Below are 57,338 nucleotides of genomic sequence, written 5' to 3'. Positions count from 1 at the left end.
GGGAGTGCCGTCCCTCGTGACACGGACTCACCCGGGCTTGTGCAACGATTACTACTAAGTTCCGTCGTACTCGTTCGAAGGATGTTTCGTGGCTCTCAACAAGACCCTCGCCGCCGTCGGCGGCACCATCGCCCTTTCTGTCCTCCTGTCGGGCTGTTCGGACAGCGACCCCAGCACGCGTGCGTTCGAGCCGGATCACGTGCACGGGCTGAGCCAGGCGCCCGGTGGCGAACTCCTCATCGCCACCCATGACGGCCTGTTCGCCCTGGACGGCGAGGGCTCGCCGACACCGGTCAACGATCGCACCACGGACCTGATGGGATTCACCGTCGACGAGGACGGGACCTTCTTCGCGAGCGGACACCCCGGCGAGGGCGAGGAGGGCCCCTCCGCACTGGGTCTGATCACCTCCACCGACGGTGGCGACACCTTCGAGGAGGTCTCCCTCGGGGGGCAGGCGGACTTCCACTCCCTGTCGGCCACCGCTGGCGCGATCTACGGCGTCAACGGTGGGACCCAGCTGATGCGGACCGCAGACGACGGCCAGACCTGGGACACCGTGCAACTCCCCGAACCCGTAGCCGACATCGCGGTCGACCCCGCGACCGAGACGCTGCTCGCCACCTCGGAGAGCGGAGTCCTGCGCAGCGAGGACCGTGGGCAAAACTTCGAGGTCGCCCAGAACGCGCCGACCCTCCTCCTGGTCGACTGGTCGACCGACGGGACCCTGGTCGGCATCGACCCGGATGGCCAGGTCTTCAGCGCCACAGACCCCGACTCCTGGACCCCCGGGGCCCAGGTCGACCGGCCCCAGGCCATGACGGTCACCGCGGACGGCACGATCTACGTCGCGACCGAGAAGGCGCTGTTGAGCAGCGACGACACTGGCGCCTCCTTCTCCACCCTCAGCGAGTGGTGACGGACCGCTAGCGCTTCGCCCGGGACCGTCGGGCGACGATGAGCCCGCCGACCGTGAGCAGCAGCAGCGCCGCCACAGACACCACGAAGGGCCACGAACCCGGATGGGTTCCATACGCTCCGAGCGCCACGAAGGAGACGGTCCCCGGGAGAATGCCCAGCGTCGTACCGATGGCGTAGTCCCTGGTCCGGACCGCGGTCAGCCCCGCCGCGTAGTTGATCGCGGTGAAGGGCAACACGGGGACCATCCGCACCACCACGACCGACAGAATTCCCCTCCGGCTCAGCAGGTCGTCCACCCGAGCCACCCGGTTCCCGATCAGCCGCTCGACGGCGTCCCGGCCCAGCAGCCGACTCAGCCCGAAGGCAGCGGCGGCCCCGAGAAGAGCGGCCACCATCACCACCACGACTCCCCACACCAGGCCGAACAGGATGCCCGCCAGCCCGGAGAACACGTTCTTGGGCAGAGGAAGCAGCGTCAGCAGGGCGTAGATGCCGATGAAGGCCGCGGGGGCCAGGGCGCCGGCGTCCGAGACCTGCTGGCGCAAAGACTCCTTGTCGGGCAGACCCACCAACGCCGCCACCACACCGGCCGCAGCCAGGATCGCGACCAGGACCAGGAGCCCCGGTAGGCCAGGCTTCACCGACCTCGCGCTGATGTCGGACAAGGTGCCGTCTCCTGGATCTCCCGGGCGGGACCCGGATACCTGAACCCTAGGTCCTCGCCGGCGGCAGACGGTAGCCGCCGACTGAACCGAGGGTGGCGACGCAGCAGCACCACGACAATGAACAACGCGGCCAGCAGGAGCGCCCCCAGGTCCAAGATCCGTCCGAACCTGACCGCAGGGGTCAGGCTGTCGCTGGTCTCGACGTCGACCACCGCGGTAGCCGTCTCCTCCACCGGGAGTTCCGCCTGGACGATCCCCTGGGGGGAGATGACCCCCGAGCGGCCGTTCAGGGAGGCGACCACCACCGAGCGACCCGCCTCCAGGGCCCGCGCGCGAGAGATGGCGAACTGCTGATCGGGCTGCGTGGTGCCGGTGAACGTCGCGTTGCTCGTTTGGACGACGATCAGGTCTGAACCGTCGCGCACCTGCTGCCTCAGCGGCTCGTCGAAGGCGATGTCGAAGCAGATCGCCATGGCCAGGCGCACCCCTGCCACCGCCAGGGGCACCGGGTCCCGGCCGGGCAGCGCGTCGCGGGGAACCGCGTTGAGCTGGGAAGAGATCCCGGAGAGCAGACCGCGCAGAGGGATGTACTCGCCGAAGGGGACCGGGTGCGCCTTGGTGTAGCCGGTCCCAGCCGCCGGGCCGGACGGCAACCACACCACCGTGCGGTTGAACAGGGTCTGGGGGGTCGGGCCGTCCACGAGCGCCCCCACGAGCAGGGGTCGGCCGGTGGCCGCCACGGCACGATCGATCTGGCCCCTGGTCTCCCCGTCGACGTAGGGATCGGTGGACGTCGAGTTCTCGGCCCACACGACCAGGTCCACCGGCGGCCGCTCCCCTCGCGCGATCGCTGCGGCCAGATCCACGGTTGCATCGGCGGTCTCCCGGACGATCCGGGCGCCGTACGGCGCCACCTGCGTGCCGTCGCCCGGAACGCCACTTTGAATCACCGCCACGCTGGTGGAGCCGGTGACGACCGGCGCGTAGGGCAACACAGCGGGAATCAGACTCGCTAGAACCACGGCGGCCGGCACGCTGCCTCGCCGGACAGTCATCGGGCGGCCCTCGACGACCACAGCCGCGAAACTGCTACCCACCAGGGCGACCAGGAGCGACACCCCGGTGATGCCCAGATACGGCAGCGCCGCGGCCCAGGGACTGTCGATCACCGAGAACCCCAGACGACCCCAGGGGAAGCCTCCGAAAGGCATCCTCCCGCGGAGGATCTCGGGTGCGACCCAGGCCAGACCCCAGACGAGGACGCGCAACCGTGAGCCGGCTCCCCACCGGACGAGCAGCGCGGTCGCGCAGAACCACGTGGCCTCGGCCAACACGACGAGCAGCCAGGCGGTGAACCCGATGGATGCCGTCAACCACCACAGGTGGACCCCGAAGAAGCCGACCCCGACGATGTAGCCATGCCTCAGCGTCCGCCAGGGCTGGGCCGACGGTTCGGCGAACAGCCCAGTCGCGATGGCCACCGCCAGAGGCGCGGCCAGCCAGATGCCGAACGGGTCGAAAGCCAGACTGAGCACCACCCCGGCCGACGCGGCCGTCGCAGCACGAACGAACCCACCAACGACCACACACCTACTATGTCACGTAGTTGTTAAGTCACGATCAGAGCAGGTCCACTCGGGCGGGCCACGGGTTGCTGCGACAACCCTGCAACCCCAAGGTCTGCTGGAGCATCACCGGGGACAACCCGCCCGGCTCCGGACACGTCTCGTGACCGTTGCCCAGAGCATGACCCACCTCGTGGTTGATCACGTAGCGGCGGTAGCCGGCCAGATCGTCGCCGTACGACTCAGCGCCGTTGGCCCATCGGTAGGCGTTGATGACCACGTTACGGCCGTTGCGACACGAGACCCGGCCACGAGTCTGGAGGGGCGCACACAACCGGTCGGTCGTCTCGGGCGTCGTCAGGACGATGCGCAGATCCGCCTCGCCGTTGGTCATGACCAGCTCCGTCGGATTGCCTTGTGTCCAGCCTCGTGGGTCGGCCAGGGTGCGTCGGACGACTCCGGTGAAACCCGAGAGTTTGATCGGCAGGTTGTCCTCCACCTCCACCGAGTACGTGCGGACCGCTCCGGGAGTTTCGGTGTCGACAGAGGCACGGGTGAACGTTCCGGACCCGGCCTCGGGGACCCGAACCGGAAGCCGTACCGGGGACTTCGTTGGCGCGTCCTCGCTTGGCTCGGCGGTGATGGTGGCCGACGGGTCGGGACTTGGTTCGGTGGTTGGCGCGACTTCGGTTGACGGGGCGGGCGCCGTCGCCTCCAACACGGCCTGCGCCTCGCGGACGCTCTCGGTCGGCTGTAGAGCTGAGTCGGCAACTCCGGGTTCGGCTTCCGCGAACATCCCACCCACCAGCGCAGTGACACTGACCGCCACCGCTGCGGCGAGGAGGGCGGTCCGACCACGCCGCATCGACCGCTTCGCTGGGACCGGCCCTCGGTGTCGACCCACGGGCGCGCTGCTCCGGCTCATGCTGGAGTTCTCAAACGCAGGTCCACGGCTCCATTGTGGCCGACAAAGCATCTACTCGAAAACCAGCCCATACTTCCTCAGCTCGATCAACGGGTCGACCGGGCTCGAGCCTCCCGGACGCACCTCCAGGTGTAGGTGCGGGCCGGTGACGTTCCCCGTGGAGCCCACCGTGCCGAGGGCCTGCCCGGACGCCAACTGCTCGCCTACGCCTGCGCTGATGGAGTCGAGGTGCGCGTACCACGTCTCGGTTCCGTCAGAGTGTTGGACGACCACCTTGTTGCCGTAGGACCCGTCATAGCCGGAGGAGGTGACCACACCGGCGGCGGCCGAGACGACTGGCGTGCCGGTGGGCGCAGCGAGGTCGACGCCGGTGTGCACCGTCGACCACAGATAGCTGGTCTGGCCGAAGCGTGCGGTGATCTGGTAGCTGGCGACGGGCAAGGTCCACAGATTCGCCATTGCGGCGGCTGCGGCTTCAGCTTCAGCCGCGGCTTTGGCTTCGGCGCGTTGCTTCGCGCGTTCATCCGCCTCGAGCTCCTCGGTCCGCCTCCCCGCTCGCACGTCGAGCCGACCCAGGGCCTCGGCGCGACTGCGCTCGGCTCGCAACAGGACCGGCGAGGTGGCCGCCACCCGGGTCACGGATGCTCGCGAAACCGTGGGGACCCGGACACCCACAATCGCCGCTCGCGCCACGGGCCTCTCGGCTGCGGGGGCAGCGGGCGCCGCGACAGCCGATACGGGCTGCGGCTCGTCCTTCGCCGTGGCGACCGTTCCCACCACGACCAGGGACAGCGTGACTGCACCCCCGACCAGTCCGGCCACCCCGAGTCGACCCACTGAGTTTGATGGCGCAGCTACGGCGGCGTGGCTGCCGCGATGGCGGGCTGGCGTACTGGCGGTCGCCTCTCGCTCACCCCGACTGCGTTTTCGCTTCCCTGCTTGGGGCACCTCGGCGTTTCGCATCGGCACAACTTACTATAGTTCATAGTAATCAGACATTCGGGTGCGTCCGACTGCCTCCCACCGCAGAAGACCGAAGGAGCACCGATGGGCCGCCCTCAGCCCCCGTCTCGAGCGCGAACCCAGTCCCTCCTGATCCTCACGGCCATCCTCACCCTGCTTCTGAGCGCCTGCACAGGAACCAACCCATCGAATACCGCGGTCTCCGACGGCGGGGTGATCCAGGAGATCGAACCGCAGGAGCGAAAGATCTTGGAGACCTTCGCGGGGGAAACGCTCGAGGACGGACCCTTCGATCTGGCCGACCATCAGGGGGAGGTCCTCCTGATCAACGTCTGGGGGTCGTGGTGCGTGCCGTGCCGCACAGAGGCGCCCGAACTCGCCCGGGCCGCCCTGGAGTTCGACGAGGTCCAGTTCGTCGGCATCAATGTCCGGGACAACGACGCGTCTGCGATCGCTTTCGAGCGCAGCTTTGACATCACCTACCCCAGCCTGACCACCGACGCCTCCGGTCCCGCGATGCTGTCGGTAGGGCGCATGGTTCCCCGCAGCGCCGTGCCGACCACGATCATCGTGGGTCGAGACGGACGTGTCACCGCACGAATCGTCGGCCCGGGGAGTTTCTCGACGTTCTCCGCGCTTCTCACTGCCGCCCTGGATGAGAAGGGTCAGCCGAACCCAGGACAGTAATGGGCCAGGATGGCCAGCACCCCCGGAGTCATCGCGGTCGCCACCGGCAACGCCACGAAGAGCACCGCCATGACAATGACTCCCCACCCTTGCCCCGATGCGATCGGTTGGGGCGGCTCCGACAAACGGCGCACCCGTGCCAGGGCAGCCGTGCCGGCACCCATCGCCCCTACGGGAAGCCCCCCACGAGCCAGCAGCACCACCGCTCGGGCCAGGTCCATCCGGTGGGTCTGATCGGCGGCGTCGTCGGCGTGCATCTCCACCAGTTCGGCGACGTGGCGTACGACCTCGCGCGTTCCCAAACGTCCGAACAAGGCGGCCGCCAAAGCCTGGGTGAGCAACGCCGTGAGGTGATGGCGAGAACGGATGTGGGCCCGTTCGTGGGCCAGCACCTGGCGCAACTCGACCGCATTAAGCACGCCCAGCGCGCCCTGGGTCACCACGATCTGTCGACTCCTGCCGGGCAGGCAGTACGCCGCCGGGGCTGGATGGTCGAGGACCATGACGTCGGTCTCGGAGTACGGAATCCCCACGACGTTCAACAGGTCCTCCTGCCGCGTTCGGCCGCGGTGACCGGCCATCATGTCCCGCAGGATGCTGTGGGAGAAGCGCAGAAGTAGCGTCCCAGCGAAAGCGCCACCCAGAAGGGCCACCAGTCCGCCGCCGGGTGTGGCGTAGTGGTCACGCAGAGCGGCCGAACAGGCGTGGAAGAACTCGGCGATCCCGTTGCTGGCCGGGAGTCGGGGGATGGCCAAGGCCAACCCGGCCAACGTCAGAGCGAGGAACGTCGTGAGTCCGACACTCAGCCACGCGAGGATCCCCAGGGCCGGGGAGCGGCGGGGCCATGATGCCGCCGCCAGGCTCCGCGAGCCGCCGATCCCGGCGATCCCGGCGATCGCCAGGAGCACCAGCGGCGCCATCATGAATGGCCCGTCGGTCTCAGGTCGGGTTCGGTTTGATCGAGGAATCCGCGCAGTTCTTCGACCTCTTCGGCCGACATCTGCTCGACGAAACGCAACAGTGTCGACCCCCGGTCCGATGCCTTGGACAGAACGCCCTGCATCAGTTCGGCTGTGTATGCCTCCCGAGATCTGGTGGGCCGGTACAGATAGGCGCGGCCATCTTTCTCACGCATCACCATGCGTTTGCGGTGCAGGTTGTCCAGGACCGTCATGACCGTCGTGTAGGCCAGGGGTCGATCCCGCTGCAGGTCCTCCATGACCTCGCGCACCGCAACCGGGCGGTCCCACGACCACAACCGGTCCATGACCGCGGACTCGAGGTGTCCTAGCTCCGCCATACCGATCCCCTTTAGCAATTCATTATGTGGTCTCGATAGTAGATGAGGCGTCGCGAGCTCATTGGAGTGTGAGATCTACTGGTCGTTGCGCCTCAGATCCCCGGACGCGGATCGATGAGGATGAGCCCGCCGAGAAGAAGCAGTCCCCCGGTGGGGTATCCGACGAAGATGTCCTGCCACCCCAGGGAGATGGGAAGCGGACTTGCGCCCGCGTGGGCGACCCAGTGCTGGACGACGATCGCCAGGCCCAGCACCATCAGGCCCCAACTGAGGACACGTCGGGGAGGCCATGCCTGCAGACCGTCGTTCTGCGCTAGGCGGGTCATTCGACGTAGGACATCGACGTCATCATGCCGAGTTCACCGTGGTAGGCGTTGTGGCAGTGGAGCATCCACTGGCCGGGGTTGTCGGCCTCGATGTCGACCACCACCGATTCACCCGGCAGCACGTTGATCGTGTCCTTCCGTGGCCCCGCCCCGTCGGAGCCGACGACGGCGAAGGTGTGCCCGTGCAGATGCATGGGGTGGAACATCATCGACTTGTTCGTCATGGTCAGGCGAACCCGTTCCCCGGACCTCACCTCCAGCGGCTCACGGTCGGCGTACACCTTTCCGTTGATGTGCCACTCCCGGCCGCCGTCGGCCATGGTCAGGTCCGCGGTCAAGTCCCGATCCACGTCGGCGGACTCGAAGCGCACGCTGGCCTCCGCCCGGAGGTCGGCATAGGTGAGGAGCTGGCCCTGAAGCTCGGCGACCGGAGCGGTGATGACTCCGGCGGTGTCCGGCTTGGATCGAGTGGTCAGGACGGCTCGCGCGGAGACGTTCTCTTTCCCTTCTGGGGAGGAGACGATGGCGAAGTCGCCGGCCTGCACCTCGATGACGACGTCGTAGCGCTCTCCCATCCCGAGGATGAGGGTGTCTACCTCGAAGGGCTCGACCGGGAAGCCATCGGTGTGGGTGACGGTCAGGCGGTGATCGCCGACGGCAAAGCGGTAGGCGGTGTCGGATCCAGCGTTGATGATCCGTAGCCGCAGTCGCTGCCCGGGCTTGGCCCGCACCACGAACGGGTCTTCGGGAAGTCGACCGTTGATCAGGTGCGCCGGGTAGTCCACGTCCCCCGTGTCTGGTCCCAGCGGTTGCTCCGCGGTGGCCCGCATCATGTCCATGTCCATGTCCATGTCCATGTCCCCCATGCCGTCCATCTGCATGCCGCCCATGTCCATGCCCTCGGCCTTCATGCGCGCCAGGATGTCGTCGGGGGAGTCGCCCCAGCCGTCGGTCCAGTCGTCCAGGACCAGCACGACCTCCTCGTCGTAGGAGCCCGCCTCCTGGGGGTCTTCGATGATCAGCGGCGCGTAGAGACCGGTGTCGAGTTGCATCCCGACGTGCGGGTGGAACCAGTACGTCCCGGGGTGCGGCAGCAGGAAGTCGTAGTCGAACGTGTCGCCTGCGGCGATGCTGGGCTGGGTCAGCCCCGGCACTCCGTCCATGTCGTTGCGGAGAGCCAGACCGTGCCAGTGGACCGTGGTCGAGTCGGGCAGACCGTTGTTCAGCGACACCCGCAGACGGTCGCCGACGCTGGCTCGGATCTCCGGACCCGGAATCGTGCCGTCGTAGGCCCAGGTCGAAACCACCCGCCCACCGAGATCGATCTCGGACGGAGCGGCCATCAAGGTGCGAGAGACCGTCTTTCCCGTCGCCGAACGAGCCCGCTCCGCCGCCGCCACCGGGCGGGATCCGGGCAGGATCGGCGTTCCACCTCCGCCGCGAGTCAGCACCACACCGGTGGCGCCAGCGGCGAGGCCAGCGGCTCCGAGACCCAGCAGGGTTCGACGCTGGAGACGGTGGGAGGTCAGGGACACGAGAGACTCCTGGAGACTAGGTGGGCCGACACGGCCCCGGGATGTCTACGATACGGAGTAGTAGCAACTCGGGTTGAGCACGGTCCGAGGAGTTGGGTACCGGTCACGGCAGGAGGTTCACATGTACGCAGCGTTTCTCACCTTGGCGGTCGCTGGACTCCTCGCGGTTGCCACCCTGCGCATCGTGGGCCGCGTGCTGGCCGTGGACTCCACGCCACTCGAGCCGACGCCGTTCCTCTCGGGGCACGCCCCGCAGGAGCACGCCCTGTCCCGGTTCCACGTGCGGTGGTACGTCGCCACGGTCGTGTTCTTGGCCTTCGACGTCGAGATGCTCTTCATGTATCCCTGGGCCGTGGTGGTCTCCGATCTGGGCATCGGGGCCGTCGTCGAGATGTTCGCCTTCCTCGGCGCTCTGCTGGTCGCGGTCGCCTGGGCGCGACGCGAAGGGGCCTTCCGATGGGTCTGAGGCAACGGGTACAGCGCCTCGCCGTACGACGGGTCCACGTGTTGCTCGCGGAGGTCCCCGGCAACTTCGAACTGCGTGTCGAGACCGAACGGCTGATGAGCGCCCGCGGTTGGGTCCTTGCCCTGTCCCCCGCCGACGCCGACGCACTGCTGGTGGTCGGCGCCCCCGACGCTGATCTCCAGACAGCGATCGACGCCGTCTACGACCAGATGCCGGGACCTCGGGCGACCGCGGCGATCGAGAGTGTCGCGCACGTCGACGATCGCCTCGACGGGCTGCGCGATGCGCTGCTCGACGACCGGGCTCAGCTCGACGACGCGCGTGCGCGGACGGCGCCCGAGGACGACCATGCCGCCATGGACCACGGCGACATGGACATGAAGATGGACCACGGGGACATGGACCACGGAGACATGGACATGGCGCCGTCGGGGATTCCGCTGGCCGAGGGTGGGGACGACCGGGACGGCCTGGAGATGGATCGCACCCACCTGTTCCTGGGTCCGATCCTCTCGCACTGGCCGGCCGGGCTCAGCCTGCGCTGCACCCTGCACGGAGACACGATGATGGACCACACGGTGCTCTCTGCTCCATCGACGACGCAGTCCCCCTCTGCGGCGGTCCGCGCCGCGCAGTACGTCGACGCCGCCGTCGACGTATTCGCGCTGGCCGGCTCCCTGCGGGCCGCGGAGCGACTGCGATCCCTGCGTGACCGCGCTCTGGCGTCCGAGGGAGACCCCAGCCCTGACCTGCGAGCCGATCTGAGGGCCGAACACGACCGGCTCGAGGACAGCCGACTCCTGCGCTGGGCCCTCGGTGACGCCCACGCCGACTGCCTGGCGCTGCTCGATCGGGCGGTTGCCGACCTGGCCGGCCACCAGCTCGAGGCCCACCGGTTGACCGCGCTCGCCGACCTGATCGACGGTCAGGACCTGGCCACCGTGCGGCTGCGAATCGCCGCCGCCGGTCCCGACCTCTGGAACACCGTGGAGGTCGGATGACCACCACCGTTCTGGGACCGGCCTGGGCCCTACCTGCCGTCGTTCTGCTGCTGGCCCTCGCCGTTCTCGCCGCGATGCTCGACGGTGTGCTCGCGACCCGTCACACCTCGTTGTCCGCGCGGGCGACGGCCCCCTTTCAGGAATCGGCGAGACTGCTGCTCCAGCGACCGCGTCGCACCGTCTCGGCCGACGCGGCTCTGTGGCGGATCGCCACCTCGAGCCTGATCCCGCTGGCGATCCTGATGGTCGCCTTCGTCCCGCTGGGTCGCTACACGCTCTTGGACACCTCGATCGGGGTGGTCTGGTTCAACGCCCTGGACGTCTTCGTCTGGGCGCTGGTCTGGCTGGCCGGGTGGGGCGCCAACGCGGCGTACGGCCTGATCGGCGGCTATCGGTTCCTGGCCCTAGCCCTGGCCTATGAGTTGCCGCTGATGTTCGCACTGGTCGCCCCGGCGATCGCCGCGGGCAGCCTCGACGTGTCCGTGATCGCCGCCGATCAACCGGTCTGGAACATCGTGTGGATGCCGGTCGCCTTCGGGGCCTACTGCCTGGGCGTGCTGGGTTTCTCTGTGTGGGGTCCGATGGACGTCTCCACCGGACGGGACCTGGCCGGCGGGGTCCTCGCCGAGGTCTCCGGAGTGGACCGACTGCTGTTCTTGGCCGGCCGCTACTGCCTGCTGGTGGCGGGGGCAGCCTTCGCCGTACCGCTCTTCCTGGGTGGGGGTTCGGGGCCCCTGCTGCCGGCCGAGGTCTGGGTGCTGATCAAGACGATGGTGCTGGTCGCCCTCCTGGTCGGCGCTCGTCGACGATTCCCCGTCCTACGCCCCGACCTCCTCATGGAGGTCGCGTGGGTCGTGATCCTGCCGCTTGTCGTCCTGCAGGACCTCGTCGTCGCCGTCGTTGCCATCAAGCTCGCCTGACCGATCCAGCCCGAGGAAGGAGTACCCATGTTGATCGACATCGCCTTCTGGGCCTGCGCCGTGGTCGCCGTGGTGACCGGCACGCTCGTGTTCTACGTCGACTCGATGGCGCGCGCGACGTACGCCCTCGCGCTGTCGTTCGTGGCCGTCGGGGTCGCGGTGCTGTTGCTGAACCAGGAGTACCTCGGCGTCGTCATCATCTTGATGATGGTCATGGAGATGGCCGTGATGGCCGTCTACATGGTCATGTTCATGGGCATGAATCCGGCACTGATGCCGATGAGCATGGTGCACCAGAACCGCAGCGCCGTCGGACTGTCGGTCGCGACCTTCCTGGTGCTGGCGGCCGGGGCGATCTTCATCCCCTGGCCGGTACGCCGCGGCGCACCGTCGGGCGACACCACCGCCGCCCTCGGGCAGGCGTTGATGGAGTCCAAGATGCTGGTGATGATCACCATCAGCCCCGTCATGGTGGCCACCATCGTCGCCGCGGTGGCGCTGTCCTCGGCCCGCGGTCGCTACGACCGCCTCGGGGACAACCTCGACCAGCGACCCGCCGACGAACCGCAGCGGGGAGGGATCGGCCGATGACGATCGAGACCGTCCTGCTCGTCTCCGCCGCACTCTTCAGCGTGGGGCTCTACGGAGCGATCTCCCAGCAGGTCGTGGTGATGGTGATGATGGGCCTGGAGCTGATGATCAACGGGGTCATCCTCGCTGCGGCCGGGGTCTGGTGGTTCCTCGCTCCGGACATCTCCGGCCAAGTACTGCTCCTGGTGATCATCGCCGCCATGACCGTGGAGATGGCCATGGGCTTCGCCGTCGCCACCGTGCTGCACCGCGAGTCGGGAACCGATATGACCGACATGGCCGCGGAGCTCAACGGCTGATGACCTCCGACCTCGCCGACCTGATCCTCATTCTGCTGATCGCGCTCCCCGCGCTCATCGGCGCCGGCCTGACCCTCGGGGGCATCGCCCTGGACCGGTCCGCCGCACCCCTAGCGTTGGTCACTGCCGCGGCGGGACTGATCGGTTCGGTCGTCGCGGCCCTCGCCCGGCCCCAGGTCTCCAGCCGCTTCATGGCCGGGGCCGACCTCACCCTGGCCGTGGACGGCCTGGCCGCGCTGATGATCCTCACGATCGGCGTCGTGCTCGTGCTCGTCCTGGCCTTCGCCGTCGGCGACATCGACGAGAGCCGGGCCCGCTTCTTCGGCCTGATGCTGATCTTCGCCGCGGCAGCCCTGCTGACCGCGGTGGCGGCGACCCTGCCCGCCCTGCTGATCGGGTGGGAGGTGATGGGGGCGACGTCGTACGCGCTGATCGGCTTCCACTGGCGCGAGACGCGTCGGGTCTCCTCGGGTCTGACAGCCTTCACGACGACTCGGGCGGCCGACCTGGGCCTCTACATCGCCGCCGGCGCGGCTCTGGCCGGGGGCGCCGGACTGGCCCTTGACGACCTCGCCGCCGCCACCCCCGGCTGGCGCAGCGTCATCGCCGCCGGCGTGGTGGTCGCCGCGCTGGGTAAGGCGGCCCAGCTGCCGTTCTCCTTCTGGCTGGCGCGAGCGATGGACGGTCCGAGTCCGGTCTCCGCGTTGCTGCACTCGGCGGCCATGGTCGCCCTGGGCGGCTACCTGCTGCTGCGCGTCTCGCCGCTCCTCCAGGCAACCAGCTGGGCCGGGCCCACCGTGGCCTGGATCGGCGCCCTGACTGCCGTCGTGCTGGGCGTCGTGGCGCTGACCCAGAGCGACCTCAAGCTGCTGCTGGCCGCCTCGACCTCGGCCCAACTGGGGTTCGTCGTCCTTGCCGCCGGGGTCGGTGCCGTCGCCGGCGGCGCCGCCCACCTGGTCGCTCACGCGGCGGTCAAGGCGCTGCTGTTCCTGGTGGCGGGCGCCTGGCTCGCCCACCTCGGGACCAAGACCTTGAGCGATCTTCGCGGCGCGGCCCGGATCTGGCCGACCGTGGGCGTGACCGCCTCGGTGGGTCTGGTCTCCCTGGCCGGCATCGCGCCGCTCGCGCTCTGGGCCACCAAGGACTCCGTGCTCGCTGCGGCCCTGAAGGAGTCGCCCGCCCTCTACCTCGTCGGCCTGGTCGGCGCGGGACTCTCAGCGGCGTACGCCGGCAAGGTGTTGGTCATCATCTGGCGGCCACGCGAGCGCACCGACCTCGAACCCCTCCCCCGCTGGCTCACCGCGCCGCTGTGGCCGTTGGCGGCCGGCGCGGTCGTCCTGGGCGCACTGGCCCTGCCTCCCCTGGCTGAGCCCGTCCGCGAGTTGGTCGGCGCGGAGGGAGCAGTGGAACCCGCCGCCTGGGAGTTGATCGTCTCCGCTCTCCTCGGCGTCGCCGTCCTGGCTGCCACGTGGCGACTCGCCGGCCGTCGGGTCGTTTCCGCGCCCGCCTTCGACTGGGCCCGTGACTGGTTCCGCCTCGAGCCACTCGTCCACCGAGTCGTCGTGAAGCCCACGATGTCCCTGGCCCGGGTGGCCGCCCGCTGGGACGACCGTGGCCTCGATCGGGTTCCGGCGGCCGTGGCCGCGGGAACCCTGGCGTTGAGCCGGTCCGTCGATGCTCTCGACGACCGGATTCTCGACGGGTCGGTCGAGGGCCTGTCCCGGGGTACGACGCGACTGGCTGACGGCTCGGCCACCGCCGATCGCGTCGGCATCGACGGCGCGGTCGAGTCCCTTGCCGCCCTGGTCAGGAAGGCGGGCCGATTGGCCCGGCGCCCCCAGACCGGTCAACTCCATCAGTACTACCTGCAGGCAGTCGGGGCTCTCCTCGCCGTCGTCCTGGTCCTTGTCCCCGTCCTGCTCGTCGTGAGGTGACCATGCTTTCCGTTCTCGTCTTTCTCCCCCTGGCCGTCGCGGCCCTGCTGGCCAGCGCGCCGCGCCTCGGGGACCACGCGGCACGCTGGATCTTCCTCGCCACCACGTTGGTCGAGGTCGCTCTCGCTGGGGCTATCTGGGCGACGTACGACTCGCCCGACGGTCTGGCGCTCGACCACGAGGCGCAGGCGGAGTGGATCCCGGGGGTGGGCAGCAGCTACCACATCGGGCTCGACGGACTGTCGCTTCCGCTGGTGCTCCTCACCGTCGTGGTGTTCGCGGCAGCGGCGGCGTACTCGATGCGCGAGGCGGACCGTCCGCGCCTCCAGGCCGCGCTCTACCTCTTCCTCGAGTGCGTTTCCCTCGGACTGTTCGTGTCCTCGGACCTGATCCTGTTCTTCGTCTTCTTCGACCTCTCGATCGTGGCGATGTACTTCTCCATCGCCGGGTGGGGTCACGGCGACCAAGCCCGGTCGGCGCTGAAGTTCTTCCTCTACACGTTCCTCGGGTCGTTGGCCCTGCTGCTCGGCTTCATCGGGCTCTATGTGTACGCCGACCCGCACACCTTCGACATGATCGAGCTGGCCGAGGCGGCGCCGCTGCAGGGGCATCCGCTTGCCGGCGGCCTGATCCTCGGTGCGCTGCTCCTGGGGTTGGCGGTGAAGACGCCGACGTTCCCGTTCCACACCTGGTTGCCGCCCGCGCACACCGATGCCCCCACCATCGGGTCGGTGGTCCTGGCGGCCGTGCTGTTGAAGATGGGCACCTACGGCTTCGTCCGCATCGCCATGCCGATGCTTCCCGACGCCTGGCGGGCCTGGGCCCCGATCATCATCGTCATCGGAGTCGTCTCGGTCATCTGGGGAGCGCTGGTCGCACTGGCCCAGGAGGACCTCAAGCGGATGATCGCCTACACCTCGGTCAACCACATGGGGTACGTCGTGATCGCCGTGGGTGCCGCAGGGGTCCTGGCCGACGACGCCGAGGAGGCGCGAGCACTCGCCGTGACCGGTGCGGTGACCCAGATGGTCAGTCACGGCCTGCTGACCGGTGCGCTCTTCCTGCTCGCCGGGATGATGTATCAACGCACCGGCAGCTACGACATGGGACGGTACGGCGGCCTGGCCGGTCCGGCCCCCCGCTACGCCACGCTCTTCGCCATCGCCGCCTTCGGGTCGCTGGGTCTGCCCGCCTTCTCGGGGTTCATCGCGGAGTTCCAGATCTTCACCGGCAGCATCGCCACCGTCCCGGCGACCGCGGTGGCCACGATCGGAATCCTGCTCACCGCCGCGCTCTTCCTCCGGGCCCTGCAGCGGGTCTTCACCGGACCCACCGACGGGTTGTCCCACGACTTCTCCGACGTTCGCGTCCACGAGTGGGTCCCCACCGCGGGACTGCTGGTCCTGGCTGTGGCGATCGGTGTCTTCCCTCGCCCCCTCCTGGCCATCATCGAACCGGCGTCCGACGTGGTCGTGTCGCTCGTGAGTCGCTGATCGATGGACTCCATGCTCTCGGACACCGGGGCACTCCTGCCGGAGTTGTCGTTGTTCCTCGGTGGACTGGTCTGCCTGCTCGGGGGTTCGTTCACCCCCCGCACCCGTCAGTGGCGGCTGCGGATCGTCGCCGCGCTCGCGTCCACCGTCGCGGTGGGGCTCGGGGTAGCGGGCCTCTCCTCGGGGCCACGTCGGATCTTCGACGCATCGTTCGTGGTCGACGACGGCACCAACCTGGCCCGGATCGCGGTCGGTGTCGCTCTCCTGCTCGTCCTGCTGATCGCCGGCAGCGAGATCGCCGGCCACCCGCGCGAGAGCGAGACCTACTCGCTGCTGTTGTTCTCGGCCACCGGGTCGACTGTGATGGCCGGGACCACCGATCTGGCCCTGCTCATCGGGGCATTCCTGCTCTCGAGCATCCCGCTCTACGGGCTCGTCGCGATCGTGCGGCGGCCCGGGTCCGCGGAAGCGGCGCTGAAGACCTACCTGCTCGGCGCGATCTTCGGGATCTTCCTGATGATGGGCGTGGTCCTGCTCTACGCCGTAGCCGGCGAGACGGGGTACGCCGCCCTGGGTGCCGGCCTCGAATCGGGTCCCGCGGCAGCGGTCGCAGCCGGCGTCGTGGCCGTGTTGGCCGGGTTGCTGTTCAAGGCGGGCGGGGTGCCCGCCCACTTCTGGGTCCCCGACGCCAGCCAGGGCTCATCGGTGACCGCGGCGGCCTTCCTGACCACGGTCCCCAAGATCGGGGCGCTGATCGCCATCGCCCGACTCGTCGACCACCTCCCCGACGCGCGGACCTGGGCCGTCGCGCTGGGGGTGTTGGCGGCCGCGAGCATGACGCTGGGCAACCTGGCGGCGTACTTCCAGGACGACGTGAGGCGGCTCCTGGGCTGGTCGACGGTCAGTCAGGTGGGCTACCTGCTGGCTCCCGTGGCGGTCATCGGTCTGGCCGATCTCGCCGGTCCCTCGCTCCTGCTCTACCTCGCGGCGTACGCCGTGACGAACGTCGGCGCCTTCGCGGTCGTCGCCGCGACGGGACGATCCACCATCGCCGACTACCGGGGCCTGGCCTCGAGCGAGCCGCGGCTCGCGCTGTCCCTGGTCGTCGTCCTGCTCGGGTTGGTCGGCACCCCGCCGACAGCGGTCTTCGTCGGGAAGCTGACCACCACCAGCGCGGTCTTCGACGGGGGCCTGGCCTGGCTGGCAGCGGTGATCCTGCTGAACACGGTGATCAGCCTGTTCTACTACCTGCGCTGGATCGCCCCGATGTTCAGCCGCGTCGAGCCCTCGGCGACTGGGCCGGTCGAAACGCTACCGATGATCTGGGCGGGCGCCAGGACCGCGGCGTACTCCGCAGCCCTGGTCAGCATCGCCCTCGGGGTCGGGGCCGGAGTGATCCTCGCGGCCGTCTCGCCGTGGAGCCCTTCCTGAGACTGGGCAGGGTCTACTCGCTGTGCAGATCGCGTCGATGTGCTCAACTGCCGAAAGGAGTGAGGAGCTGGTCGACCGGTGCGTAGTCGTCGGTGAGCACGGGCGCGTCGCCGACCCACTCGCGCAGCGCCGTACCTGTCAGCTGGTCCCACCCGGTCCCCCGTTCGGCCATCCGCTCAGCCAGCGTCTCGAGGTCGACGGGCCTCGCCGAAGCGAGGACGACGAAGTTGCCGCCGTCCTCTCCAGCGAGAGCGGCTGGAGCGGCGAGCAGGGTGACGTGGTCGAACTCCTTCGCGGTCGTCGCAACGACCGCGCGAACGAAAGCCAGCCGACCGTGGTCGATGACGTTCATCAGGTAGATGCCGTCGTCATCGAGCACACGCCGGATGGCGCCGACGGCCTCGACCGTGGTGAGGTGCCACGGCACGCTCACACCGCCGAACGCGTCCCCGACGACGACGTCGAACTCCGCAGTGCCGAGGTCGTCCAGCATGAGCCGACCGTCCCCGACCTGGACGTCGATCCCCTCGCCCAGGTCCAGACCGAGTCGCTCGGTGTCCACCTCCACCACTCCAGCGTCGATCTCCGACACCAGGCTCATCGAGCCCGGCCGCACCTCGTCGAGGTAGCGCGGGAGAGTCAGTCCCCCGGCACCGAGGTGGTAGGCCTTGACTGCTTCACGCGGTTCGAAGGCGGTGTCGATGACCGACGCCATGGTCTGCGCATACTTGAAGTCCAGGTAGGTCGGGTTCTCGAGGTCGATGTAGGAGTGTCGTACCCCGTCCAGGACCAAAGACCGCCCGGTGTCTCGCACGGGATCGACCCGCACCTCCACGCAGTGGTAGTTGGTTTCCACGTCGCAACCGTCGGGAACGACCACCGATGCTGCCCCGGCGAGGCCAACGACCGCGGCGGCAATCAACGCACCCCTCCGGCCGCCGCCGCTCAGTACCTGCACCAGAAGCGACGCGAGCACGAGAGCGATGCCGAGCCCGACCAGGATCCCCGTGACAGGCACCCGAGAGATGAGCACGAACCCGGTGACAACCGTGCCCGCGATCGCGCCGACCGTGCTGATGGCGGAGAGGCGTCCGACGACCGTCCCCGTCTCGTGCAGGCTCGTCAGCCGGAGTTTGGTGGCGACCGGTGTGACAGCCGATAGCAGGGCCCCCGGCACGAGGAGAGTCAGCGTGGCCACCAGCAGGAGAAGGTCAGCCTGACCGGTAGCAGCCGCGCCCTGAACCAGGAAAGGGGTCGCAGCCACTGCCACACCGGAGATCCCGAGCAACGGCCCGATCAACCGTCGAGCAGGCACGACATCGGCCGCACGTCCTCCTGCCCAGGAGCCCACCGCGATAGCTGTCAGGGCAATGCCGATGACAAGGGTGCTCATCTCCAGGGTCAGACCGAAGTGCGGAGCCAACAGCCTGAGGGCAACGATCTCCACCACGAGCACGGCGGCCGAGGAACCGAACACGAGGGCGGCCGCGGTTCGGGCCCCTAATTCCGGATGGGCGTTGGCGGCGGTCTGATCCGAGCTCTTGTCTCCGAGCGCCGTCATCTACGCCGGGTCCTTCGACGACAATCCATCTTGGTCGGGATCTCCTGGGTGCGAAAGGTTGGCGGGCGTCGACCAGTGTGGCAGCCGACTGATAGCGCGACCGCCTACAAAGGAGCGAGGTGCTCCAGGGCCGCGGCGCGTTCCACGGGGACGCCGTACTGCTCATGCAGCGTGGCGAACAGGTGGTCGAGCACCCGACCCAGTCCTCGGCCGACGGCCTGCGACTCCTCGTTGGTGTGTGAGTCGAGGAGGTTCACGCACCGATCGAGCCCCACGACCAGGGTGCCGAGAGACAGGCGGCGATCGCTCTCGTGGAAGTAGTAGGTCTCGAAGTTCTGGATCAGGTCCACGACCACTCCGCTCGCCGCGGGCGTCCAGCTCCTCGCCGTCGAGGCCAGCACCGACTCGCCCACGGACTCCTCACCGTGGGCCTCCCAGAAGGCCCCTACCTGCAGCGCGAGGCTGCGACGTCGCGCCAACGCGGGGTAGATCTGCCCCACCCAGGCGATCGCCACGGTCAGCACCACGAAGCCGGTCAGCGCCTCAGCGGGCGCCAGCAGTCGCATGGGCGAGGGCGTGATGACGACGTCACCCAAGCCGAGGGTGGAGAGGGCGGTGATCGACAGATAGAGCGCGTCGAGGAACGGACCGGCCTGCCCGGTGCCGTCTCCACGGGCCAGTTGATCGGGCGAGAGGGGGAGGTAGATGAGGGCGTAGCCCACGATGAGCATCGCGACCCAGGCCCCCATGGTGCCGACGACGGCCAGCGGTCCCGCCAGTTGCCGCGGACGAGATCCCGCCTGACGTCCCAGTCGTCGAGCCATCCACCATGTCCCGGCGCACAGTCGTGGACAGATCGCACCACTGTCACTGGGGTGGAACAGCGTGTGGAAGACATCGCGCAGGGCGGCCAGAACGAGTACGACGCCGACCCCCGCTGCGAGCAGGGGCAGCAGATCCGAGCTCATGCGCAACAGCCTAGGCCTCGTGGCACCCTTGTCCCATGACTGCACGGCGGCCGACCCTCGGAGTCCGACTGCTCCTCTTGGCCCTGCTGGCGGCGGGCCTCTCGGGGTGTGGGGACGACACCGGCGGCTCCAACGCCCCGTCGGCCGCTCAGACCGCCCTGAACGGTGATGTCTTCAACGCCGATGACGTCGAGTTCGCGTCCACGATGATCCCGCACCACGCGCAGGCGATCGAGCTGGTGACCCTCACCCAGGGCCGCGACCTGCGCCCCGAGGTCCTGGCCCTGGCCGACCAGATCCGGACCCTGCGGGTGACCGAGGTGGAAACGATGACGACCTGGCTCACCTCCTGGGGCGAGCCGATCCCGGAGACCTCCATCGACCACGCGAACGCGGACTCCGCCGATGAGTCCACCACCACCCCCGGCATGGTGGATCCGGGATCCGTCTCGGACCTCGCAGACCTCACCGACGACACTGCCTTCGAGTCGCAATGGCTCGACCTCATGGCTCAGCACCACGAGGGCGCCATCGATCTGGCGCAGGCCGAGCAGGAACGTGGACGGCTGCCCGGAGCGGTGAGTCTGGCCCGCTCGATCGTCAAGGACCAGCAGAACGAGATCGAGCAGTTGACGGGCCTCGCCGAGTAGTCACCCCTGGGGATGGTCCCCACCGCACGGCCCAGGTGCCAACATGGATGCTCGACACGCACCGATCAGGGGGATCACCCATGTCGCACCGCTACTCGTTCGACTTCGACGCTGCCTACCGGGTCGCCGCGCTGCCCTTCGGGGTCACGCCGCGCACGGCGTACGTCGAGGTCGACGGTGACGTCCTGCGCGTCCGGTTCGGCCTGTGGCGACTGGAGACCACTCGCGACAACATCGAGGAAGCGAATCTGTCGGGTGACTACGCCTTCGTGAAGACCGCCGGTCCGGCACACCTGTCCTTCAGCGACAACGGAGTCACCTTCGCCACCAACGGACGGGTCGGCATCTGTCTGAAACTCCGACAGCCGGTCAAGGGGATCGACCCCACCGGGCGGATCCTGCACCCGGGCGTGACGCTCACCGTCAAGGACACCGACGGTCTGCTCGCCTGGGCCCGAGGCTGACCGAGCGACCGTCGAGGTCACCACGTGAGCGAACCCGAACGCACCGACGACGGGCACTACTTCGTCATCGACGGACGACGTTGGCGCGCCACCGATCCGGACATCCCCGAGGAGCGTCGCGCCGAACTCACCCGGATCCTGATGGCGTGGCGTCGCGACGTGAAGAGCACCCGGGGCACCGATCAGGAGAAGCGGTCCCGAGCGGGGGTCCAAGCCGCGAAGGTCGCCCTGGGCGAGCGCGGCGACCGGTGGTGGGAGCAGTCCGACGCCGAGCGCCGGGAGCGCTGGGGCGCGGACGTGCCCACCCCCGACTGACGCTCGTTTGTCCCCTACGTGTCGTTGCCCACCGTGAGCGCGCGGCGGGTCGTGTACCCCTCGATGACCGCACCGTCGCGTTCGAAGCGCGACCCGTGGAGAGGGCAGTCGAGGGTGCCGGTGGCGTCGTTGAGGACCAGGGTGCCGCCGACGTGGCTGCAGATCCCGGCTCCGCGGACGCCGTCCTTGCCGACCGAGACGTCGCGGGCGGCCCGGCAGGATCCGACGACCTCCGCGACCGCCACCGCCGAGTTCCGCTGGAGGAACGCGACGGCGCGTTCCGGCTTGATCTCCTTACGCAGACCGGCCAGAGCGCCCGGCAGTTCGGTCTGACCCTCGATGGCCTCGAGAACCTTCGCGGAGGCGGTGACGGCGTTGGTCAGGCCCCACTTGTTCATACCGGTGACGACCGAGATCGTGCCCTTCGGAACGGGTAGGGACTCCACCAGCGGTCGGTGGTCACCGGTGATGTAGTCCTGGGCGGACCACCAACCAACGGGGGTGTGCTCGGGGAACGCCTCGGCGGCCCAGTCGACGAGGGCCTGCACGCTCTGCAGTTCGCTTCCGGCGCGGCCGGTGGGGTGTCCCTCGCCGCCGACGATGAGACTGAAGTCCGCGCCCGACACCGATCGGATGGATCTCGACATGCCGCCGATGCTGATCAGGGCGGGGGTTTCGACAAGGGGTCCGGCGAAGGCGACCTGATAGCTGCGGTGCGCGCTCAGCCGGGTGAAGTACCCACCGCGTGCGGGGAGCGGCGCTCCGGTCGCGTAGACCATGTGGCGCGCCTCGACAGTGCGCCCGTCGACGAGGGTCGCCACCGACCCGGTCGACGACGGCGCCTGGCGGCGTACCCGGGAGCCGTATTGGATCGTGGCGCCGGCTCGCTGCGCCTCACGCAGGACGGCCTGGAGGAACAGCGAGGGGTCCAGTTGCAACTGGTCGGCCAGGGTGAGACTCGCTACGGCGTACCCGGCGTCGGTGGGCGCGTCTCGCAGGACCGTGTCCAAACCGAGGGTCTGAGCCAGGTCGTGCTCGGTCCGCAGATCGTCCACGTCCTGCGATCGCAGGGCCGACAGTCCGCTGTCGACGACCTGGTGCGGCAGGTCCACCTCCTCGCAGAACTCCCGTACGAATCGGACTGCCTCCACCGCATCCCGGGCGTACTGCGCCGCGGCCTTGCGCCCGGCCGTCGAGTCGATGTTGCTCAACTGGCGGCCCTGCAGGGCGCACACCTTGCCGGTGTTGAGACCCGACGCGAGCGTGCCGGGACGGTCGTAGGCCTCCAGGACCCGCACCGTCAACCCGGCGCGGGCGGCACGGAGGGCGACGAGCGCACCGTTGATCCCGGCTCCGACGACCAGCACATCGACGGGGACATCGGGTGGGGAGGCGGTGACCTGTTGCGACATCTCGGGATGGGCCCACAGGCTGCGCGAGCGATGGAGCGCCTTGAGATCGTGAGCCGAGGACGTCGCTGACTGCTGTTGATTCGACACGCCGCCACGCTAGGTCGCAGCAGGCGCGGCGAGCACCACCCCTGGGGATGGCACCCGCATGATTCAGTTCACAGGGCGAGGTCGCGCAGGTAGGACGCGAACCCCTCCGGTGCCCTGCCGCGCAGTCGAGCGGAGGTGGTCACCGAGGTACCCACCGTCCAGGCCGCCCCAGCCTGGAGAGCCGCGGTGACCAGGTGCCGGTCCTCGTGAACCGGAACGCTGTCGAAGCCGCCCACCTGGTCGTAGAGCGAGAGCCGGATCCCGAGGTTGGCGCCGTGGACCGAGGCCTGGCCCTCGGGATGCAGCCGGTCCCACAGTCGCCCGCGATGCGGGTCGATCTCGAGCGGGTCGGGCACCACCCGGCCGAGGACGAGGTCGTGCCGCACACTCAGCGCGTGGTGCTGCACGAGCCAGTCGGCGGGTACGACGCTGTCCGCGTCGGTGTGCAGGGTCCACATCTCCTCGGGTACGACGATCCGTTGACCCCTCCGGGCGACCTCCACCCCCGCGCGGCGAGCGGCCCCCACACAACCCAACTCCACCTCGTGGACACCGACCCCGAACCCGCGCGCGATCCGCGGGGAGTCGTCGGTGCAGCGATCGAGCACGATGGTGATGGTGACCTCGAGGGCAGGCAGGGCGGCCCTCGCGTGATCGCGGGCCACCGTCAACGCCTGCAGGCATCGGCCAAGGAGTTCCTCCTCGTTGTGGGCCGGGACGACCACGGCCAGACAGGCGGCACCTGGCCCGATCATGTGCGGGGCTCGGGCATCGTCTCGGCCGCGCAGAAGAGCGACACCTCGAAGTCGTCGTCGAGGTAGTGCGCGGATTCCTGCCACCGGGCGTGCTGACGGAAGTAGGCGTGCACGGTCGGTCCGTCGAGGGGCCAGCCCTCGATCGGGTGACGCCAGTTGCACACCACGATCGCGCCGTCCTCGGCCACGCTCTCGGTGATCCGGTGATTGAGCAGTTCGAGATCGCCGGCGTTGAGGAAGTAGGCGAACTCGGAGATGACGATCAGGTCCGGCTCACCGGTCGGCCACTCGGCGGGCACGTTGCGCAGTTCGAAGTCGACGCTCGCCTGACCCTCGACACCCTTGACTCCGACGGCGTCGGCCTGGTGCTGGGCGGCCAGATCCAGGGCAGTGGGACTCGAGTCGACCGCAGTCAGCCGATCGCAGCGTGGGGCGAGAGCCCGGGCCAGTGCACCCGTGGAGCACCCCAGTTCGAAGGCGTGCCGAAAGCGGGGTCGCGGCAGCAGAGCGAGTACGACGTCGCGCTTGCGCTGCTCGAACCAGTCCCGTTCGGTGCCCCACGGGTCACTGTTCTCCTGGTGCAGTTCCTCGAAGGCCTGGTCCTCGCCCTCACTGCGGAAGAAGGTCTCGGTCTCCCCGCTGAAGTGCTCGAGGAAGTCAGCGGTCAACAGGGTCTCGTCGCCAGGTTGGTCGGAGAGGTCGGCGACCTGGCTGGAGTGGCAGGCGACGGCTCGCAGCTTGGCCTGGCGCGAGGGGGCGTCCAGCTGGAGATGGACCAGGTCGTCCCAGGGTGTGCTCTCGGGGGTGGCCCAGTGCCAGAACCAGATGGGGAACTCCCAGTGGTCGGCGCCGGTGCGCTGCGCGGCGACCTGAGCGGCCCGGGCCACGGCCTCGTGATCGGGATGCCCGTCCCCCCGCCACGGGCTCACCACGGTGCAGTCCCGCCCGTCGCCGATGAGATTGACCAGACGCGCACTGATCGCGTCCTGGTGCTCGGCCACGTGTCCGTCACCGAGGGCTAGGAATACCGTGCTCGCTCGGGGTGCCACGACCCGCAGCGCCTGGGCCGACTCCTCGAGGCGGCGTTGAGCGAGCTGTTCGGGTGGGTGGGTCGGCGAGTCGGGGTGGCTCGCCTCGCCGGCGGTGGCGAGGACCAGCCGAACGTCTCGACCGGCCTGGTGGGCCAGCGCCATCAGACCCGCTGCACCGAGGGTCTCGTCGTCGGGGTGGGCCGCCACGACCACCAGTCGTCGACGTAGTTTCCCGAGCACGTCGGAGCTCGTCAGGGACGCGGCGGCGCCCCAGGCGTCGTGCGCACGCCACAGGGCCGGGGTGGTCACCGAGTCGTCCCCGCCCTCGAAGGCGGGCTTCACGTCGACGGCCGGTCGGGGTCGACCAGCTGCTTGCCCAGCGCCGCGGAGTCCCGCTCGGCGTGGTGCTGCCGCAGGTAGAGGTGCAGGCCGGCGACGTGGGCGGCGTACGCCGGATCGGTGGCGAGTGGTGCCGGGCCCATCGCGTGGTCGGCGTGGCGCAGGATCGTCTCGGCAGCCTCGAACACGACGTGGCGCACGCGCGCGGCCAGGACGGCGCCGGCGCCATCGCGGGCGCCACCGTTCTCGATCTCACTGACGGCCTGCAGCAGGGCGACGCGGGCGCCGTGGAGCGCGGCGTCGCAAGCCCCGAGGTGGAGGTAGGCGATCTGGTCCGGTGTGCGGCGTTGGAGGGCGGCGCCGAGGTGCCGCACGATGCGGACCGCTCCCCCGAACCAGACCGCGGCGACGCCGATGCCGCCCCAGGCGAAACCGGACCGGTGGAGGTACCACCCGGGTTCTCCGACGGGTTGCGCGGGAACGTGGTCGAAGGTGACCGAGGTGCTGTGCACATCGGGCAGACCTCGGGCCACCCAACCGTCGCTGGGACCGGGCTCGGCCCCCGCGTGCCCGAGGTCGACGGCGAAGAGTCGGCGCTCGTCGCCCTGCCAGGCGGTCACCAGAGCACTGTTCAGTCGGGCCGCCAGGGAGCACCAGGGCTTGACGCCGTTCAGGGCATACCTGCCCGACTCCCCCGACTGCATGCTCGCTTCCAGGCGGACGCCGGGTCCCTCCGCGGCGTACACGCCCCAGGAGGAGAAGCTCGGGGCCAGATCCAACTCGGCCTCGGCGAGGATGCTGCGGGCGTCGAGGTCGGGCTCCACGGTGCGTGCGGTCTGCAGGTCGTGCGCGCCCAGGGTGGCCAGGATCGACCAGAGTTCCAGGGTCCTCCCGGAGCCGACCACGGGCAGGTCGCGGGACCAGTGGTCGATCACGGACAATCCCAGGTCGACTCCCGTGCGGTCATCGGCGGTGAGCCAGTCATGCAGGTTGCTCACCAGCAGTCGACGGGTGACCACGTCGCGGTGGTTGCCCACTTCGGGATCATCGAGGTAGACCGGTCGATCGAACTCCTGGGGTAAGGCCATTCCCGCCCTCCTGGCAAGTCGCTCCCAGTGCCCGCTGGTCGGGGCACCGCTGCCCGCAGTCAAACGTGTGGTCGGTGGCGGGCGGAACACCCATCAGGGTGGCTAACGGACCGTTTGCGGCCTGCGTGTGACCTGCGTCTACCGGCTGCCCTCCCTAGGGGTGGTGCGGGCGGGTCGCGGTCCGGATTACTTATGTTCGGTGCGGACGAAGCGAAGCGGGGATGCCCTGCGCATCGGGGTGATCGGGCACCTGCGGTTCCCGCTCAGTCAGCCCTTTGCGGGCGGGTTGGAGGCGGCGACGTACGCCCTGGTGGAGCGGCTGGCTGCGCGGGGTCACGACGTCACCCTCTTCGCCGCCCCCGGCTCGGTCCCGGACCTCCCCGTGCGGCTGGTGACCCCGCGCCAGGGGCGGGGCCCGACGGTGCGGCAACTGGCCTGCGGCGACGAGGACGGACACCACCAGGACTACCTCGATCTCGTGGGCGGACTGATCGGGAGCGACGAGTTCGACGTCATCCACAACAACTCCCTGCACTACCTGCCGCTGGTTCTGGCGGCCGCGATCTCGGCTCCGATGGTGACCACGTTCCACACTCCGCCCTACCCGTCGCTCGAGGCAGCGGTGGCGTTGGCGCCGAGCACCGCCGCGTTCACGTCGGTCAGTGAGTTCACCGCCCGGCTGTGGCGCAGTACGCCGCCCAGCACCGTGGTGCCCAACGGTGTCGACCTCGATCGGTTCCCCTGGGGTGCCGGCGGGGGTGATCCGATGTGGTCGGGTCGCCTCGTTCCGGAGAAGGCACCGCACGAGGCGATCGACGCGGCCCGCCGGGCGGGCCTGCCGCTGCGTCTGGCCGGACCCATCGGCGACGAGGACTACTACCGGCGTGAGATCACGCCCCGGTTGGGCGACGGCATCGACCACGTCGGACACCTCGACCACCGTGACCTCAGCAGGCTCGTGCGCTCCGCCTCGGTGTGTGTCATCACCCCGGCGTGGGACGAACCGTTCGGGCTCGTGGCGGCCGAGGCCGCCGCCAGCGGAACCCCGGTGGCGGCGTACGCGCGCGGCGCCCTGGGCGACCTGGTCACCTCGGGCACCGGGGTGTTGGCACCCCCCGGTGACACCGAGGCCCTGGCGCGGGCCATGCGGGCGGCCGCTCGACTGGACCGGGTCGGCGTACGCGCGCACGCCGAGGCCCACCTGTCGCTCGACGCCATGGTGGACCAGTACGTCGACCTCTACCGCGCCCTCTGCGATCAGCACGAGCAGGCCGCCTGATGATCGGGTACTACATCCACCACCACGGCAAGGGTCATCTGCACCGGGCCGCGGCCATCGCCGCGGCGTCGTCGCAACCGGTTGTCGGCCTGTCCTCGCTGCCGCGACCGCCCGAGTGGGTGGGCCCCTGGGTGGAGTTGGCCGAGGACAGTTCGGGAACCACCGAGTCGGTGACGGCGAACGGACGCCTGCACTGGGCGCCGCTGGGCCACCCCGGGCATCGGGACCGGATGGCGGAGATCTCCTCGTGGATCAGGGACGTCCGGCCCACCCTGATGGTGGTCGACGTCTCGGTGGAGGTCGTCCTCCTGGCACGGCTGCACGGTCTTCCCGTGGTGACGGTGCTCCAGCCCGGAGATCGCTCGGATCCCGTGCACGAACTCGGCTACGCAGTCTCGGATGCGCTGGTCGGCTGTTGGCCTCCGGGCGCCGGCCCGGTGAAGTTGTCGGCCGATATCGACGAGAGCCGCATCCACGAGATCGGGGGCCTCTCCCGGTTCGAGGTGCACGAGCCCCCGCCGAGACAGGCTGCTGGTCCCTTCCACGCCGTCGTGCTCACCGGGGGCGGCGGGGACGACCTGACGCCGGAACGGCTCGACACCATCCAGCAGGCGCAACCCGAGTGGCGGTGGACGGTTCTGGGGACCCACGGAGTGTGGGTCGACGACCCTGCGGAGCTGCTTCGGGCAGCGGACGTGGTGGTGACCCACGCCGGTCAGAACGCGATCGCGGAGATCGCCGCGCTGCGGCTCCCGGCCGTCGTACTCCCCCAGGATCGGCCGCACGACGAGCAACGCTTCCTCGCCGCCGCATTGACCTGCGGCCCGTGGCCCGCCTTCGCGGCCCCGCCCGATGATGCCGCCTGGGCGTCGGTGCTCGACGACGCCCGTCGCGCCGACGGCTCGGGCTGGGCGTCCTGGTGTGACGGGCGGGCCGTGGATCGCTTCCTGGCCGTGTGCGAGTCCGTGGCGCTCGACACCGAGGAGGACAGCGATGAGTGACCGCGTGGCCGTGGTGACGATCGCGCGCGGCCGCCGGGATCATCTGGCCCTCCAGCACCTCTCGCTGGCGCGAGGGACCGTGCTCCCCGATCCCTATCTCGTCGTCTCCATGGGGGACGAGGCGATCACGCCGACGGCCGTGGAGGGATTGACGTCCCGAGTGGTGCACATCGACGCGGATCCGCGGGCGCTGCCGTTGGCCGCCGCCCGCAACCTCGGCGCCACCGAGGCGCTGGCGGCAGGCGCCGACGTGGTCGTGTTCGTGGACGTCGACTGCGTGGTCGCGCCGGATCTGGTGGCTGGCTACCGCACGCGTTGCAGCCTTGATCGCGACGCCGTCTGGTCCGGTCCGGTGACCTACCTCCCCCCGCCCGGCACCGACGGCTACCGCCTGGATGCTCTGATCGACGACCCACACCCCGCTCGACCGAGCCCACAGCGCGGTGAGTGGTGCTACGACCGGAACCCCGACCTCTTCTGGTCGCTGTCCTTTGCTCTCCACCGCGAGGCGTGGCGCAGGTCGGGTGGCTTCTGTGAGCTCTACTCGGGCTATGGGGGTGAGGACACCGACTTCGCGGCCACCTGCCAGCGCGAGGGGCTCCGGTTCGGCTGGACCGGAGACGCCCGCGCCTACCACCAACACCACCCGGTCTCCCGACCTCCGGTGGAACACCTCGACGACATCCTGCGCAACGCCGGGACCTTCTATGAGAGGTGGGGACGGTGGCCCATGCTCGGCTGGCTCGAGGCGTTCGAGGACCGCGGACTGATCGTCAAGGTGGAGAACTGTTGGCGGCGGGCGCCAGCTCATCCCAGCGACATACTTCGATGATGCCCACCGCCCCGATCCGCTTGGCCCTCGTCAACGACTACGAACTGGTGATTGCGGGCCTGGCCAACACGCTGGCGCCGTACGCCGACCGCGTCGTGATCGTCGAGCTGGACGCCAACACGTTCCCCCAGGCCGACATCGACATCGTTCTCTACGACACCTTCGGTCAGGCTCAGGGCGACCGGATGCCCATGCGGGAGTTGAGTGCCGACGGCTCCCACCGGGTGGTCGTGTTCACCTGGAACGTCGGTGCCGAGCTGATCGAGGAGGCGCTGAGGGCCGGGGTCAATGGCTACATCGCCAAGACCGCCTCCGCAGAGGACCTCGTGCAGGCGATCGAAGCGGTGCACCGGGGCGAGCAGGTCGTGGCGACCCCCGGGGGCGACGAGGGATACGGGCGATGGCCCGGGGACGATCACGGGCTGTCCAACCGGGAGGCCGAGGTGCTCGCGCTGGTCACCCAGGGGATGACCAACAAGGAGATCTACGAGCAGACCCACATCAGCCCCAACACCTTGAAGACCTACATCAGGAACCTCTACCGCAAGATCGGGGTGACCAGTCGGTCGCAGGCCGTCCTGTGGGGGATCGAGAACGGCTTCACGCCCGACCACGTTCGTCGACGGCTGCGGGACTGAGCCCAGGTTCACCCCCACGGGCGTGGCGGGCCGTCGCCGCCCGCCCCTAGTTTTGGGAGCGAGTCGATCTCGCGCGCGCGATGTCGTCACGGTCGTATGACGCTGTGTCCGCGTGCGCGTTCGCTACCTACGCAGAAGGAGAACGACAGCCGTGACCGAACCATCCCCACAGACCTCGGGAGACCCTGGACTGGGTCAGTTGGTCGGAGACTTCACCAACGACGTCTCCACCCTGATCCGCGACGAGATGGCCCTGGCCAAGGTCGAGATCCAGCAATCCGTGAAGGACGCCGGTATCGGCGCAGGTCTCTTCTCCGCGGCGGGCGTCGTCGCGCTGTACGGCGTGGGCGCCCTGATCGCCACCCTGATCCTCGCGCTCGCGCTCGTGGTCGACGCCTGGTTGGCGGCGCTGATCGTGACGTTGGTCCTCTTCCTCACCGCGGGTGGCCTCGCCTTCGTCGGCAAGAACCGGATGGACCACGCCACGCCCGCTGTCGACGCCACAGCGGCCAATGTCCGCCAGGACGTCGCCACGATCAAGGGGAAGCACGTATGAACGCCACCGAGCCCGAGCCGCGCAGCAAGGAAGAGATCGAGGCCGATCTGGCCGAGACACGCGATCACCTCGCCGAGACCGTCGACGCCCTGGGTCACAAGCTCGACGTGAAGTCCCGGTCGCGTGACAAGGCGGTCGAGCTGAAGGAGAATCACGGGCGCGAACTGTTGCTGGGCGGGGTCGCGCTGGTCGTGGTCCTCGTGGGCCTCAGGGTCTGGAAGGCCAAGCGCCGGTGACCCAGACGGTGACAGAGGGAACGACCACCCGCTCCCAAGCACCCGACCCCGAGGCGGAGATCAAGCCGGACTCCCCCGACGACCTCACCGCACGGTCGTGGAAGTACATCGCCCGCAAGACGATGCGGGAGTTCTCTTTCGATCAGTGCACCGACCTCGCGGCTGCGCTCACCTACTACGCGGTGCTGGCGCTCTTCCCCGGCCTGATCGCGCTGTTGTCGCTGATCGGTGTGTTCGGTCAGGGGCCGCAGAGTGTCGACACGCTCTTGGGCATCCTGCGCGACCTCGGAGCAGGGTCGGTGGCAGACACCCTGCAACCGACCCTGGTCGAACTCTCCACCGGCTCGACTGCTGGCTTCGCGCTGGTCGTCGGGCTGCTCAGCGCACTGTGGTCCGCCTCGGGTTACGTCGGCGCTTTCGGTCGTGCGATGAACCGGATCTACGAGATCGGCGAGGGCAGGCCGGTGTGGAAGTTGCGCCCGCTGTTGCTGCTGGTCACTGCCGTGATCGTGGTGCTGACCGCTGCCGTTCTGATGGCTCTGGTGGTGTCCGGACCGGCCGCCGAGGCCGTCGGTAGCGCGCTGGGGATCGGCTCCACCGCGGTGACCCTGTGGGGCATCGTGAAGTGGCCGATCATGCTGGTGGTCGTCGTCCTGATTGTGGCGCTGCTCTACTACTCCACGCCCAACGTGCAGCAGCCCAAGTTCCGGTGGATCAGTGTCGGCGCGGGCTTCGCGATCCTGGTGTGGGTGTTGGCCTCGGTGGCGTTCGGGTTCTACGTGGCGAACTTCTCCAGCTACAACAAGACCTACGGGGCGCTCGCGGGCGTCATCGTCTTCCTGCTGTGGCTGTGGCTGACCAACGTCGCGCTGCTGTTCGGTGCCGAGCTCGACTCGGAGCTGGAACGCGGACGCCAGTTGCAGGCCGGACTCGAGGCGGAGGAGGACCTGCAGCTCCCGCTGCGCGACGACACCAAGCTGAAGAAGGATGAGCAGAAGGAGCAGGAACTACTCGTCGAGGGCGAGAACATCCGAGAAGAACACGGCACCGACCGGGAGGGAGATCCAACATCGTGACCAAGCACCGCGAACAACCCACGAGCACCTCAGCCAAGATCCTGTACAGGCCAGTAGGTATCGCCTCCGGCATGGTGGCAGGAGCCATCGCCGGCCAGATCTTCCAGCAGGTGTGGAAGCGAGGCAGCGCCGGGCCGGACGCCGACCCGCCGACGCCCCTGCAGAGTGAGTACAAGATCTCGGAGATCCTGGCGGCTGCGGCCGTCCAGGGCGCCATCTTCGCGGTGGTGAAGGCGCTGGTCACCCGCGGCGGAGCCCGGGTCTTCGAGCGCACCACCGGTGAGTGGCCGGGCGACTGATCGCTCGGGTGGGGGCCTACTGGTTGCTTAATGATCGAGTTGAAGAATTCTTCAGTTGATGTACTGTTGAATACATCAACTCATCAACGACGGGCGCCACCATCGACACTCCCCTGAACGTGGCGAAGGCCGAACTGTTCAAGACCTTGGGCCACCCGGTTCGCATCCGGGTGCTCGAGTTGCTCCAGGACGGCGCGCGGCCGGTGCACGAACTGCTGGCCGACATCGATGTCGAGGCCTCCAACCTGTCCCAGCAACTCGGCGTACTGCGTCGGGCCGGGCTGGTTCGATCCTCGCGCGACAAAGCCGCCGTTTTGTACACCCTGGCGTCGCCGGACGTCGCCGACCTGCTGCTCCACGCCCGCCGGATCCTGGCGTCCTTGTGGTCCGAGCAGGAGGGGCTGCTCGTCAGCCTGCGGGCCAACTCCGAGGACCGGTGAGCGCGGAGGTTCTCCCCCGTCTGAGCGAGACGATGGCGCGGGTCCGCAACCTGCTTCCGACCACCAGCGACCTCACCGACATACGCCGGCATCCACGACAGGACCTCGTCGCCGGGGTGACGGTGGCCATCGTCGCCCTCCCCCTGGCTCTGGCCTTCGGCGCCGCCTCCGGGATGGGCGCCCAGGCGGGCCTGGTCACCGCGGTGGTGGCCGGCATCGTGGCCGCGGTCTTCGGCGGTTCCAACATCCAGGTCTCCGGACCCACCGGGGCCATGACCGTCGTCCTCATCCCGGTGGTCCACGAGCACGGGCCCGCCGGTGTGTTCATGGTCGGCCTGATGGCCGGGCTGATCCTGGTCGGGATGGCCATCGCGCATCTGGGCCGCTACGTGCGCTATCTGCCCGTCTCGGTGATCGAAGGCTTCACCGCCGGCATCGCGGTGGTCATTGCCCTGCAGCAGGTGCCCGCTGCGCTCGGAGTCACCGACGCCACGGGCGACAAGGTGTGGGCCAGCGCGGCTGATGCCGTCCGCCTGTTCGTCGGCGACCCGCACGCCGCTCCCCTCGTGATGTCCCTGTTGGTGGCGGCCCTGATGGTGCTCGGCGCCCGATGGCGACCCGGGGTGCCGTTCTCGCTCATCGGCGTGGCCCTGGCGACGGTCGTGGCACGCGCCTTCGATCTGGGATTGGTGTCGCTGGGTCGTCTGCCGGCGGGCCTGCCGGCCCCCTCCCTGAGTTTCATCGACGTGGGCGCAGCGAGCGCCCTGATCACCGCGGCTCTGGCCATCGCCGCGCTCGCGGCCCTCGAGAGCCTGCTGTGCGCGACGGTGGCCGACGCGATGACCATCGACGAGCACCACGATCCCGACCGTGAGCTCTTCGGCCAGGGAATGGCCAACATCGTGACCCCGATGTTCGGCGGTGTGGCGGCGACCGCCGCGATCGCCCGAACCGCGGTCAACGTGCGCGCCGGCGCTACCTCTCGCCTGGCCGCCGTGACCCATTCGCTGGTGCTGCTCGCCCTTGTCTTCGCTGCCGCACCGCTGGTCTCGAGCATCCCGCTGGCCGCACTGGCCGGCGTACTGTTCGCCACCTGCCTGCGGATGTTCGAGGCCGGGGCCCTACGAGCGCTTGTTCGCGCGACCCGCTCGGACGCCGTGATCGTCGTACTCACCTTCACCGTGACGGTGGCCGTCGACCTCGTCGCCGCGGTCGGGGTGGGGGTCGCGGTGGCGGTCGCCCTCGCGTTGCGGACGGTGGCCCACAGCGCGCGCATGGACCAGATCCCTCTGGACTCCAGCGATCACAGCGCCGAGGAACATGCCCTCCTGAGCGAACACATCGTGGTCTACCGCATCGACGGGCCGCTCTTCTTCGGTGCCGCCCACCGGCTCCTGCTGGAGCTACCCGATGTGGCGGATGTCGACGTGGTCATCCTGCGGATGTCGAGGGTCAGCACGCTCGATGCCACCGGAGCGAGCGTTCTGGCCGACTCCATAACCCGGCTCGAGCGGCGTGGCATCGTGGTCCTGCTCTCCGGCCTGACCCCCGAGCACGACGACGTCCTGCGCTCCCTGGGGTCCGGGGCCGAGCTTCGTGCGAAGGGTCGGATCCTGCCGGACACCCCAACCGCCATCGCGCACGCCCGGGGGTTGCTGGGCTCCACGACGGTGCGATCACACCCTCAACCGACCTGATCCTCAGGTCGCGTCGGACCCGAGGTGCTCGGTTGCGTCGATCGTGGCCGGGCTGACCAGCGCTTCTCGGATGCGGGGCAGCAGGGTCTCCACGCCCATCCCGGACCGGAACACCAACACCGTGGTGTCGGCATCCCCGCTGGTCCCGTCGAAGAGCGCGATCACGTCGCGGATGGCGGTGTCGAACTCCTCGTGGGGTTGCGTCGTGAGGTCGCGAAGCCAGCGTCGGAGTACGACGTTGTGGGCCGTGACGACTGCGTTCGCCATGAGTTCGGAGCGGACCTCGGCTCCTGGGCCCGGGGGCATCCAGGTGCGGATGAAGTCGCGGAAGAGTTTCTGGTAGCCGTGCATCCCGGCGATCTCGCGGTCGCGGAGCGTCGGCACCGTGCGGGTGAACCGGTAGCGCCGACGAGCCAGGTCGCCCTCGGCGAGGAAGTGGTCGAGGACCATGCGCGCCCCCTCGACCACCGCCAGCATGCTGCCGTCGGAGCCGGCGGCCGCCAGGCGCGCACGGATGCGGCGGTGGAGATCCTCGTGGTCGGGGAAGATCACATCTTCCTTGCTCGCGAACATGCGGAAGAACGTCGACCGACTGATTCCGGCCCGGTCCGCGATCTGGTCGACCGTCGCCTGGGCGTAGCCCCGCTCAGCGAACAACGCGAACGCCGCGTCCACCACGCGGACCCGCGAGTCTGCCGCCACCTCTGGTTCGGTCATGGAAGTCCTCCTCCGATTCGATGCTAGGCTCTGACACTAAGTTCCATAAGTGTGACACTGAGTATCGGAGTCCAGATGAGCGGTATCGAACGTGTGGGTGTTGTCGGCTGCGGCCTGATGGGGGCGGGCATCGCCGAGGTGTCGGCTCGAGCCGGCGTCGATGTCGTGGTCGTCGAATCCACCGACGACGCCGCTCGGGCCGGGCTCGAGCGGATCGAGGGTTCGTTGCGACGCGCCGAGAGCCGCGGGAAGATCCCCAGCGCCGACGAGGTTCTCGGCCGGATCCGGGTTGTCAGTGACCTCGAACAGCTCGCGGACCGGGACCTGGTCGTCGAGGCGATCGTCGAGGACGAGGCCGCGAAGACGGCCCTGTTCCGGAGTCTCGACACGATCCTCACCTCGCCCGACGCGATCCTCGCCTCCAACACCTCGTCGATCCCGATCATGAAGTTGGCCGTCGTGACCAGCCGCCCCCAGCGAGTGATGGGGATCCACTTCTTCAACCCCGTTCCCGTGCTCTCGTTGGTCGAGTTGGTGCCGAGTCTCCTGACCGCTGAGGAGACCACCGAACAGGCCCGCCACTTCGTGCAGGAACAGCTCGGCAAACGGGCCATCGACTGCCAGGACCGGGCCGGCTTCGTGGTCAACGCCCTGCTCATCCCCTTCATCCTCTCCGCGATCCGGATGATGGAGTCCGGGTTCGCCACCGCCGAAGACATCGACGAGGGACTGGTGCGCGGGGCTGCGCACCCCCAGGGCCCTCTCGCGCTGGCCGACCTGATCGGGCTCGACACGACGCAGGCCGTGGCCGAGTCCCTGTACGAGGAGTTCAAAGAACCGCTCTACGCCCCGCCGCCCTTGTTGGCGCGGATGGTTTCCGCGGGACTGCTCGGCCGGAAGTCCGGCCGCGGGTTCTACACCTACGAGAAGAGGTAACACCGATGACGAACACTGCCGACTCCAACATCGCACGCGAGTGGTTCCGGATCACCGACGACCACGAGGAGCTGCGGGCCATGGTCCGTGACCTGGTGGCCGACAAGGTGACACCGCACGCGGCCGAGGCAGACGACCGTGCGGAGTACCCCCAGGCGGCGCACGACGCTCTGGTTGCCTCCGACTTCCACGCCCCGCACGTGCCGGAGGCCTACGACGGCGTGGGCGCCGATGCCCTGGCCACCTGCATCGTGATCGAGGAGGTGGCGCGCGGCTGTGCCTCGTCCTCGCTGATCCCCGCGGTCAACAAGCTCGGCTCGTTGCCCGTCATCCTCGGCGGGTCCGAGGACCTCAAGCAGCGCTACCTCCCCCGCCTGGCCGCGGGCGAGGGCTTCTCCTACGGTCTGTCCGAGCGCGACGCGGGCAGCGACACCGCCTCGATGAAGTGCCGCGCCACCGCCGACGGTGGCGACTATGTGCTGAACGGCCAGAAGTCCTGGATCACCGGCGCCGGCATCTCGGAGTTCTACACGGTCCTGGCCGTCACCGACCCCGACGCTCCGCGCGGCAAGGGGATCAGCGCGTTCGTGCTGGAGAAGTCCGACGAGGGCTTCACCTTCGGGGAGAAGGAGCGCAAGCTCGGCATCAAGGGCTCCCCGACCCGGGAACTGCTCTTCGACAACGTCCGCATCCCCGCCGACCGGATGATCGGTGAGCCCGGGACCGGACTCCAGCTCGCGCTGCTGACCTTGGACCACACGCGCGTCACGATCGGCGCTCAGGCCGTCGGCATCGCGCAGGGAGCCCTCGACTTCGCCGTGAACTACGTGCAGGAGCGTCAGCAGTTCGGCAAGCGCATCTCCGACTTCCAGGGAATCCAGTTCATGCTCGCGGACATGGCCATGAAGCTCGAGGCCGCCCGCCAGATGGTGTACGTCGCAGCAGCGAAGTCCGAGCGGGGCGACGCGGATCTGACGTTCTTCGGAGCGGCCGCCAAGTGCTTCGCCTCCGACGCAGCGATGGAGATCACCACCGACGCCGTACAACTCCTCGGCGGCTACGGCTACACCCAGGACTTCCCCGTCGAGCGGATGATGCGCGACGCGAAGATCACCCAGATCTACGAAGGCACCAACCAGGTCCAGCGGGTCGTCATGGCGCGACAACTGCTCAACCGCTGACGCGTGTGACCTGAGGCCACGACAGCCGATCTGCGCAGCGGGGGCCTCAGCTGGTGTGGAGCAGAGCCACCACGAACGCGAGCGCGGGGCCAGCCCACAGGAAGAGCGTTCCGGCGAGTTCCTTCGTCAACTTTTCTTCAACGAGTTGTTCAGATAATTGGGACACGAATGTGACTCTAGGTGCAGATTGTCCAGAGAGCCAACCACCGACTAGCCCACCGCACCATGGCAGCTTCTTTTGCGCCTGCAGGCGCACGAGGGGCTTCCGCTCGACGCGGTGGAGGTGGTAAGCCAAGACATGGACAACGCGACGCTGCTCAAGGAACTCGAACCGACCGTCGAGGCCAACCTCAACCGGCACCTGCAGGTGGCGCAGGAGTGGATGCCCCACGAGTACGTCCCGTGGGCCGACGGCCGCAACTTCGCACTGCTCGACGGGGAACCCTGGTCCTTGGAGCAGTCGTCACTGTCCCCCATCGCCCGGACCGCGCTGGAGGTCAACCTCCTCACCGAGGACAACCTGCCCAGCTACCACCGCGAGGTCGAGCAGGCCTTCGGTCGCGAGAGCGCGTGGGGCGAGTGGGTGAACCGGTGGACCGCGGAGGAGGGACGTCACGCGTTCTGCATCCGCGACTACCTCCTGGTGACCCGCGGCGTAGATCCCGACGAGCTCGAACGGGCGCGGATGCAGACGATGGAGGCCGGGTACTACGCGGACGACAAGTCGCTGCTGCACGTGTGTGCTTACGTGTCGTTCCAGGAGTTGGCGACACGGGTCTCCCATCGCAACACCGGCCGGATCACCGAGGACCCGATCGCGGAGAAGCTGCTCTCGCGGGTGTCGAAGGACGAGAACCTGCACATGATCTTCTACCGCAACATCGTGGAGGCCGCCCTCGAACTCTCCCCCGGACCCACGATGCGCGCCATCGCTGACGAGGTCATCAACTTCCAGATGCCCGGGTCGGTGATCCCGGGCTTCGCCCGCAAGGCGGTCCAGATGGCCAAGGCCGGCATCTACGACCTGCGCATCCACCACGACGACATCGTCCAGCCGCTGGTGCGGCAGTGGGGGCTGCTCGAACTCGAGGGACTCGACGAGGAGGGCGAACGCGCCCGCGACGAACTCGCCGCAGCGATCGAGGCGCTCGACGTACAGGCCACCAGGTTCACCGAGCAGCGTGATGCCGCGGCGGCGAAGCGGGCGGCCCGACTCGGCTAGGTGTGCGAACTGCCGCGCCCCCGGAGGGGACGCGGCAGGGCATCTGCAGAAGGACTCAGGCGTTGACGGCCGTTCCGTTCCAGGCGAATTTCTGGAAGGGCTCGTCGACCGGGGTCTGAGCCAGGTGGTTGGTGTAGTTCGACATCACCTTCTGGGAGACGCCGAGGACGACCTCGAGCACCTGACGCTTGGTGAAGCCGGCGTCCAAGAAGGTCTGCACAGCGGTGTCGTCGACCGCACCGCGCTCGCGAACCACGGCCAGGGTGAAGGTGCGCAGCGCCTCGAGGTGGTCGTTGGGCAGTTCCGTGCCGTCGCGAAGCGCGTCGGTGATGGCGTCGTCGACCTTCATCCCCTTGGCGATCGCCGTGTGGGCCGGGACGCAGTAGTGGCAGGCGTGCTCGACGTTGATGGACTGCCAGACCACCGTGATCTCGTCCTTGTCGAGGCTGGAGCCGACGAACAGCTCGTGCACCTGCTGGTACGCCGCCAACAGGCCCGGCGCCTCGGCCATCGTCGCGTGCAGCGCCGGGATCATGCCGTTCTGCTTCTTCGACTTGGCCAGCAGTTCCTGGCTCGCCTCGGGTGCGGTGGTCTCGTCGTGCAGCTGGAAGTCAGTCATCAGCGTCTCCTCGTTCTGGGGCCACCTCAGGGGGGCCGTGGCTTCGAATCACGTTCAGTACCAAACGGTACCTTAATCCCCCAGAGTTTGCTACCGAGGGGTTACAAACTCCAGATCTCGGCGTACGATGGGGGCGTGGAAACCACCAGTAAGGCAGCCGTCGGGCGGCCCCGACTCTTCGACGAGGAGGCGGTGCTCTCAGAACTCACCGCGCTGTTCTGGCGTCAGGGCTACGCCGCGACGTCCATGTCGGACATCGTGGCGGCCAGCGGAGTCCACAAGCCCAGCCTGTACCGGACCTTCGGCACGAAGGAAGAACTCTTCGCCACGGTCCTGCGCCGCTACCTCGCCGAACGCATCGCCATGTTCGCGACCCTGATCGAGGCCGCCGGACCCGGCAAGGAAGGCGCGCACCGGTTCTTGGACCTGTTCGAGTCTGATGCGATCTCGGCCAAGGGTCGGGACGGATGCCTGATGGTGATGGCCTCGAACGAGTTGCGCGGCGTCCTGCCCGGCTACGACTTCTCAACCGACTACCGCACGCAGATGCGCGAGCAGATCAGTCGACTCGTGGCGCAGGTGCTGCCTCCCGACGTCGATGCCGACCTGGCCTCCGCCCGAACGGATCTGCTCAGCACCTACTTGCTGGGTCTGCACGTCGTGATGCGCTCCGGTGCCGACCCCGACGAGATCGGCCGAAACCTCAAGGCTCTGCACCTGACCGTCGACTCCTGGTGATCCACCGGCGTTGTCCGGCGCAGCGCCTTCAGGCCCGGGAGGTCACTCCTCGAGAAGCGCCGCCGCTCGCACACCCACCGCGTGAGGGTCCTCAGGACCGATGATGGCTTCCTGCTTCGACATCCGACCGGACGGCTCCCACGTCAGATCGGGACGCAGCCGCATCGGCTCCCCCCGGTCGACGCAGACGAGTCGAATCCATGCGTGACACACCAGGTTCCTCAGGCCCTCGTGACGTCCGACGATCGTGCGCACCATGGCCGGGTCGGCCACGACAACTGCTAGCAACCGCACCGGCTCATGCACGAGACTCTCGGCGTCGGGACGGGAGCCCGGCTCGCTGCGGAACAGCGCCTGCCAGGGAAGCCCGGTCTGCAGGTCACCGTGGGCTCCGCGCAGTACCCCGACGTCTCCGACCACGTTGTGAGTCGTCTTGTCGCCCGAACCGAAGACCGCAGGAGCAACCGCGGAGAAGTAGTACTGACTGTTGATCCACTGGGTGACAACCAACGGCGCGGTCAGCAGTTGCTCCAGCACCAGTGCTTCAGGATCGGTGTCGCGATCGTAGGAGTGGAGGAAGACACGCCCCTTGAGGTCGACGTCCTCGGTCAGTGACCGCGGGCCGATGACGATGGCGGCGTTGCCCGCCAGACCCCACTCGGGGGTCGGCTCGGACCAGTCCGCGGCGCGACGCGAGGAGGATTGGTGACGCGCTGGCTGATTCTGTGGCAAGAGAAGGGCCCTCTCGCTGGCAGCCGCGCGGCCTGCGGCGAGAAGGTCAGCGGCGAGTCGCTGCAGCGCCCGGTCGGCACTCGGCGACAGGTCGCACTCCGGCAGGAGCGTGACGGTATCCGTGGTGGTGTCGTGGAGCGCCGCCACCGCCCGGGTCGCGTCCGGCAGCACCAGGCCCTGCTCGGTGAGTGCGGCACGAACGGCCACGTCGTTGAGCGCATCGACGAGCAGCGTCGCGTTGACGAGACCGTCGTTGCCCCCGCAGGCGCCGCAGTCGTAGGCCGTGGCGAACGCGTTGTTCTCGGGGCTGCCTCCGTGCGCACAGACCACCAGCAGCGGGGCAAAGTCTCGGGTGAGGCCGGTGCTCCGCAGGGCCGCTGCGGCCATGGCCACCCGAGTCTCGACGCTCAGGTCGGTGCGAAGGTCCGGACGCACGGGACCACTGGCTCCACGGGTCCACCAACTTGAGATCCGCCTGAGCAGTCGAGGATGCAGGGTGGCGGCGAGCGAGGACACGGCGGCGAGTCCGCCCCCCGCCTCGGCGACCACCAGCGCACCCAAGGGGCTGCGGCTCACCGAGGTGACGGTGCGATGCAGCACCTGACTCAACCGGAGCGGGGAGACGTTCTCCCGGGCGATGAAGCTCGGTGCGATCAGTGCCGGGCAGCGCTCGTGGGTGATCGAGTCGGGGTCGAGGTGATCAACAGCGGCGCCGAAGAACCCTGCGTAGCCGAAGGTGCGATGCGCACCCTGGGCCTCGAGGTGGCGACGTACCGGTTCGGAGCGAACGTCGATGCACCACAGGGACTGGCTGATCGGCGCGTCCTCCGGTGCCGGGTGACCGGCGTTCCTCGACCGGTCCCGGTCGGTGACCTCGGGCAGTAGCCAGTTCTCGACCCCGATCTCCAGGGCGCGCTGCCACACCCCGGAGTGGGTGTCGACCAGGGCAGGGTCGGCCTGCTCCCAGGCGCTCGACGACGTGGGCTCGTCTTTCTGAGGTGGCAGGTCCGCACCGACCGCGCCGATCGCGCCGGAGAGGAGAGCGTCGTGGGCCATCCGCAGGGCCGCCCATTCGACGAGAGGTCCCGGGTCACCGGCCCGCCGGGCCCGCCAAGCGGCGTGCCCGCTCCAGCCGGGGACGCTGACGAAGGTGGCGATGAGGTAGCCGGTGAGCCGGTCCAGCGGGAGGTCGATCGACTCCGCGAGCACACCGATCGCTGCCGCCGGGTCCTCCGGCAATGTGGCCACCACCGCAGCCGCACCGGGCAGGCGGAGCGCACGGTCGTACGACGACTGAGCCGCTGCCGCACGCCAGCGGGTCCACGGACCGGGGTCGTGCGCCGCGACGGCGCTCGACCAGGAGCGCTGGGCCCACAGAGCCGTGTGCTCGTCGACCATCCGCGTCACGGTCTCGCGGTGCCCGGGCGGCAGGGCCTCGCACCTGCGCAGAACGGGACGCGCGGTCAGGAGCGACGGTGTTGCCATGAAGGCAAGGGCGCGGGTGGTCTCCACGAAGTCGGCCAGCGCCGCCTGATCGCCGGACTCGGCGAGGGCTGCGTTGAGGTGTTCCTGTGTGATGCGGCCCGCGTCGTGCTGGCCGAGGAAGTAGTCGAGCGAGGGTCGACCCGAGACCCCGTGCGCTTTCGCGGAGGTTGCCAGGGCGACGTCGAAGGAGACCTTCTCGAGGTGAGTAAGGGTGTTGGCCGCGACGAGGTTGCGCAGGGGCCACGCCGGCCCGACGAGTGCGGCCGCCAGGACCACGGCCGCGACCCGCACCTCGTTGTCGTCGTAGTCCGCTCCCGGGTCAGTCGCCGCGGTCACCGCCAGGGGACTTGCCTGCCAGCCGCGGGCACCGGGTCCGGGGGTCAGCGCGGTGCGCAGCAACATCATGGCGAGAGCCGAGTCCGGGCGGGCCGTCAGGTCACGGTCACCGCGGACGATGAGTAGGGCGGCGAGGACCGCGGCGACCAGCAGGAGGGAGCCCGCCAAAGGACCCCACACCACTTCCACCGGCAGGGCGACAGCCAGGAGTTTGTCGCTCCCCAGCACCGACCAGATGTAGCCGCCCGCGAGTACCCCGCCCGCGGTGGACACGCCCCACTGGACGCGCAGGGTCACCCGGGACAGTCCGGCGACTGCGCGTCCGGCCGTAGCCGCGGCGAGCAAGGCCAGCAGCATCGGCACGACCGCGGCCACCCCGGTGGTGTCGATCAGGACGATGAGGGCGGGGGCCGCGACCAGGCTGGCCACGACCACCGCGAGGGCGGCGCAAGCAGTGTCGTGCGCAGAGCGGCCGGTCTGCGGCACGACCAGCGCCTTGGCCCGCCCCACGGCACCGCCAGCGCGGAGGAAGAGCCAGGACTTGTAGGCGCCGTGGCCGATCAGGTGCATCAGTGCGGCAGCCGGCAGGCCGAGCCCGAGCTGAAGGCTCATGTAGCCCATCTGGCTAGTGGTCGAGCAGGCGAGCCGACCCTTCACATCGCTGCGCACACGACCCGCCAGGACTCCGACCACCACTGAGGCGGCACCCAGGATCGCCAGCACCAGAAGGGCGGCGGGGGCTGCGGCGTACAGCGGCCAGGTGAGAAGCACCAGGACACCGGCACCGTTGACGACGCCGGCGTGCAGCAGAGCGGAGACGGGCGAGGGCGCCTCGGCGGTCTCGGGCAGCCAGCGGTGCGCCGGCACCAGGCCGGTACGGACCACGGCGGCGCCCAGAAGTAGGAGGGCGACCAGGGTGGTGCTCCAGCCGGCGTCGAGCTCGTCGAGACGAGAGCGTTCCAGGGAGGGGAAGGTCAGAGCAGCGACGATTACTCCGCTCCACAGGAAGGCGTCGCCGACCAGAAGGTACCGACGTAGCAATCGGGCGGCGGCGGCCGCGTCAGGCCCGCCTGCGCGGGCGACCAGGGATGTGACGGCGAGTCCGCTCAGCGTCCACCCCAGCGCGATGCTCACCAGGCTTCCCCCGCTGACTGTGGCCAGGAGTGCGACAAGGGCCAGGAAGAGTGCTGCGCCGGCCCGGTCATGCTGGGCCCGCCCGCGGAAGTTCGTGGCGGAGTACGTCGCCACCACCCACCCGATGAGTCCGACGAAGGTGATGAGGAGGGCGGCCACCAGGTCGAGGTGGACGCCGATGGCGACCCCACCCGGGTCCGCCATCCAGGACCTCGGGGTGCCGTTGAATGCTGCAGGAAGGGCGGCGAGGCCGACCAGGGCGGCAGCGAGGGTCAGTGCACGGGAGGCTTTGAACCAGATCATGGCAGGACCATATACGAAAACTGATTCGTGAATCACATTCGGTCGGATGAGGTTGGGTGACATGAAGCACACTCAGCATTCGCGTATTGTGGTGCGGGTGAGCCAGGGCGAGTGGACCTTCCTTTCCAACTACGGCCATGTGCTGGTGTCGCTGGCCCGGGATCCCGACTCCCGGATGCGGGACGTCGCCGAGGCAGTGGGCATCACCGAACGAGCGGTACAGCTGATCGTCAGCGAGCTCGTCGGTCAGGGATACCTGGTCAAGGAGAAGGTCGGTCGTCGCAACCGGTACGCCGTGGTGCGCGGTGCGCACCTGCGCCACGACCTGGAGGCCGCGATCTCCGTGGGCGCCTTCCTCGACCTCATCGCCGGGCCGAACGCGGCTCGTCGTACCCCCTGAAGCGAGCTTCTCGCCATCCACGTGGGCGACACATGGCCCATCACAAGCAAATTAATTCGTGCTTCCTGATTCGTGCTAGCGTCCCGCCCCAAGCGCCCACCACGGGTGCAGGAGAGTGCGGGGATCTTGAGGTGTTGACCGGCAAGCGGCTGCTCATCAGCGGCGTGACAGACCCACAGAGCATCGGCGCGGCGGTGGCCGAGCGTGCGGGAGAGTTGGGCGCCGAGACCGTGCTTGCGGCGTACCCGCGCGCCTTGGCTGGTGCGGAAGAGGTGGCCGCCCGGTGCCCCGGCGTCGTGGGCGTGGTCGAGGTTGATGCGACCGCTCCAGAAGACATGGCCCGCCTGGAGACCGAGCTGCAGCAACGCTGGGGAACCGTCGACGGGATGCTTCACGCCATCGCGTTCGCCCCGAAGGCTGCCCTGGGCTCCGTCCTGGACGTGCCTGCGGCCGACGTGGAGTTGGCCTTCCGCACCAGCGTCTGGACCTACGCCGCTTTCGGCAGCCTGATGTCTCGGTTGGCGCCTCCATCAGGGGCCAGCCTGGTCGGCCTCGACTTCGACTCAGAGCGAGCTTTTCCGGTCTACAACTGGATGGGGCCCTGCAAGGCTGCCCTTCGCTCACTCAACACCTACCTGGCACGAGACCTCGGAGGTGCCGGATCGCGGGCGAACCTGGTTGCCGCTGGTCCGCTGCGCACGAAGGCGGCCTCCGGGATCCCGGACTTCAGAGTTCTGGAAGACGCCTGGGAACGTCAGGCCCCGCTGACGTGGGACTCGTCCGATGCGTCGGTGGTTGCCGACGCAGTCTGTTTCCTCTTCTCCGACTCATCCCGAGCGATCACGGGCGAGGTGCTCCACGTCGACGGAGGCTTCCACGCCATGGCGACGCAGATTCGCGAGCCTGGCGCATCGGCAGCGAGGATCTGAAGGTCGCGAACCCACCCGGAACAAGGCCTGTAGGGATTCGAACCCCAACCTTCTGATCCGTAGGAGGTCTGTTCACCCACCGTCCGCGCTGCTGCAGGCTTTCGCATCAGGCATTTGATGCCATCCGACGCCGCTCATGACACCCAACTGTGCCCGGAGTGTGCCCGCAAAATCCGCTCACGAGGGGCGGGGTAAGCCGGTTCGGGTCACCTATCCGCGCGGAGACCAGTTGTGCCCACCGTAGGTGTTGGCGCGGACAGGGGCTAGATGAGAACACAATGCGGCCAACTCTCTACGGCAAGTGGACGACGTAGAGGATCCCGTTGCTAGTGAGCGCTTCGCGCAACTCGTCGTCGGGCCCCACTGCTCCCGGCGCTTTCGGATAGAAGTGCCACACGACGGAATCGATCGGCGTAGCGGGGTCCCTCAGCAGCGCGACGTCTTTGGCAACCTCATCCCTGGTGGTTGCGAAGCGAACATGCCCAATCTTTATCTCGGTCGCCGTTCGCGTTGACGGGTCGTAGAGATCAACCCGTCGTGAGCCGCGCGTACTGCCTAGTGGGCACCCTGGACATCGAAAGAATGCTTCGGGAATTGCAGCCGCGTTCTTCGCGACGAGTAGGTCCTGTGCTTCTTTTTCTGTCGCGAAGACTCGCGGTGACTTCTCGACTCTCCCAGCTCCTCGAACACCCTTGGCCATAGCTTGTAGCTGTATCCGCGAGCCGACCGCGGCAAGAATTCCGTCATCAGACATCCCCGCGTCCTCAAGGATCGAGACGTTCTCGCGCTCTGTCGCATGCAGCACCTGCATTCGCGCTGAAGTCGAGATATCAGCCTTCGCGATAGCGGCAAGTCCGTCGGCTCGCTTCTGAGCCGGAACGCGTTTCAGGAAACGGGTGCTCTTGGCGATGATGCCGCTAACGTCTCCGGCCACCGGCACGATCGCCACCGCAGCGAGCCCCGCTCCGACGAAGTCGAGGGTAGTCAGGTTGCCGATGACATCGAGAACATCTTTGACGGCGAACAGTCCGCCGCCCATGGATCCAGCGAGATACGCGATGGAGTCCGTCTCGCAGAATCCGAATCCATCAGGACAGGTAGCTCCAGCGATGAAGTCCTTCGCGTAGGTCAGTTTCGAGAGTTCTTCATCGAAAATGGTCGGGTCGAAACCTGCAGAAGCGTTGTCAACCTCCCATCCGTCGTCTCTCTTGTCGCCATCGGTGTTGCGATCAAGAGGATTCGTCCCGTACTGGTCCACCTCCTCGAAGTCGTTCAAGCCGTCGCCGTCGCTGTCGGAGACGAAAAGCTGGGTCCCGAGATCGAACTCAAGTCCGTCTGCAGCCCCGTCCGCGTCCGTGTCCCTGTCGTTCGGATCCGAGACCACATAGCGAAACGCCTCAGCACCAAGCGGAAGGTGTAGAAACCCGTATGCCGCATCGGCCCCAAACGAGCCGAGATCGCTCGTCACCTCTTGACCGTCGGTCAGGCCGTCACCATCGGAATCAGGATCATTGACGTCCGTGACATGCCGTTCGCCCCGCGCATCCCAAGCGCCCTGGGTTTCTTCGCAGTCACTGAGTCCATCAGCATCAGTGTCGGAGCCGGCGGGCAACTCACTTTGGTGCACAAGCGGGCCTACGACGGGGCCCACGAGCGAATGGATACCGCCAGTGACCTCGGCGACACGCCTGAGGAGGGCGCTTTCAACCTCCAAACCGAGTCCGATGGTGAAGATCTGCACACCAGCGACTGCAGCTGCAGCCGTCAAACCCACGTCGTAAGAGCCTCGTCCGTCGGTCATGAGAACGATGGCTTGCTCGCGCCCCTCGAGGGAGTGGTCCGCTAACTCATCAAGCGCTGCCCGTACCCCGGCACCGAGATCGGCGCCACCTTGGTCGTCGATTGTGTCGATGGCTGCGATGAGCACGCCCTTGTCGGCCGTGAGGCCCTGAACCACTTGACCGTGGTCGTCGAAGTCGACGACCGCTGCGCGAGATTGCGCGTTCATGCCGTTCACAAACGCGATGGTCGCTGACTTGCGCAGCCCCTCGGAGTCGTTGATCGCCATCGGGTCCGACGACTCAAGCACAAAAACGGTGTCCAAGTCGGGCCGACCGCCCGCTGTGCAATCTTCGCCTTTACCAACGGTTGACGGGGTATCGATCACCGGCGTGGCCAAAACTGCCGCGGAAACCACTGCCCCCAGCAGCAGGCTGATCCAACGAACGCCTAGCCGAGGGTGCCTCGCCTCTTCTGCCTTTTCGGAATCCTCACTCACGTCACGATGCTATGCGAGATAACCGGCAAGAGCCTGGCGTCGGAGATCGGAGGTCCCGGGGGAGGCGCCCCAGTTGAGAGTCCGCGGAGGCTGCCACTTGTAAGGCGTCCTAGCTCACGAAGCAGTAGTCGCTGTTATCTGTAAAGAGACGGGTCCGCGGCGGGGTACCTATCCAATATTCCATCGGCCCTGATAGAGCCCCACGGGGTGGTGGGCTTTGAGGAATTCTCGGTGCCCCACTCGCCGCTCTTGATGGCGGCGTGTTCTTGAAGATCCACGGTGGGTCCTGGATTCTTCTGAGATAGCGACGGTCGCCGCGATCCACTCGGCGTGCATGTCGATGAGCACCGTCGCGACGAGCCCGATCACGGCGGCGGCCATGCTGGCGTGAGACTTGGGGACGTGCGCGGCGCTCGGCGCCGATAGCGGTGGCGGTGTCGGTGGCGGCTTCAAACTCGATGAGTCCCTGGAGCACGGCGCGGAGCGACTCGCGGATCATGTCGACATTCTCGCCGGTTCGGAGCTCTTCAAGGAGCTCGGACAGGGCAGACTGGGACAAGGCCACCGGTGGTCCTGTCTCAGTGCGTGACTTAGTCGTTTCACACGGAAGATTCCACCGATGGCCGCCTTATTCCCACCGCCGCGCGGAACCTCAACCCCCACCACTCCACGGGACTCTCCCGTGAAGAACGCACGCTCTGCAGCACCTCGTCCGTAGTTCCGACCACGCCGAAGGTCCCTGAATGCCTCCCAAAACTCCACCACGCAACAACAGTTCGTTCACGCTCAATCAAGCCCGGGAACTCGCCCGCACGGCACATGCTGGCCAGGTGGACAAGCTAGGCGTCGATTACTTCGAACACGTCGAGGCGGTGGCCGCAGGGCTGGTGGACTTCGACATCGACATACAAATTGCAGCCATGCTGCACGACGCCATCGAGGACAGCGACCTAACGCTGGAGGATCTTCGGGCCGAAGGGGTTTCGAACCGATCTCTAGTCGCCATCGAATTGGTCTCCCGAAACCTTCACCCGAATTTGGCCTATCAAGAGGCAATAGCCCGCATCTGTACCTCACGAGACGCCACGCTCGTCAAGATTGCCGACAACGCTCACAACTCCCGGCCCGACCGTGTGGCGGCTCTGCTTGAGCGAACCGGCCAGGGTCCAAACCCTCGATACGCCGAGGCGCGCTCCCTCCTGTACACGGCAGTCCCTGCAATTGATGTCAAGAAGATCCTCATACGGACTGCGCCGTCGCTCCGTAGGGCGATCATCCTGAGCACACTTGACCAACTGCTTGAGTATGCCGAGGTCAAGGAGACCGCCGACTTGGCCGGGTGGGTCGACCCCAACCGCGGCACCGATGTGTCCCTAGCGCAAGAAGGCGAAGCGATCACCCTTGGGACCGGGGGTATCAGCGCTACCTTGAACTTCCCTATGACGGTCGGCGACTTCTGGGAGAAGGTGCATCAGTGTGAGAACCGCTCGAACGTCCAGCGCCAATCGAGAGGCATCTAGTTCCAACATCCCCAGCCACTGCTCGAACCCTGCTTGAGCGACTTCGACTAGGTGCTGGTTCGATGCCGGCTGATGATCGGAGCGTTCTTGGCACCAGCGCATTCTCCTGAGGGTGCGACGCGATTGCTGAGAATATCGAGGCAGGTCACTGACCGTTCAGATCCCGGTCGATCTGCTCGATGCGACGCGACCACTCGTTGTGCGGCCTCCCATGATGGCGCGCCTGACCCGCGTGCCGGTGGGGTACGGCCAGAACCTCTGGTCGAGCCCCGGACAGCGCCCAATTCGGAGTAATCTGGTCCTGCAACAAGCTGGTGCCTTCAAGCGCCAACACCAGCACTCGGCAACGTGCCCTGAGCTCCTCGATTCGCTCGCCTGCCTGCGATACTTCGCCCGACCCAAGTAGACCGTCAACACCCATCAGCTCGTTCCGGATCTGTGCGAGGGAGATGAGCGCTCGGGTGCCATTCCTCGACCTGCCCACAACTGGGGTCCATGCCTTAATCCCGGTAATCAGTCGCCGGACGCTCTGGTCGATCAGCTGTAGGCGCCATGACATGTCATCGTGCTGGCAGTCGCTCAGCGTGGACTTCCATCCACGTGGGTCACCAGCAGCCGGCGAACCCGAGGCCCCCCGGCGAAGCATTGGCCGTGCCAACGTCAGCCACTTCAGAGGCCGGCCCCCTTCCCAACCCTGCCACCCGAATTCGTCTGGTGAGCGCCCGGCAGCCACGAGCGCAAGCGCGACCTCCACGTCGACAACATGATCCACGAGACCACCCATTCCGGCCGCGGTCAGACTGCCATCAAGTTCGGACTGTTCGGCCAAATCCCAGACCTCGAAGATCAGAAACCCAATGCCCAGCATGAGGACTGTGCTCAGCACGCCAGCGAGCACGGAATGGCCGGCCCAAAACTCGGCGAGCACCTCCAGTGGCCAGTCGGTGACGATCATGGCGAGCAAAGCCGCACCACAGGCGACGGCGAGCGCCACGAGAACGCGTCTGTGCACCCTGCCCGCGCGAGCGAGCCAGGCCACTCGGGCCAGGATCGCAGCGACCGTCATAGTGACCACCGCGAAGACGGCGCCCACTACTGACCGGCTTCCAACAAAGCGACCAACGCACTGCGCTCCGCGCTGAAGGCACGCCTCGCCTCCCGCGGGTCGTTCAAGATGCTTCCGGACAGCCGCTTCTCCGCGTAGACGCCATCCAGTGCCACTCGGAGCAGCAGATCGATAATCTGAACCGAATTCGCGTGCGGCCGGGATGACCGAATGGCGGCGATGATTTCAGCGACGTCTGGCCGGCAACTGTCTAGCGACTTGGACACCTCGCCCGTGGTCGTGTAACCAAGCTCGGAAAGAACGTTTGCCATAACGTCAAACCACACCCCGTCCAGAGGCTCGTCTCCAACCCAACCCGCGACAAGCCGCTTGGTCGCGGCCGCTGAGATCGGCTCATCGGCGACCATGGGATCGCGCTTCGGCCTCGGCCCAGCGCCAGACTCACCGTGCTGCTCGCGTACGTCCACGAACTCTCGGTCCGCTAGGTCGAGGACCCCTGCCAGGGCCGTCAGACGGCGACGCAGATTGGGTGTTGTGGGTCCCTTCGACTTGTACTGAAGATCGTGCTGGATCGAAGCCCAAGCATGCTGGAGAATTGTGCGGATCTGTACCTCAGCCACCATGCCAGCCATGTCACGAAAATCAGGATCATGCTGCGCTTCATCTCCGAGACGCAACAGCATATGCAGACTCCGGTACCCGGGAACTTCGAGTTCATCCGACGAACCCCGATCGTCTTCCTCTGCGATTGAGTAGCTTCGCCGCAACAGGTCTCGGACTGGTCCAACGTCGGGGCTCAAGGGGACGATGATGCGGACACCGACGGTATCGGTGATCTCCGCCTGCGGATCCGCGTACTTGAACTCGGTCGGATCGATCGGGTCCAGAGTCAGGGCTTTGCCAACGAAGCTCGTCACTGACTTCGTTCGGGACTCCACCGCGTTTCGGCCCATTCCCTCTCTTTGGAGGTCTCGGCGAAGTTGGCGCGTCAGCGCAGATTCGAACGCCTGACAACGCCAACGGGCATGCTCATACCAACTAGTGGCCTCCCGCTCCCTGGCTTCGATGCGCGCGTTCACTCTTCCCCCGCAGACGGCGACTCTTCGCTTGTCAGATCACTCGTCGTCCGGGCTGAGAGCAGGTCGCGCGTCGTCACGTATCGCTGATTCTTGGTCCATGCTTGGCCTCCGTGGTGAGCAAGAGGACTAAAATGCAGAGTCTGATCAGATCGCTGAGATGACAAGAGCACGATCTGAACGAATGTGTCGTCTCGATCCTCCCGGAGCGCCTCTACGAGGGCAGCGCCAATATGGCGGTCCACCGGATCCATACTTAGGCTCCGTCGCGCGGCCTCCGCTTCGGTGAGTTCCAGTTCAGGAACAATCTGCTGGATGACGGCCGCTAGCCCGTGTATCTGCCGGCCGGAGTAGAAAGACATTCGCCCAGCGCTTCGAAAGGTCCGTCCTACCTGGCAGACGTAGGCGGAAGTGAGTTGGTAGAAGGGCCAGGCCGAACCTGCAGCGATCACCACCACCTGCTCGTTGTCGCGCAAGGAGACTCCCATCTCTGATGTAGTCGGAGGGATCACGCTAACTCGACCCCTGCACGTCGTTCGCGCAACGGTTCTACGAGACCAGGTTCAGGAAAGTAAAACAGATGTCTCTATGGTTGTTACGTTGCTCGCTGTGGGTCACACGGCCACGCGAAAGGACACCCTCGGATCATGCAGATTTCCACCCGGATCAGTTTCACGTCGAAGGAAACCCTCAGCTACGCGATGGCACACAACCGGGTTGCGGTGCTGGACTCGATCGAGATTGAGCACGCAGGCAGCGGTGCACAGGGGTGTGAGCTCGTCGTCACGCTGGAGGATGCCCAGGGCCCTATCGGGCACCCCCACAGACAGTTCATTGATCTGGCCCCGGGGACGCAGCGGATCCAGCATCCTGCAATCAGCCTTGACCCAGCGGGCCTGCTGCAAGTCGACGAGCAGCAACCGGGATGGATCGTCGTTCGCATCGAATCGGCCGGGGAAGTCCTCGCCGAAGAACGACACGACGTGCAGATCCTCGCTGCCAAACAATGGCTCGCGTGGCCGATGCCACTCTCGCTTGAAATGCTCGCCGCGCATGTGATGCCGAACGATCCGGGGGTGTCACGCCTATTGGCTGAGGCCTCAAAGATTCTGACTACGCAAACGGGCTCACCTGCCCTCGAGGGCTACCAATCCGGTAGGGAACGCGTGGATGCCATCGCCGCCGCGATCTATGAGGCGACCTGCAACTGGGGCATCCGGTACGCCGAGCCGCCCGCGAGCTGGGCAGATGACGGGCAAAAGATCCGCACCCCTTCCGATGTTCTCGATGGACACATCGGCACCTGCCTCGACACGACGGTGCTCATCGCTGCGGCACTCGAGCAGGCCGGCATATACCCGTCCATCTGGGTGGTCGAAGGCCACGCTTTCGTGGGGTATGCCGCCGAGAAAGTGCAACTGGACGCGACCGCGACAACCGACGGGCGCGAGGTCGTCAACCTTGTTGACCTGGGTGCCATCGTTCCCATCGAGACAACTCTAGTCACCCAGTCCGGAGCAGCGAGCTTCGCTCAGGCCTGCCAGTCGCCTCGCGACACCTGGCTGTCGGGCGACCTCGAAAAAATTGTGGGGGTCGTTGACGTCAGGTGTGCGAGAACCAATGACATCCTTCCGCTGCCTGCGCGCGTTCGAGTTAATGGCGAAGTTCAAGTTCATGAATACAAGGCAAGCCAACACAGCACAGCGGTCCGACTTCCCGCCAGACCACGCAGAAACGAGCAGAGCGCTCCCGAGGACTCGGTACCGCCTCGGGTTCAATCGTGGAAGAACTCCCTTCTAGACTTGACCCTTCGTAACCGGCTGATCAACTTCACCGACAAGGCTGGTTTGCCGCTGCGGGTCCCTCAGGGTCAACTTGCGAGCATTGAAGATCTCCTCCATGCGGGGACCGCGATCTCTCTGAGACCGCAAGATCAGGTTGACGATATCCATGCAGAACGCGGGGTCCGCTCCGGTTTCGACCTCCCTGAAGACCGATTGAGCGAATTGCTGGGCTCGAAGGGGTCTCTCTTCATCTCACTGACTGAGGCCGCTTACGCAACCAGGATGAGGTCGCTGGCATACAAGGCCCGAACGATTCTCGAGGAGAGCGGAGCTAACAACCTCTACCTCACCGTGGGGACTTTGGCGTGGGAGCTGGAGGGACGGCAACTGCGGTCCCCTCTGATCCTGATTCCAATTAACCTGAGCACGACTTCGAGAGGTCGGAGTTACCGCATCACGCTCGATGAATCCGGCGGCAGCACACCCAACTACTGCTTACTTGAGAAGTTGAGACAGGACCAGGGCCTGTTATTGCCCGGTCTTGAGAACCTTATCGAGGACGACTACGGCGTGGACGTTTCGGGCGCGCTCAACTCGGTCCGGACCACCCTGGTCGAGCGAGGGCTCAACTACCGAGTGGAGGAGTCTGCCTCCATCGGCATCCTGCAGTTTGCCAAGTTCCGCCTATGGAAGGATCTCAACGACCACTGGCCAGAACTCACGAAGAACAGCCTCGTCAAGCATCTGGTCGAGACTCCCACCGACGAGTTCGTCGACCAGCCCGTAGGCGGCGACGACGACGAACTGGATGTTCTTGAAACCCAGTGCCCCATTCCGGCGGATGCCTCGCAGTTGGAAGCAATCAGGGACGCCGTCGCTGGCCGCACGTTCGTACTTGAAGGCCCTCCCGGTACCGGGAAGTCCCAAACGATCACCAACCTGCTTACGCGGGCTATCGCAGACGGCCAAAGGGTGCTCTTCGTTGCCGAGAAACGTGCTGCCCTCGATGTCGTCTCCGCCCGACTTGGCGCTGTCGGCATGCGGCCGTTCTGCCTCGATCTGCACGACAAAGGCAGCAAGCCCGCGGCCGTCCGCTCGCAAATCAAGGCTGCGCTGGAGCATCAAGTGGGCGTCGATAGCGCCGGGCTCGAGGCGGACTCAGAGGAACTGAACTCCGCTCGTCGGGCACTCGCCCGCTATGCCCGACGCCTTCACGAGACGAACGAGGCCGGCCTCTCCTACTACACAGCGAGAGGGACACAACTGGCCCGCGGAACGCATGGTGTTGAGCTACCTGTGCCTCGGAGTCTGCTCGCTGAATCCGAAGAACGTCACAGAGCAATCCGTTCATGCTTAAGTCGGCTACCGGAAACGGCCGACGAGACGAGCCCGAGTGAACATCACCCGTGGTCCTTCGTGAGCGTCGTGTCCCCGGATGAGAGCCGGACCCAGGCCATTCACGAAGCAGCGCTCCGATTGGACAAGGCGATTCAGGCTTTGCCCCGATCTGGGGGTCTATTCACTGTGCTGGACGCAGTCAGAACCCCGGATCAGGTTGCGAGTCTGATTGGGCTGGCTGAGCACTCTGCGCCGTCAATTGCGGCCTTGGACCGAACCAGAGACGAGGCCTGGCGAAGTGGCACGTCGTCGCTGACTGCCGACGTCGCGGCGTTCGTAGCGGCCGCTCACCCGGGTCTGGATCAAGTCACCCCGGCGGCCCTCGATCTACCGCTCGGCGATCTGCATGTGCAGGCGCAGGCGGCGGCCAACTCTGGATTCTTCGGTCGCAAGAAGCGACTCCGCGCCGTTCTTCAACAATTGGAACCGGCATTGCGCCAAGGAGCGGCTCCGAAGCCCAAGCAGGTCCCGGAGCTGGTCAAGGCTCTTGTTCAAGTTCAAACCAGTGTCCGCGGCATGGCCGAGCAGGCGACTTCCCTCGCTGGCATCCGCATTCCGGACTCATGGAACCCACTGACTCCTGATGGTGTCGAACTGATCGATCGGCAAGTCGAGTGGCTCCGCTGGGCGGGCACTCAGGTCCGGCCCAGCGACAACCCCGGCATCTTCGTAGAACGCCTTCGCGCTTGGCTTGAGAACCAAGCCACTGCAATCGACCAGCCGACGCTCGCGACGCTCGTCGATCTGCGCGTCTCGCTATCGGGTCTTCTGGATCTCGTCGGCGACAAAACGGCGAATGAATGGGAATCGTTCCTAGGCGGCCAGCACATGCTTCAACGCTGGCAGGAGACGCGGGGCGGCCGAGCCTTGGACGATACCAACGCCTCAAGCCTACGCAGGTGGGTCGCGTTCATCGCGTCGCTGGAACCGCTGCGCGCCGCGGGATGCGAGGAAGCCTGGCGCACGCTGCTCAACGGGGAGGTTGAGGCCGACGAAGCAGCCGGCGCTTGGGAGCGCGGCCTGGCCAGTGCCTCACTAGTCGAGCGGTCTCAGGCCACAGGCCTCGACGGCTTCGATGACGACAAGCACCATCGCACCGTCCAACGATTCGCCCGCAGCAGTGTGCTCGTCAGGAAGCACATGGAGTCCGAGGTCCCCCGTCAGGTCCTCGACAGTCGGCCCTTCCGGGCCTCGGGTCGAGGACAGGTGGGCGCCTTGCAGCGCGAACTCTCGAGACAGCGGGGCGGGCTCGGCGTACGGGCTCTCATGGAAACCTACGGTGACCTGGTCACTCAGATCATGCCGTGCGTCCTGGTCAGCCCCGACTCAGTCTCCCGGTTCTTCCCCGTGGGGGGAACCTCCTTCGATCTCGTCGTTTTCGATGAGGCATCACAGATCCGAGTCGCCGAAGCGGTCGGCGCAATGGGTCGTGCGCAATCGGTCGTGATCGTGGGCGACTCCAAGCAGATGCCTCCTACCTCGTTCGGCGACTCCCTTGGAGAAGGCGGAGCGGACGACGGAATTGCTGAACTCAGTGTTCAAGACCAGGAAAGCATTCTCTCCGAAGCCGTCGATGTGTCGGTGCCGCGTCGTTGGCTCACTTGGCACTACCGGAGCCAGGAGGAGAGCCTGATTGCGTTCTCCAACGAGAACTACTACGAGGACAAGCTGTCATCGTTCCCAGCGCCGGTGAGTCCAGGGTTAGCAGCCCGACAGGGACTTGGGCTGAGCCTGCGACGGGTCGACGGCACGTTCATGCGATCGGGCAAAGGCAAACTTCTGCGTACGAACCAGGTCGAGGCTGAGGCCATCGTGGCCGAAATCAGTGAGCGCTTCGCTGCGTCTCCACACTCGACCCCGTCGATCGGCGTCGTCACGTTCAATACTCAGCAACGTACGTTCATCGAATCGCTGCTTCGCGACTCTGGAAACGCGCGATTGGTGGAGGCTCTCGACGGCTCGGGAGGTGAGGGGCTCTTCGTCAAGAACCTCGAGAACGTACAAGGCGACGAACGTGATGTCATTCTGTTCTCCACCGCCTTCAGCGTGAACGACAAGGGCGTCCTGCCACTCAATTTCGGTCCGCTCACCCGGGCCGGGGGCGAGCGCCGCCTGAATGTGGCTGTGACCCGGGCCCGGCGTCAGGTCATCGTCTTCAGTAGTTTCGACCCAGCGCAGTTGCGTGCTAACGAGACGCAGTCCGTCGGAATCAAGCACCTGCGTAGTTATCTCGACCTCGCCGCGTCGGGTGTGGGTGCGCGTGACTCATCGGGTGCACGTGCGACTGAGGTTGTAGACCGCCATCGCGAGGAAGTCGCCGACTTCCTGCGCCAAAAAGGTCTACATGTCTCGACCAATGTCGGGCTGTCGGAATTCAAGGTCGACATCACCGTCGCCGATGCCACCGACCCGGATCAACCCCTCGTCGCGATCTTGCTCGACGGCGAAGGCTGGGCCAAGCGCCAAACCGTGGGCGACCGCGACGGGCTGCCCGTCCAGGTCCTCGGCTCCCTAATGCAGTGGCCGGCGGTCGAACGAGTATGGCTGCCATCCTGGTTGCAGAACCCGGATCGCATTGCGGACAGCATCTGCCAAGCCGTTGAAGATGCGAAGGTCACTCTCCGGCAACGTCAGGAAGATCGGGAGAGGGGAGCCCTTACGGCTGCGCTCGCGGCGGAGGCGCCTTTGGCGAAACCTCTCACGCCGGCGGACAGCACGACCCACGCCACGCTCCACGACGTTGCTCCCCCCGTCGTGGCGGAAGCGCCGTTGGAACCGGAGTTCCTTCCCGGCGAATCGACGTTCGTGGAATGGCAACCTCAAACCTTCGGCGAACGACAGGTCCTCGATGCTTTGCCAGATCCTCAGGCCAAGGCCATCGTCTCCAAGGCACTGAGCATCATCATCGAAACTGAGGGGCCTATCGAGTACGGCCGCCTCGCAAAGCTCACTGCCGCCTCCTTCGGCTTGAGCCGGGTCAGCTCCGATCGAGGTCAGGCGATTCTCGACGGACTCGCGCCGGCGCACCGGCGTGGGGATGCCGGGTTCGCCTGGCCAGCGAGTCAGAGCCCAGACACTTGGCTTGGCTTCCGTCGACCAGCCGATGGAACCTCCAGGTCCGTCGACCAAGTCAGTCACCGTGAACTTGGAAACGTCATGGTTGCCCTCTGTGTGGCCTACGCGGGCATGGCATCGGACGAATTGCTGCGAGAGACGGTTCGCTTCTTAGGTGGCAAACGACTAACGGCGTCGATCAGCGCTCGACTGGACGACGCCCTCAACGCCGTCCTCAAGCAGGGCCGTTGCGTAACCGCACCGAGCGGACTGATTTACGCGGCTTAGACACTGGACGCCAGGTTGGGTTCTGTGTCGGTCAAGACGTTCGCCATCCAGACGAACGACAGGGTGCCGCGGTTGATCCGTTTGACCTAGTCGAGGTGGCCGGGCCGAGCGTAGAGGCAGACGGCGGCGCGAAGTGTTCCAACGCCCTGCGGAATCCGGCATTCGGCCTCGCCGTAGGCAGAACTGCGCAGACCTCCCGTATTGCGCGGTCCAGGGGAATCCCAAGCAGCACTGCGTACGCGATGCCCACGGTCGGTGTGCGCGAGTGCGCGGCCACGCAGTGGAGGAGGACAATCTCACCCTCTGCTCGTAGGCCGGCGAGGGTTCGGGCTGCGTCGGCCAGGACGTAGTCCAGGTTCGGGTTCGCAGCGGGGTCCGGTTCATCCATGAGGCGGA

Annotated in this window: 52 protein-coding genes (1 of these 52 running past the window's edge); 31 read left to right on the top strand and 21 right to left on the bottom strand. The window is 67.3% G+C overall.

Going from position 1 to position 57,338, the window contains the following annotated elements; all coding sequences use genetic code 11:
• Window positions 1-88 precede the first annotated feature (88 nt).
• Entirely contained in the window at window positions 89-919 is an 831-nt protein-coding gene (locus tag ACYVLV_RS16585; RefSeq protein WP_460811583.1) for a F510_1955 family glycosylhydrolase, read from the top strand.
• Between the two features lie 7 nt (window positions 920-926).
• Here ACYVLV_RS16585 and ACYVLV_RS16580 read toward each other — a convergent pair whose 3' ends face one another.
• The 4 genes from ACYVLV_RS16580 to ACYVLV_RS16565 are packed head-to-tail and all read right to left on the bottom strand — an operon-like array spanning window position 927 to window position 4,913.
• Complete coding sequence (locus ACYVLV_RS16580) at window positions 927-1,586, bottom strand: TVP38/TMEM64 family protein (protein WP_460811581.1); 660 nt, start codon at window positions 1,584-1,586, stop codon at window positions 927-929.
• Window positions 1,559-3,172 carry an apolipoprotein N-acyltransferase gene (gene lnt / locus ACYVLV_RS16575; RefSeq protein WP_460811577.1) on the bottom strand — a complete coding sequence of 538 codons (1,614 nt, stop codon included), beginning with the start codon at window positions 3,170-3,172 and terminating at the stop codon, window positions 1,559-1,561. The genes ACYVLV_RS16580 and lnt overlap by 28 nt, the downstream gene beginning before the upstream one ends.
• 34 nt (window positions 3,173-3,206) lie before the next feature.
• A complete protein-coding gene (locus ACYVLV_RS16570) occupies window positions 3,207-4,076 on the bottom strand; it encodes a DUF3152 domain-containing protein (RefSeq protein WP_460811574.1) in 870 nt (289 codons plus the stop codon).
• Window positions 4,077-4,127: 51 nt separating this feature from the next.
• Window positions 4,128-4,913, bottom strand: coding sequence for a M23 family metallopeptidase (locus ACYVLV_RS16565; protein WP_460811571.1), 786 nt, complete (start codon window positions 4,911-4,913; stop codon window positions 4,128-4,130).
• A gap of 210 nt (window positions 4,914-5,123) precedes the next feature.
• On the opposite strand from ACYVLV_RS16565, the gene ACYVLV_RS16560 reads away from it, so the two are divergent.
• Entirely contained in the window at window positions 5,124-5,726 is a 603-nt protein-coding gene (locus ACYVLV_RS16560; protein WP_460811568.1) for a TlpA family protein disulfide reductase, read from the top strand.
• On the opposite strand, the gene ACYVLV_RS16555 is transcribed toward ACYVLV_RS16560, so the two are convergent.
• The 4 genes from ACYVLV_RS16555 to ACYVLV_RS16540 form a co-directional block, all read right to left on the bottom strand.
• Window positions 5,705-6,649, bottom strand: coding sequence for a M56 family metallopeptidase (locus tag ACYVLV_RS16555; protein ID WP_460811566.1), 945 nt, complete (start codon window positions 6,647-6,649; stop codon window positions 5,705-5,707). The genes ACYVLV_RS16560 and ACYVLV_RS16555 overlap by 22 nt on opposite strands.
• Window positions 6,646-7,026, bottom strand: coding sequence for a BlaI/MecI/CopY family transcriptional regulator (locus ACYVLV_RS16550; protein ID WP_460811564.1), 381 nt, complete (start codon window positions 7,024-7,026; stop codon window positions 6,646-6,648). The genes ACYVLV_RS16555 and ACYVLV_RS16550 overlap by 4 nt, the downstream gene beginning before the upstream one ends.
• Window positions 7,027-7,118: 92 nt before the next feature.
• Window positions 7,119-7,352: a hypothetical protein gene (locus tag ACYVLV_RS16545; protein WP_460811562.1), complete on the bottom strand. Its 234-nt coding sequence runs from the start codon at window positions 7,350-7,352 to the stop codon at window positions 7,119-7,121.
• On the bottom strand, window positions 7,349-8,887 hold the full coding sequence (locus ACYVLV_RS16540; protein WP_460811560.1) for a multicopper oxidase family protein: 1,539 nt from the start codon (window positions 8,885-8,887) through the stop codon (window positions 7,349-7,351). Before ACYVLV_RS16540 ends, ACYVLV_RS16545 begins: the two co-directional genes overlap by 4 nt.
• Before the next feature lie 121 nt (window positions 8,888-9,008).
• On the opposite strand from ACYVLV_RS16540, the gene ACYVLV_RS16535 reads away from it, so the two are divergent.
• From ACYVLV_RS16535 to ACYVLV_RS16500, 8 genes are read left to right on the top strand one after another with little or no spacing between them, the layout of a single operon-like run.
• Window positions 9,009-9,353: an NADH-quinone oxidoreductase subunit A gene (locus ACYVLV_RS16535; RefSeq protein ID WP_460811557.1), complete on the top strand. Its 345-nt coding sequence runs from the start codon at window positions 9,009-9,011 to the stop codon at window positions 9,351-9,353.
• Complete coding sequence (locus ACYVLV_RS16530; RefSeq protein WP_460811554.1) at window positions 9,344-10,354, top strand: hypothetical protein; 1,011 nt, start codon at window positions 9,344-9,346, stop codon at window positions 10,352-10,354. Before ACYVLV_RS16535 ends, ACYVLV_RS16530 begins: the two co-directional genes overlap by 10 nt.
• A complete protein-coding gene (locus tag ACYVLV_RS16525) occupies window positions 10,351-11,274 on the top strand; it encodes a complex I subunit 1 family protein (protein WP_460811552.1) in 924 nt (307 codons plus the stop codon). The genes ACYVLV_RS16530 and ACYVLV_RS16525 overlap by 4 nt, the downstream gene beginning before the upstream one ends.
• 27 nt (window positions 11,275-11,301) lie before the next feature.
• A complete protein-coding gene (locus ACYVLV_RS16520; RefSeq protein ID WP_460811549.1) occupies window positions 11,302-11,865 on the top strand; it encodes an NADH-quinone oxidoreductase subunit J in 564 nt (187 codons plus the stop codon).
• Window positions 11,862-12,164, top strand: coding sequence for an NADH-quinone oxidoreductase subunit NuoK (locus ACYVLV_RS16515; RefSeq protein ID WP_460811547.1), 303 nt, complete (start codon window positions 11,862-11,864; stop codon window positions 12,162-12,164). The genes ACYVLV_RS16520 and ACYVLV_RS16515 overlap by 4 nt, the downstream gene beginning before the upstream one ends.
• The gene (locus tag ACYVLV_RS16510) at window positions 12,164-14,098 is read left to right on the top strand and encodes a proton-conducting transporter transmembrane domain-containing protein (RefSeq protein WP_460811544.1); all 1,935 of its coding nucleotides are present in this window, start codon (window positions 12,164-12,166) and stop codon (window positions 14,096-14,098) included. The genes ACYVLV_RS16515 and ACYVLV_RS16510 overlap by 1 nt, the downstream gene beginning before the upstream one ends.
• Before the next feature lie 2 nt (window positions 14,099-14,100).
• Window positions 14,101-15,591 carry a complex I subunit 4 family protein gene (locus tag ACYVLV_RS16505; RefSeq protein WP_460811541.1) on the top strand — a complete coding sequence of 497 codons (1,491 nt, stop codon included), beginning with the start codon at window positions 14,101-14,103 and terminating at the stop codon, window positions 15,589-15,591.
• 3 nt (window positions 15,592-15,594) lie between these two features.
• Window positions 15,595-17,022 carry an NADH-quinone oxidoreductase subunit N gene (locus ACYVLV_RS16500; RefSeq protein ID WP_460811538.1) on the top strand — a complete coding sequence of 476 codons (1,428 nt, stop codon included), beginning with the start codon at window positions 15,595-15,597 and terminating at the stop codon, window positions 17,020-17,022.
• Between the two features lie 43 nt (window positions 17,023-17,065).
• Here the strand turns inward: ACYVLV_RS16500 and ACYVLV_RS16495 are convergent, their stop codons facing one another.
• Together ACYVLV_RS16495 and ACYVLV_RS16490 are read right to left on the bottom strand one after the other, a co-directional pair.
• The gene (locus tag ACYVLV_RS16495) at window positions 17,066-18,583 is read right to left on the bottom strand and encodes a fused MFS/spermidine synthase (protein ID WP_460811535.1); all 1,518 of its coding nucleotides are present in this window, start codon (window positions 18,581-18,583) and stop codon (window positions 17,066-17,068) included.
• Between the two features lie 104 nt (window positions 18,584-18,687).
• Window positions 18,688-19,551: a potassium channel family protein gene (locus tag ACYVLV_RS16490; protein WP_460811532.1), complete on the bottom strand. Its 864-nt coding sequence runs from the start codon at window positions 19,549-19,551 to the stop codon at window positions 18,688-18,690.
• A 35-nt stretch (window positions 19,552-19,586) separates the two neighbouring features.
• Here ACYVLV_RS16490 and ACYVLV_RS16485 point away from each other — a divergent pair, with 35 nt between their 5' ends.
• The 3 genes from ACYVLV_RS16485 to ACYVLV_RS16475 all read left to right on the top strand — a co-directional run bounded on the left by ACYVLV_RS16485 (window position 19,587) and on the right by ACYVLV_RS16475 (window position 20,980).
• Window positions 19,587-20,201, top strand: a complete 615-nt coding sequence (locus ACYVLV_RS16485) for a DUF305 domain-containing protein (RefSeq protein ID WP_460811530.1) — start codon at window positions 19,587-19,589, stop codon at window positions 20,199-20,201.
• A gap of 80 nt (window positions 20,202-20,281) precedes the next feature.
• On the top strand, window positions 20,282-20,665 hold the full coding sequence (locus ACYVLV_RS16480) for a hypothetical protein (RefSeq protein ID WP_460811528.1): 384 nt from the start codon (window positions 20,282-20,284) through the stop codon (window positions 20,663-20,665).
• A 24-nt stretch (window positions 20,666-20,689) separates the two neighbouring features.
• Window positions 20,690-20,980: a hypothetical protein gene (locus tag ACYVLV_RS16475; RefSeq protein WP_460811526.1), complete on the top strand. Its 291-nt coding sequence runs from the start codon at window positions 20,690-20,692 to the stop codon at window positions 20,978-20,980.
• 14 nt (window positions 20,981-20,994) lie between these two features.
• On the opposite strand, the gene ACYVLV_RS16470 is transcribed toward ACYVLV_RS16475, so the two are convergent.
• The 4 genes from ACYVLV_RS16470 to ACYVLV_RS16455 all read right to left on the bottom strand — a co-directional run bounded on the left by ACYVLV_RS16470 (window position 20,995) and on the right by ACYVLV_RS16455 (window position 25,692).
• A complete protein-coding gene (locus ACYVLV_RS16470) occupies window positions 20,995-22,479 on the bottom strand; it encodes an FAD-dependent oxidoreductase (protein ID WP_460811523.1) in 1,485 nt (494 codons plus the stop codon).
• Between the two features lie 68 nt (window positions 22,480-22,547).
• On the bottom strand, window positions 22,548-23,234 hold the full coding sequence (locus ACYVLV_RS16465; protein ID WP_460811521.1) for a glycosyltransferase family 2 protein: 687 nt from the start codon (window positions 23,232-23,234) through the stop codon (window positions 22,548-22,550).
• On the bottom strand, window positions 23,231-24,607 hold the full coding sequence (locus tag ACYVLV_RS16460; RefSeq protein WP_460811518.1) for a PIG-L family deacetylase: 1,377 nt from the start codon (window positions 24,605-24,607) through the stop codon (window positions 23,231-23,233). Before ACYVLV_RS16460 ends, ACYVLV_RS16465 begins: the two co-directional genes overlap by 4 nt.
• Window positions 24,604-25,692, bottom strand: coding sequence for an acyl-CoA dehydrogenase (locus tag ACYVLV_RS16455; protein WP_460811515.1), 1,089 nt, complete (start codon window positions 25,690-25,692; stop codon window positions 24,604-24,606). Before ACYVLV_RS16455 ends, ACYVLV_RS16460 begins: the two co-directional genes overlap by 4 nt.
• Window positions 25,693-25,891: 199 nt before the next feature.
• Here ACYVLV_RS16455 and ACYVLV_RS16450 point away from each other — a divergent pair, with 199 nt between their 5' ends.
• The 10 genes from ACYVLV_RS16450 (at window position 25,892) to ACYVLV_RS16405 (ending at window position 33,746) form a co-directional block, all read left to right on the top strand.
• Window positions 25,892-26,971, top strand: coding sequence for a glycosyltransferase (locus tag ACYVLV_RS16450; protein WP_460811512.1), 1,080 nt, complete (start codon window positions 25,892-25,894; stop codon window positions 26,969-26,971).
• Window positions 26,971-27,972, top strand: coding sequence for a glycosyltransferase (locus ACYVLV_RS16445; protein ID WP_460811508.1), 1,002 nt, complete (start codon window positions 26,971-26,973; stop codon window positions 27,970-27,972). The genes ACYVLV_RS16450 and ACYVLV_RS16445 overlap by 1 nt, the downstream gene beginning before the upstream one ends.
• Window positions 27,965-28,804, top strand: a complete 840-nt coding sequence (locus ACYVLV_RS16440) for a glycosyltransferase family 2 protein (protein ID WP_460811505.1) — start codon at window positions 27,965-27,967, stop codon at window positions 28,802-28,804. Before ACYVLV_RS16445 ends, ACYVLV_RS16440 begins: the two co-directional genes overlap by 8 nt.
• Window positions 28,804-29,442: a response regulator transcription factor gene (locus tag ACYVLV_RS16435; RefSeq protein ID WP_460811502.1), complete on the top strand. Its 639-nt coding sequence runs from the start codon at window positions 28,804-28,806 to the stop codon at window positions 29,440-29,442. Before ACYVLV_RS16440 ends, ACYVLV_RS16435 begins: the two co-directional genes overlap by 1 nt.
• Window positions 29,443-29,593: 151 nt before the next feature.
• Window positions 29,594-29,998 (top strand): phage holin family protein, encoded by a 405-nt coding sequence (locus ACYVLV_RS16430; RefSeq protein WP_460811500.1) that lies wholly within the window; start codon window positions 29,594-29,596, stop codon window positions 29,996-29,998.
• Complete coding sequence (locus tag ACYVLV_RS16425) at window positions 29,995-30,234, top strand: DUF3618 domain-containing protein (protein WP_460811497.1); 240 nt, start codon at window positions 29,995-29,997, stop codon at window positions 30,232-30,234. The genes ACYVLV_RS16430 and ACYVLV_RS16425 overlap by 4 nt, the downstream gene beginning before the upstream one ends.
• Window positions 30,231-31,310, top strand: coding sequence for a YihY/virulence factor BrkB family protein (locus ACYVLV_RS16420; protein WP_460811495.1), 1,080 nt, complete (start codon window positions 30,231-30,233; stop codon window positions 31,308-31,310). The genes ACYVLV_RS16425 and ACYVLV_RS16420 overlap by 4 nt, the downstream gene beginning before the upstream one ends.
• Window positions 31,307-31,609 carry a DUF4235 domain-containing protein gene (locus ACYVLV_RS16415; RefSeq protein ID WP_460811493.1) on the top strand — a complete coding sequence of 101 codons (303 nt, stop codon included), beginning with the start codon at window positions 31,307-31,309 and terminating at the stop codon, window positions 31,607-31,609. Before ACYVLV_RS16420 ends, ACYVLV_RS16415 begins: the two co-directional genes overlap by 4 nt.
• A 119-nt stretch (window positions 31,610-31,728) precedes the next feature.
• Entirely contained in the window at window positions 31,729-32,049 is a 321-nt protein-coding gene (locus ACYVLV_RS16410) for an ArsR/SmtB family transcription factor (protein ID WP_460811490.1), read from the top strand.
• Window positions 32,046-33,746, top strand: coding sequence for a SulP family inorganic anion transporter (locus ACYVLV_RS16405; RefSeq protein ID WP_460811487.1), 1,701 nt, complete (start codon window positions 32,046-32,048; stop codon window positions 33,744-33,746). Before ACYVLV_RS16410 ends, ACYVLV_RS16405 begins: the two co-directional genes overlap by 4 nt.
• Window positions 33,747-33,749: 3 nt before the next feature.
• Here ACYVLV_RS16405 and ACYVLV_RS16400 read toward each other — a convergent pair whose 3' ends face one another.
• Window positions 33,750-34,463, bottom strand: coding sequence for a TetR/AcrR family transcriptional regulator (locus tag ACYVLV_RS16400; RefSeq protein ID WP_460811484.1), 714 nt, complete (start codon window positions 34,461-34,463; stop codon window positions 33,750-33,752).
• An 84-nt stretch (window positions 34,464-34,547) separates the two neighbouring features.
• Between ACYVLV_RS16400 and ACYVLV_RS16395 the strand changes: the two genes are divergently transcribed.
• The 3 genes from ACYVLV_RS16395 (at window position 34,548) to ACYVLV_RS16385 (ending at window position 37,802) form a co-directional block, all read left to right on the top strand.
• A complete protein-coding gene (locus ACYVLV_RS16395) occupies window positions 34,548-35,399 on the top strand; it encodes a 3-hydroxybutyryl-CoA dehydrogenase (RefSeq protein ID WP_460812240.1) in 852 nt (283 codons plus the stop codon).
• A gap of 5 nt (window positions 35,400-35,404) precedes the next feature.
• Window positions 35,405-36,580 carry an acyl-CoA dehydrogenase family protein gene (locus ACYVLV_RS16390; RefSeq protein ID WP_460811482.1) on the top strand — a complete coding sequence of 392 codons (1,176 nt, stop codon included), beginning with the start codon at window positions 35,405-35,407 and terminating at the stop codon, window positions 36,578-36,580.
• Between the two features lie 298 nt (window positions 36,581-36,878).
• The gene (locus ACYVLV_RS16385; RefSeq protein WP_460811480.1) at window positions 36,879-37,802 is read left to right on the top strand and encodes an acyl-ACP desaturase; all 924 of its coding nucleotides are present in this window, start codon (window positions 36,879-36,881) and stop codon (window positions 37,800-37,802) included.
• Between the two features lie 55 nt (window positions 37,803-37,857).
• Here ACYVLV_RS16385 and ACYVLV_RS16380 read toward each other — a convergent pair whose 3' ends face one another.
• The gene (locus tag ACYVLV_RS16380; protein WP_460811478.1) at window positions 37,858-38,421 is read right to left on the bottom strand and encodes a carboxymuconolactone decarboxylase family protein; all 564 of its coding nucleotides are present in this window, start codon (window positions 38,419-38,421) and stop codon (window positions 37,858-37,860) included.
• 135 nt (window positions 38,422-38,556) lie between these two features.
• Between ACYVLV_RS16380 and ACYVLV_RS16375 the strand changes: the two genes are divergently transcribed.
• Complete coding sequence (locus ACYVLV_RS16375; protein ID WP_460811474.1) at window positions 38,557-39,159, top strand: TetR/AcrR family transcriptional regulator; 603 nt, start codon at window positions 38,557-38,559, stop codon at window positions 39,157-39,159.
• Between the two features lie 42 nt (window positions 39,160-39,201).
• On the opposite strand, the gene ACYVLV_RS16370 is transcribed toward ACYVLV_RS16375, so the two are convergent.
• Complete coding sequence (locus ACYVLV_RS16370; protein ID WP_460811472.1) at window positions 39,202-43,149, bottom strand: putative inorganic carbon transporter subunit DabA; 3,948 nt, start codon at window positions 43,147-43,149, stop codon at window positions 39,202-39,204.
• A gap of 97 nt (window positions 43,150-43,246) precedes the next feature.
• Here ACYVLV_RS16370 and ACYVLV_RS16365 point away from each other — a divergent pair, with 97 nt between their 5' ends.
• Together ACYVLV_RS16365 and ACYVLV_RS16360 are read left to right on the top strand one after the other, a co-directional pair.
• Window positions 43,247-43,549, top strand: a complete 303-nt coding sequence (locus ACYVLV_RS16365) for a hypothetical protein (RefSeq protein WP_460811471.1) — start codon at window positions 43,247-43,249, stop codon at window positions 43,547-43,549.
• 131 nt (window positions 43,550-43,680) lie between these two features.
• Window positions 43,681-44,478 carry an SDR family oxidoreductase gene (locus ACYVLV_RS16360; RefSeq protein ID WP_460811470.1) on the top strand — a complete coding sequence of 266 codons (798 nt, stop codon included), beginning with the start codon at window positions 43,681-43,683 and terminating at the stop codon, window positions 44,476-44,478.
• Between the two features lie 292 nt (window positions 44,479-44,770).
• Here ACYVLV_RS16360 and ACYVLV_RS16355 read toward each other — a convergent pair whose 3' ends face one another.
• On the bottom strand, window positions 44,771-46,756 hold the full coding sequence (locus tag ACYVLV_RS16355; RefSeq protein WP_460811469.1) for a VWA domain-containing protein: 1,986 nt from the start codon (window positions 46,754-46,756) through the stop codon (window positions 44,771-44,773).
• 743 nt (window positions 46,757-47,499) lie between these two features.
• Between ACYVLV_RS16355 and ACYVLV_RS16350 the strand changes: the two genes are divergently transcribed.
• Window positions 47,500-48,276 carry an HD domain-containing protein gene (locus tag ACYVLV_RS16350; RefSeq protein ID WP_460811468.1) on the top strand — a complete coding sequence of 259 codons (777 nt, stop codon included), beginning with the start codon at window positions 47,500-47,502 and terminating at the stop codon, window positions 48,274-48,276.
• Between the two features lie 145 nt (window positions 48,277-48,421).
• On the opposite strand, the gene ACYVLV_RS16345 is transcribed toward ACYVLV_RS16350, so the two are convergent.
• Together ACYVLV_RS16345 and ACYVLV_RS16340 are read right to left on the bottom strand one after the other, a co-directional pair.
• A complete protein-coding gene (locus ACYVLV_RS16345) occupies window positions 48,422-49,270 on the bottom strand; it encodes a hypothetical protein (RefSeq protein WP_460811467.1) in 849 nt (282 codons plus the stop codon).
• A 98-nt stretch (window positions 49,271-49,368) separates the two neighbouring features.
• The gene (locus tag ACYVLV_RS16340; protein WP_460811466.1) at window positions 49,369-50,295 is read right to left on the bottom strand and encodes a GTP pyrophosphokinase; all 927 of its coding nucleotides are present in this window, start codon (window positions 50,293-50,295) and stop codon (window positions 49,369-49,371) included.
• Window positions 50,296-51,065: 770 nt separating this feature from the next.
• Here ACYVLV_RS16340 and ACYVLV_RS16335 point away from each other — a divergent pair.
• Complete coding sequence (locus tag ACYVLV_RS16335; protein WP_460811465.1) at window positions 51,066-56,942, top strand: DUF4011 domain-containing protein; 5,877 nt, start codon at window positions 51,066-51,068, stop codon at window positions 56,940-56,942.
• A 31-nt stretch (window positions 56,943-56,973) separates the two neighbouring features.
• On the opposite strand, the gene ACYVLV_RS16330 is transcribed toward ACYVLV_RS16335, so the two are convergent.
• A protein-coding gene (locus ACYVLV_RS16330; protein ID WP_460811464.1) for an ADP-ribosylglycohydrolase family protein crosses the window boundary here: on the bottom strand, window positions 56,974-57,338 show its end. 1,204 nt of this gene lie beyond the right edge of the window; 365 of the gene's 1,569 nt are visible here — the last part of the coding sequence; the start codon falls outside the window, past its right edge; its stop codon occupies window positions 56,974-56,976.

It is taken from the genome of Nocardioides salsibiostraticola, assembly GCF_054783655.1.
Note: the sequence above shows the minus strand (reverse complement) of the source record. Positions and strands in the feature narration are given on the sequence as shown.

Coding starts and splice junctions, on each gene's coding strand:
- ACYVLV_RS16425 (WP_460811497.1), top strand. CDS start 29,995: ATGAACGCCACCGAGCCCGAGCCGCGCAGCAAGGAAGAGATCGAGGCC.
- ACYVLV_RS16560 (WP_460811568.1), top strand. CDS start 5,124: ATGGGCCGCCCTCAGCCCCCGTCTCGAGCGCGAACCCAGTCCCTCCTG.
- ACYVLV_RS16440 (WP_460811505.1), top strand. CDS start 27,965: ATGAGTGACCGCGTGGCCGTGGTGACGATCGCGCGCGGCCGCCGGGAT.
- ACYVLV_RS16495 (WP_460811535.1), bottom strand. CDS start 18,583: ATGACGGCGCTCGGAGACAAGAGCTCGGATCAGACCGCCGCCAACGCC.
- ACYVLV_RS16570 (WP_460811574.1), bottom strand. CDS start 4,076: ATGAGCCGGAGCAGCGCGCCCGTGGGTCGACACCGAGGGCCGGTCCCA.
- ACYVLV_RS16445 (WP_460811508.1), top strand. CDS start 26,971: ATGATCGGGTACTACATCCACCACCACGGCAAGGGTCATCTGCACCGG.
- ACYVLV_RS16515 (WP_460811547.1), top strand. CDS start 11,862: ATGACGATCGAGACCGTCCTGCTCGTCTCCGCCGCACTCTTCAGCGTG.
- ACYVLV_RS16545 (WP_460811562.1), bottom strand. CDS start 7,352: ATGACCCGCCTAGCGCAGAACGACGGTCTGCAGGCATGGCCTCCCCGA.
- ACYVLV_RS16385 (WP_460811480.1), top strand. CDS start 36,879: ATGGACAACGCGACGCTGCTCAAGGAACTCGAACCGACCGTCGAGGCC.
- ACYVLV_RS16370 (WP_460811472.1), bottom strand. CDS start 43,149: ATGATCTGGTTCAAAGCCTCCCGTGCACTGACCCTCGCTGCCGCCCTG.
- ACYVLV_RS16435 (WP_460811502.1), top strand. CDS start 28,804: ATGCCCACCGCCCCGATCCGCTTGGCCCTCGTCAACGACTACGAACTG.
- ACYVLV_RS16520 (WP_460811549.1), top strand. CDS start 11,302: ATGTTGATCGACATCGCCTTCTGGGCCTGCGCCGTGGTCGCCGTGGTG.
- ACYVLV_RS16465 (WP_460811521.1), bottom strand. CDS start 23,234: ATGATCGGGCCAGGTGCCGCCTGTCTGGCCGTGGTCGTCCCGGCCCAC.
- ACYVLV_RS16380 (WP_460811478.1), bottom strand. CDS start 38,421: ATGACTGACTTCCAGCTGCACGACGAGACCACCGCACCCGAGGCGAGC.
- ACYVLV_RS16525 (WP_460811552.1), top strand. CDS start 10,351: ATGACCACCACCGTTCTGGGACCGGCCTGGGCCCTACCTGCCGTCGTT.
- ACYVLV_RS16555 (WP_460811566.1), bottom strand. CDS start 6,649: ATGATGGCGCCGCTGGTGCTCCTGGCGATCGCCGGGATCGCCGGGATC.
- ACYVLV_RS16510 (WP_460811544.1), top strand. CDS start 12,164: ATGACCTCCGACCTCGCCGACCTGATCCTCATTCTGCTGATCGCGCTC.
- ACYVLV_RS16340 (WP_460811466.1), bottom strand. CDS start 50,295: ATGGGCCGAAACGCGGTGGAGTCCCGAACGAAGTCAGTGACGAGCTTC.
- ACYVLV_RS16535 (WP_460811557.1), top strand. CDS start 9,009: ATGTACGCAGCGTTTCTCACCTTGGCGGTCGCTGGACTCCTCGCGGTT.
- ACYVLV_RS16400 (WP_460811484.1), bottom strand. CDS start 34,463: ATGACCGAACCAGAGGTGGCGGCAGACTCGCGGGTCCGCGTGGTGGAC.
- ACYVLV_RS16455 (WP_460811515.1), bottom strand. CDS start 25,692: ATGGCCTTACCCCAGGAGTTCGATCGACCGGTCTACCTCGATGATCCC.
- ACYVLV_RS16550 (WP_460811564.1), bottom strand. CDS start 7,026: ATGGCGGAGCTAGGACACCTCGAGTCCGCGGTCATGGACCGGTTGTGG.
- ACYVLV_RS16335 (WP_460811465.1), top strand. CDS start 51,066: ATGCAGATTTCCACCCGGATCAGTTTCACGTCGAAGGAAACCCTCAGC.
- ACYVLV_RS16530 (WP_460811554.1), top strand. CDS start 9,344: ATGGGTCTGAGGCAACGGGTACAGCGCCTCGCCGTACGACGGGTCCAC.
- ACYVLV_RS16485 (WP_460811530.1), top strand. CDS start 19,587: ATGACTGCACGGCGGCCGACCCTCGGAGTCCGACTGCTCCTCTTGGCC.
- ACYVLV_RS16505 (WP_460811541.1), top strand. CDS start 14,101: ATGCTTTCCGTTCTCGTCTTTCTCCCCCTGGCCGTCGCGGCCCTGCTG.
- ACYVLV_RS16480 (WP_460811528.1), top strand. CDS start 20,282: ATGTCGCACCGCTACTCGTTCGACTTCGACGCTGCCTACCGGGTCGCC.
- ACYVLV_RS16390 (WP_460811482.1), top strand. CDS start 35,405: ATGACGAACACTGCCGACTCCAACATCGCACGCGAGTGGTTCCGGATC.
- ACYVLV_RS16500 (WP_460811538.1), top strand. CDS start 15,595: ATGGACTCCATGCTCTCGGACACCGGGGCACTCCTGCCGGAGTTGTCG.
- ACYVLV_RS16350 (WP_460811468.1), top strand. CDS start 47,500: ATGCCTCCCAAAACTCCACCACGCAACAACAGTTCGTTCACGCTCAAT.
- ACYVLV_RS16490 (WP_460811532.1), bottom strand. CDS start 19,551: ATGAGCTCGGATCTGCTGCCCCTGCTCGCAGCGGGGGTCGGCGTCGTA.